The 53,060-nt window shown below is 65.0% G+C and carries 62 protein-coding genes and 1 riboswitch; of the genes, 32 read left to right on the top strand and 30 right to left on the bottom strand.

All coding sequences use genetic code 11. The features are described from left to right. Positions 1-44: 44 nt before the first annotated feature. From WHZ77_RS28715 to hisS, 3 genes are all read left to right on the top strand, one after another. Positions 45-1,127: a branched-chain amino acid aminotransferase gene (locus tag WHZ77_RS28715; RefSeq protein WP_375311033.1), complete on the top strand. Its 1,083-nt coding sequence runs from the start codon at positions 45-47 to the stop codon at positions 1,125-1,127. Between the two features lie 443 nt (positions 1,128-1,570). After that, positions 1,571-1,807 carry a DUF2314 domain-containing protein gene (locus tag WHZ77_RS28710; RefSeq protein WP_375311032.1) on the top strand — a complete coding sequence of 79 codons (237 nt, stop codon included), beginning with the start codon at positions 1,571-1,573 and terminating at the stop codon, positions 1,805-1,807. A gap of 49 nt (positions 1,808-1,856) precedes the next feature. After that, a complete protein-coding gene (gene hisS, locus WHZ77_RS28705; RefSeq protein WP_375311031.1) occupies positions 1,857-3,377 on the top strand; it encodes a histidine--tRNA ligase in 1,521 nt (506 codons plus the stop codon). 35 nt (positions 3,378-3,412) lie between these two features. Here the strand turns inward: hisS and WHZ77_RS28700 are convergent, their stop codons facing one another. Then, positions 3,413-4,588, bottom strand: a complete 1,176-nt coding sequence (locus tag WHZ77_RS28700; protein ID WP_375311030.1) for an IS481 family transposase — start codon at positions 4,586-4,588, stop codon at positions 3,413-3,415. 163 nt (positions 4,589-4,751) lie between these two features. Between WHZ77_RS28700 and WHZ77_RS28695 the strand changes: the two genes are divergently transcribed. Both WHZ77_RS28695 and WHZ77_RS28690 read left to right on the top strand, forming a co-directional pair. Next, positions 4,752-4,955 carry a tautomerase family protein gene (locus tag WHZ77_RS28695; RefSeq protein ID WP_008144861.1) on the top strand — a complete coding sequence of 68 codons (204 nt, stop codon included), beginning with the start codon at positions 4,752-4,754 and terminating at the stop codon, positions 4,953-4,955. 172 nt (positions 4,956-5,127) lie between these two features. Next, on the top strand, positions 5,128-5,520 hold the full coding sequence (locus WHZ77_RS28690; RefSeq protein WP_375311029.1) for a thioesterase family protein: 393 nt from the start codon (positions 5,128-5,130) through the stop codon (positions 5,518-5,520). A 3-nt stretch (positions 5,521-5,523) separates the two neighbouring features. Here WHZ77_RS28690 and proC read toward each other — a convergent pair whose 3' ends face one another. Together proC and WHZ77_RS28680 are read right to left on the bottom strand one after the other, a co-directional pair. Continuing rightward, complete coding sequence (gene proC, locus WHZ77_RS28685; protein WP_375311028.1) at positions 5,524-6,348, bottom strand: pyrroline-5-carboxylate reductase; 825 nt, start codon at positions 6,346-6,348, stop codon at positions 5,524-5,526. A gap of 185 nt (positions 6,349-6,533) precedes the next feature. Next, a complete protein-coding gene (locus WHZ77_RS28680) occupies positions 6,534-7,034 on the bottom strand; it encodes a YbjN domain-containing protein (protein ID WP_375311027.1) in 501 nt (166 codons plus the stop codon). Between the two features lie 433 nt (positions 7,035-7,467). Then, positions 7,468-7,627, top strand: a riboswitch (FMN riboswitch). Positions 7,628-7,701: 74 nt separating this feature from the next. On the opposite strand from WHZ77_RS28680, the gene WHZ77_RS28675 reads away from it, so the two are divergent. The 9 genes from WHZ77_RS28675 to WHZ77_RS28635 all read left to right on the top strand — a co-directional run bounded on the left by WHZ77_RS28675 (position 7,702) and on the right by WHZ77_RS28635 (position 17,182). Further along, positions 7,702-8,265, top strand: a complete 564-nt coding sequence (locus WHZ77_RS28675) for a 6,7-dimethyl-8-ribityllumazine synthase (protein WP_375311026.1) — start codon at positions 7,702-7,704, stop codon at positions 8,263-8,265. A gap of 101 nt (positions 8,266-8,366) precedes the next feature. After that, on the top strand, positions 8,367-9,569 hold the full coding sequence (locus tag WHZ77_RS28670) for an MHYT domain-containing protein (RefSeq protein WP_375311025.1): 1,203 nt from the start codon (positions 8,367-8,369) through the stop codon (positions 9,567-9,569). A gap of 321 nt (positions 9,570-9,890) precedes the next feature. After that, complete coding sequence (locus WHZ77_RS28665; protein ID WP_375311024.1) at positions 9,891-10,754, top strand: FAD binding domain-containing protein; 864 nt, start codon at positions 9,891-9,893, stop codon at positions 10,752-10,754. A gap of 13 nt (positions 10,755-10,767) precedes the next feature. Next, a complete protein-coding gene (locus WHZ77_RS28660) occupies positions 10,768-11,268 on the top strand; it encodes a 2Fe-2S iron-sulfur cluster-binding protein (protein ID WP_375311023.1) in 501 nt (166 codons plus the stop codon). Next, on the top strand, positions 11,265-13,685 hold the full coding sequence (locus WHZ77_RS28655; RefSeq protein ID WP_375311022.1) for an aerobic carbon-monoxide dehydrogenase large subunit: 2,421 nt from the start codon (positions 11,265-11,267) through the stop codon (positions 13,683-13,685). The genes WHZ77_RS28660 and WHZ77_RS28655 overlap by 4 nt, the downstream gene beginning before the upstream one ends. A 106-nt stretch (positions 13,686-13,791) precedes the next feature. Beyond that, positions 13,792-14,658 (top strand): AAA family ATPase, encoded by an 867-nt coding sequence (locus WHZ77_RS28650; protein WP_375311021.1) that lies wholly within the window; start codon positions 13,792-13,794, stop codon positions 14,656-14,658. Then, positions 14,655-15,863 carry a VWA domain-containing protein gene (locus WHZ77_RS28645; protein ID WP_375311020.1) on the top strand — a complete coding sequence of 403 codons (1,209 nt, stop codon included), beginning with the start codon at positions 14,655-14,657 and terminating at the stop codon, positions 15,861-15,863. The genes WHZ77_RS28650 and WHZ77_RS28645 overlap by 4 nt, the downstream gene beginning before the upstream one ends. 10 nt (positions 15,864-15,873) lie before the next feature. Continuing rightward, entirely contained in the window at positions 15,874-16,713 is an 840-nt protein-coding gene (locus WHZ77_RS28640; RefSeq protein WP_375311019.1) for an XdhC family protein, read from the top strand. A 10-nt stretch (positions 16,714-16,723) separates the two neighbouring features. Further along, a complete protein-coding gene (locus WHZ77_RS28635) occupies positions 16,724-17,182 on the top strand; it encodes a carbon monoxide dehydrogenase subunit G (RefSeq protein ID WP_375311018.1) in 459 nt (152 codons plus the stop codon). A 63-nt stretch (positions 17,183-17,245) separates the two neighbouring features. On the opposite strand, the gene WHZ77_RS28630 is transcribed toward WHZ77_RS28635, so the two are convergent. From WHZ77_RS28630 to WHZ77_RS28595, 8 genes are all read right to left on the bottom strand, one after another. Further along, entirely contained in the window at positions 17,246-18,280 is a 1,035-nt protein-coding gene (locus WHZ77_RS28630) for an ATP-grasp domain-containing protein (protein WP_375311017.1), read from the bottom strand. Next, positions 18,277-19,305: a putative zinc-binding metallopeptidase gene (locus WHZ77_RS28625; protein WP_375311016.1), complete on the bottom strand. Its 1,029-nt coding sequence runs from the start codon at positions 19,303-19,305 to the stop codon at positions 18,277-18,279. Before WHZ77_RS28625 ends, WHZ77_RS28630 begins: the two co-directional genes overlap by 4 nt. A 217-nt stretch (positions 19,306-19,522) precedes the next feature. Beyond that, positions 19,523-20,476, bottom strand: coding sequence for a ribose-phosphate pyrophosphokinase (locus WHZ77_RS28620; protein WP_015688527.1), 954 nt, complete (start codon positions 20,474-20,476; stop codon positions 19,523-19,525). Positions 20,477-20,667: 191 nt separating this feature from the next. Continuing rightward, complete coding sequence (locus WHZ77_RS28615; RefSeq protein WP_375311015.1) at positions 20,668-21,276, bottom strand: hypothetical protein; 609 nt, start codon at positions 21,274-21,276, stop codon at positions 20,668-20,670. Positions 21,277-21,461: 185 nt separating this feature from the next. Beyond that, a complete protein-coding gene (gene pgeF / locus WHZ77_RS28610; RefSeq protein ID WP_375311014.1) occupies positions 21,462-22,229 on the bottom strand; it encodes a peptidoglycan editing factor PgeF in 768 nt (255 codons plus the stop codon). Then, entirely contained in the window at positions 22,226-23,344 is a 1,119-nt protein-coding gene (locus tag WHZ77_RS28605) for a class I SAM-dependent methyltransferase (RefSeq protein ID WP_375311013.1), read from the bottom strand. The genes pgeF and WHZ77_RS28605 overlap by 4 nt, the downstream gene beginning before the upstream one ends. A gap of 21 nt (positions 23,345-23,365) precedes the next feature. Continuing rightward, positions 23,366-24,211, bottom strand: coding sequence for a prolipoprotein diacylglyceryl transferase (gene lgt / locus WHZ77_RS28600; protein ID WP_375311012.1), 846 nt, complete (start codon positions 24,209-24,211; stop codon positions 23,366-23,368). Between the two features lie 11 nt (positions 24,212-24,222). Next, positions 24,223-24,960 (bottom strand): dienelactone hydrolase family protein, encoded by a 738-nt coding sequence (locus WHZ77_RS28595; RefSeq protein WP_375311011.1) that lies wholly within the window; start codon positions 24,958-24,960, stop codon positions 24,223-24,225. A gap of 155 nt (positions 24,961-25,115) precedes the next feature. Between WHZ77_RS28595 and WHZ77_RS28590 the strand changes: the two genes are divergently transcribed. From WHZ77_RS28590 to ychF, 4 genes are all read left to right on the top strand, one after another. Further along, on the top strand, positions 25,116-25,367 hold the full coding sequence (locus tag WHZ77_RS28590) for an accessory factor UbiK family protein (protein WP_375311010.1): 252 nt from the start codon (positions 25,116-25,118) through the stop codon (positions 25,365-25,367). Positions 25,368-25,708: 341 nt separating this feature from the next. Beyond that, positions 25,709-26,440: a 50S ribosomal protein L25/general stress protein Ctc gene (locus WHZ77_RS28585; RefSeq protein ID WP_375311009.1), complete on the top strand. Its 732-nt coding sequence runs from the start codon at positions 25,709-25,711 to the stop codon at positions 26,438-26,440. A gap of 58 nt (positions 26,441-26,498) precedes the next feature. After that, positions 26,499-27,104, top strand: coding sequence for an aminoacyl-tRNA hydrolase (gene pth / locus WHZ77_RS28580; RefSeq protein WP_375311008.1), 606 nt, complete (start codon positions 26,499-26,501; stop codon positions 27,102-27,104). Positions 27,105-27,109: 5 nt separating this feature from the next. After that, positions 27,110-28,207 (top strand): redox-regulated ATPase YchF, encoded by a 1,098-nt coding sequence (ychF, locus tag WHZ77_RS28575; protein ID WP_151644147.1) that lies wholly within the window; start codon positions 27,110-27,112, stop codon positions 28,205-28,207. 122 nt (positions 28,208-28,329) lie between these two features. On the opposite strand, the gene WHZ77_RS28570 is transcribed toward ychF, so the two are convergent. After that, complete coding sequence (locus WHZ77_RS28570; protein WP_015688517.1) at positions 28,330-28,626, bottom strand: DUF4282 domain-containing protein; 297 nt, start codon at positions 28,624-28,626, stop codon at positions 28,330-28,332. A 199-nt stretch (positions 28,627-28,825) separates the two neighbouring features. Here WHZ77_RS28570 and WHZ77_RS28565 point away from each other — a divergent pair, with 199 nt between their 5' ends. From WHZ77_RS28565 to WHZ77_RS28555, 3 genes are all read left to right on the top strand, one after another. Beyond that, entirely contained in the window at positions 28,826-29,278 is a 453-nt protein-coding gene (locus WHZ77_RS28565; protein WP_375311007.1) for a MaoC family dehydratase, read from the top strand. After that, positions 29,278-29,760, top strand: coding sequence for a MaoC family dehydratase (locus WHZ77_RS28560; RefSeq protein ID WP_375311006.1), 483 nt, complete (start codon positions 29,278-29,280; stop codon positions 29,758-29,760). Before WHZ77_RS28565 ends, WHZ77_RS28560 begins: the two co-directional genes overlap by 1 nt. 201 nt (positions 29,761-29,961) lie before the next feature. Further along, on the top strand, positions 29,962-30,108 hold the full coding sequence (locus WHZ77_RS28555; RefSeq protein WP_015688514.1) for a hypothetical protein: 147 nt from the start codon (positions 29,962-29,964) through the stop codon (positions 30,106-30,108). Between the two features lie 41 nt (positions 30,109-30,149). Here the strand turns inward: WHZ77_RS28555 and WHZ77_RS28550 are convergent, their stop codons facing one another. From WHZ77_RS28550 to WHZ77_RS28530, 5 genes are all read right to left on the bottom strand, one after another. Beyond that, entirely contained in the window at positions 30,150-30,287 is a 138-nt protein-coding gene (locus WHZ77_RS28550; protein WP_375311005.1) for a hypothetical protein, read from the bottom strand. A gap of 273 nt (positions 30,288-30,560) precedes the next feature. Further along, complete coding sequence (locus WHZ77_RS28545) at positions 30,561-30,986, bottom strand: hypothetical protein (protein ID WP_375311004.1); 426 nt, start codon at positions 30,984-30,986, stop codon at positions 30,561-30,563. A gap of 187 nt (positions 30,987-31,173) precedes the next feature. Then, positions 31,174-32,097 carry a hypothetical protein gene (locus tag WHZ77_RS28540; protein WP_375311003.1) on the bottom strand — a complete coding sequence of 308 codons (924 nt, stop codon included), beginning with the start codon at positions 32,095-32,097 and terminating at the stop codon, positions 31,174-31,176. Positions 32,098-32,344: 247 nt separating this feature from the next. Further along, the gene (locus WHZ77_RS28535; protein WP_375311002.1) at positions 32,345-32,785 is read right to left on the bottom strand and encodes a nuclear transport factor 2 family protein; all 441 of its coding nucleotides are present in this window, start codon (positions 32,783-32,785) and stop codon (positions 32,345-32,347) included. 261 nt (positions 32,786-33,046) lie between these two features. Then, entirely contained in the window at positions 33,047-33,499 is a 453-nt protein-coding gene (locus WHZ77_RS28530; protein WP_375311001.1) for a nuclear transport factor 2 family protein, read from the bottom strand. 285 nt (positions 33,500-33,784) lie between these two features. Between WHZ77_RS28530 and WHZ77_RS28525 the strand changes: the two genes are divergently transcribed. The 3 genes from WHZ77_RS28525 to WHZ77_RS28515 all read left to right on the top strand — a co-directional run bounded on the left by WHZ77_RS28525 (position 33,785) and on the right by WHZ77_RS28515 (position 34,937). Continuing rightward, positions 33,785-34,033, top strand: coding sequence for a hypothetical protein (locus tag WHZ77_RS28525; protein ID WP_143843371.1), 249 nt, complete (start codon positions 33,785-33,787; stop codon positions 34,031-34,033). A 147-nt stretch (positions 34,034-34,180) separates the two neighbouring features. Beyond that, the gene (locus WHZ77_RS28520) at positions 34,181-34,567 is read left to right on the top strand and encodes a hypothetical protein (protein WP_375311000.1); all 387 of its coding nucleotides are present in this window, start codon (positions 34,181-34,183) and stop codon (positions 34,565-34,567) included. A gap of 7 nt (positions 34,568-34,574) precedes the next feature. Continuing rightward, complete coding sequence (locus tag WHZ77_RS28515) at positions 34,575-34,937, top strand: hypothetical protein (RefSeq protein WP_375310999.1); 363 nt, start codon at positions 34,575-34,577, stop codon at positions 34,935-34,937. Positions 34,938-35,019: 82 nt separating this feature from the next. Here WHZ77_RS28515 and uvrB read toward each other — a convergent pair whose 3' ends face one another. From uvrB to WHZ77_RS28495, 4 genes are all read right to left on the bottom strand, one after another. Then, complete coding sequence (gene uvrB / locus WHZ77_RS28510; protein WP_375310998.1) at positions 35,020-37,974, bottom strand: excinuclease ABC subunit UvrB; 2,955 nt, start codon at positions 37,972-37,974, stop codon at positions 35,020-35,022. A 93-nt stretch (positions 37,975-38,067) separates the two neighbouring features. After that, a complete protein-coding gene (locus WHZ77_RS28505) occupies positions 38,068-38,298 on the bottom strand; it encodes a hypothetical protein (RefSeq protein ID WP_375310997.1) in 231 nt (76 codons plus the stop codon). A 59-nt stretch (positions 38,299-38,357) separates the two neighbouring features. Further along, entirely contained in the window at positions 38,358-38,582 is a 225-nt protein-coding gene (locus WHZ77_RS28500; RefSeq protein ID WP_018648321.1) for a hypothetical protein, read from the bottom strand. Between the two features lie 127 nt (positions 38,583-38,709). Further along, positions 38,710-39,627 (bottom strand): LysR substrate-binding domain-containing protein, encoded by a 918-nt coding sequence (locus WHZ77_RS28495; RefSeq protein WP_375310996.1) that lies wholly within the window; start codon positions 39,625-39,627, stop codon positions 38,710-38,712. A gap of 324 nt (positions 39,628-39,951) precedes the next feature. On the opposite strand from WHZ77_RS28495, the gene WHZ77_RS28490 reads away from it, so the two are divergent. The 3 genes from WHZ77_RS28490 to WHZ77_RS28480 all read left to right on the top strand — a co-directional run bounded on the left by WHZ77_RS28490 (position 39,952) and on the right by WHZ77_RS28480 (position 41,771). Beyond that, positions 39,952-40,731, top strand: coding sequence for a TSUP family transporter (locus WHZ77_RS28490; protein ID WP_375310995.1), 780 nt, complete (start codon positions 39,952-39,954; stop codon positions 40,729-40,731). Then, complete coding sequence (locus WHZ77_RS28485) at positions 40,728-40,958, top strand: hypothetical protein (RefSeq protein WP_375310994.1); 231 nt, start codon at positions 40,728-40,730, stop codon at positions 40,956-40,958. Before WHZ77_RS28490 ends, WHZ77_RS28485 begins: the two co-directional genes overlap by 4 nt. A 114-nt stretch (positions 40,959-41,072) precedes the next feature. Continuing rightward, a complete protein-coding gene (locus WHZ77_RS28480) occupies positions 41,073-41,771 on the top strand; it encodes a glutathione S-transferase family protein (RefSeq protein ID WP_375310993.1) in 699 nt (232 codons plus the stop codon). Between the two features lie 18 nt (positions 41,772-41,789). Here the strand turns inward: WHZ77_RS28480 and WHZ77_RS28475 are convergent, their stop codons facing one another. From WHZ77_RS28475 to WHZ77_RS28465, 3 genes are all read right to left on the bottom strand, one after another. Then, a complete protein-coding gene (locus WHZ77_RS28475; RefSeq protein ID WP_375310992.1) occupies positions 41,790-42,269 on the bottom strand; it encodes a hypothetical protein in 480 nt (159 codons plus the stop codon). Further along, entirely contained in the window at positions 42,266-42,862 is a 597-nt protein-coding gene (locus WHZ77_RS28470) for a hypothetical protein (protein ID WP_375310991.1), read from the bottom strand. The genes WHZ77_RS28475 and WHZ77_RS28470 overlap by 4 nt, the downstream gene beginning before the upstream one ends. 194 nt (positions 42,863-43,056) lie before the next feature. Continuing rightward, a complete protein-coding gene (locus WHZ77_RS28465) occupies positions 43,057-43,257 on the bottom strand; it encodes a hypothetical protein (RefSeq protein WP_375310990.1) in 201 nt (66 codons plus the stop codon). Between the two features lie 114 nt (positions 43,258-43,371). On the opposite strand from WHZ77_RS28465, the gene WHZ77_RS28460 reads away from it, so the two are divergent. The 3 genes from WHZ77_RS28460 (at position 43,372) to WHZ77_RS28450 (ending at position 46,629) form a co-directional block, all read left to right on the top strand. Next, positions 43,372-44,952 carry a DUF1800 domain-containing protein gene (locus WHZ77_RS28460; RefSeq protein WP_375310989.1) on the top strand — a complete coding sequence of 527 codons (1,581 nt, stop codon included), beginning with the start codon at positions 43,372-43,374 and terminating at the stop codon, positions 44,950-44,952. A 2-nt stretch (positions 44,953-44,954) separates the two neighbouring features. Beyond that, a complete protein-coding gene (locus WHZ77_RS28455; RefSeq protein WP_375314832.1) occupies positions 44,955-46,172 on the top strand; it encodes a DUF1501 domain-containing protein in 1,218 nt (405 codons plus the stop codon). Between the two features lie 133 nt (positions 46,173-46,305). Beyond that, a complete protein-coding gene (locus WHZ77_RS28450) occupies positions 46,306-46,629 on the top strand; it encodes an antibiotic biosynthesis monooxygenase family protein (RefSeq protein WP_375310988.1) in 324 nt (107 codons plus the stop codon). Between the two features lie 18 nt (positions 46,630-46,647). Here WHZ77_RS28450 and WHZ77_RS28445 read toward each other — a convergent pair whose 3' ends face one another. The 6 genes from WHZ77_RS28445 to WHZ77_RS28420 form a co-directional block, all read right to left on the bottom strand. Continuing rightward, the gene (locus WHZ77_RS28445) at positions 46,648-47,589 is read right to left on the bottom strand and encodes an aldo/keto reductase (protein ID WP_375310987.1); all 942 of its coding nucleotides are present in this window, start codon (positions 47,587-47,589) and stop codon (positions 46,648-46,650) included. 260 nt (positions 47,590-47,849) lie between these two features. After that, complete coding sequence (locus WHZ77_RS28440) at positions 47,850-48,305, bottom strand: GNAT family N-acetyltransferase (protein ID WP_375310986.1); 456 nt, start codon at positions 48,303-48,305, stop codon at positions 47,850-47,852. 71 nt (positions 48,306-48,376) lie between these two features. Next, positions 48,377-49,189 carry a PAS-domain containing protein gene (locus WHZ77_RS28435; protein WP_375310985.1) on the bottom strand — a complete coding sequence of 271 codons (813 nt, stop codon included), beginning with the start codon at positions 49,187-49,189 and terminating at the stop codon, positions 48,377-48,379. A gap of 129 nt (positions 49,190-49,318) precedes the next feature. Then, positions 49,319-49,477: a hypothetical protein gene (locus tag WHZ77_RS28430; protein ID WP_375310984.1), complete on the bottom strand. Its 159-nt coding sequence runs from the start codon at positions 49,475-49,477 to the stop codon at positions 49,319-49,321. A gap of 85 nt (positions 49,478-49,562) precedes the next feature. Continuing rightward, entirely contained in the window at positions 49,563-49,739 is a 177-nt protein-coding gene (locus WHZ77_RS28425; protein ID WP_375310983.1) for a hypothetical protein, read from the bottom strand. A 153-nt stretch (positions 49,740-49,892) separates the two neighbouring features. After that, positions 49,893-50,543 carry a glutathione S-transferase family protein gene (locus WHZ77_RS28420; RefSeq protein ID WP_375310982.1) on the bottom strand — a complete coding sequence of 217 codons (651 nt, stop codon included), beginning with the start codon at positions 50,541-50,543 and terminating at the stop codon, positions 49,893-49,895. 528 nt (positions 50,544-51,071) lie between these two features. On the opposite strand from WHZ77_RS28420, the gene WHZ77_RS28415 reads away from it, so the two are divergent. Together WHZ77_RS28415 and WHZ77_RS28410 are read left to right on the top strand one after the other, a co-directional pair. Next, the gene (locus tag WHZ77_RS28415) at positions 51,072-52,274 is read left to right on the top strand and encodes a pyridoxal phosphate-dependent aminotransferase (protein WP_375310981.1); all 1,203 of its coding nucleotides are present in this window, start codon (positions 51,072-51,074) and stop codon (positions 52,272-52,274) included. A gap of 157 nt (positions 52,275-52,431) precedes the next feature. Beyond that, positions 52,432-52,914, top strand: a complete 483-nt coding sequence (locus tag WHZ77_RS28410) for a DUF992 domain-containing protein (protein ID WP_375310980.1) — start codon at positions 52,432-52,434, stop codon at positions 52,912-52,914. Positions 52,915-53,060 lie beyond the last annotated feature (146 nt).

The raw sequence follows: 53,060 nt of genomic DNA, 5'->3' as shown, positions 1-53,060 counted from the left end.
AGGTGCCAGACAGCGCCGCCACCGGCAGCGGGAGGCCTAAGGACATGAGCATGAAATTCGACATCCAGCCCGCATCCAACCCTACGCCAGAAAAGGACCGCGTCGCCAAGCTGGTGGACCCCGGCTTCGGGCGGGTCTTCACTGATCACATGGCGATCGTCCGCTATAACCAGGCCAAGGGCGGCTGGTACGAGGCCAAGATCGAGGCGCGCGCCAACTTCCAGCTCGATCCGGCCGGCGCCGTCCTGCACTATGCCCAGGAAATCTTCGAGGGGCTGAAGGCCTACAAGCGCGACGACGGCGGCGTGAACCTGTTTCGCCCCGACGCCAATGCGCGGCGGTTCAAGGACTCCGCCGATCGCATGGCGATGGCGCAACTGCCCGAGGACGTCTTCATCGAAGCGGTCGAGCAGGTCGTGCGCATCGACCGCGCCTGGATGCCGGGCGGCGAGGGCAGCCTTTACTTGCGGCCCTTCATGATCGCGAGCGAGACCTTCCTCGGCGTCAAGCCGTCGTCCGAATACATTTTTGCAGTCATCGCTTCGCCCGTCGGCTCTTACTTCAAGGGCGGTCCTGCGCCGGTGTCGATCTGGGTCTCGGAGAACTACACGCGTGCGGCCGTCGGCGGCACCGGCGCGGTCAAGTGTGGCGGCAACTATGCCGCGAGCCTGCGGGCCCAGGCCGAAGCGATCCAGCATGGCTGCGATCAGGTCGTGTTCCTCGACGCGAACGAGCGCCGCTATATCGAGGAGCTCGGCGGCATGAACGTGTTCTTCGTGTTCGAGGACGGCTCGCTGTCGACGCCGCCGCTCGGCACCATCCTGCCCGGCATCACCCGCGACTCCATCATCACGCTCGCACGGGATGCCGGCAAGACCGTGCGAGAGGAACCGTATTCGCTCGACCAGTGGCGCAAGGATGCGGCCTCCGGCAAGCTGAAGGAGGCCTTCGCCTGCGGCACCGCCGCCGTGATCTCGCCGATCGGCAAGGTGCGCTCGGTGAGCGGCGACTTCGAGATCAGCGGCGGCGCCGCCGGCCCCGTCGCCATGGGCCTGCGCAAGCAGCTCGTCGACATCCAGTACGGCCGCACCAACGATCCGCATAACTGGATCCGCAAGGTGTTTTGAGGCTTCGTGTCCCGGGTTTGGGGTCGCGAAACGGATCGACAACGTGCCGCCCTGCGGAGGGGCGGCACGTTGGGACTTCCCTGATGACGATAACCTTTAGTTGTTGAACGCGTCAGCGCAACTGTGCGACAATGGTTGGGACATCGTAGTTTTAGACGCCCGAGCATGCCGACCTCTTTCTCCCCGCCAATCAAATGGGCCGTATCCGCCGTCGTCACGGCGCTTGCCGTCTTCGGCATTCTAAACCTGGGTCCACGCCCGACGGTGAACGTGCCGGACCGGGTCATCAGCGTGGCCGATACTGACGCCGAAATGAATGCCGCGATCGCTCGCGCACGCACGACGCTGCCTGTCTTCTGGGCTTCCTATGATACGCCAAACGGTCGGAGACGGAGCACTCTCTCAAGGTGCGATTTCCCGCAGGCAATGGCGAGCATATCTGGATGAGCCAAGTGAAGAAGCTGCCGAGCGGGGAATATGCAGCGCGTTTCGCGGACACGCCTCAGAATATGCCAGGAAAGCGGTTGGGCGACCTCGCTGCTTTCAAGGATGCTGACATCTCGGACTGGATGTTCATGCGCAACGGCAAGATCGTCGGCGGCGAGACCATCAAGCCGCTGCTCAAATCCATGCCGAAGGCGGACGCCGACGCGCTACGGGCACGGATGGAGCAGCCGTAGGGGCAAGCTGGCGGTTGCCGCGTCCCGCGTCGGCTGGTAAACGCCGCGCATGGCCGAAAAACTCAAAAAACCCCAGAAACTGAAGGCGCGCCTGCCGCGCGGGCTCGAGGATCGCGATCCCGCCGCGATCCGGGCGACGCGCGAGATGGTCGAGAAGATCCGCGCCGTCTATGAGCTCTACGGCTTCGAGCCGGTGGAGACGCCGGCGATGGAATACACCGACGCGCTCGGCAAGTTCCTGCCCGACCAGGACCGTCCGAACGAGGGCGTGTTCTCGTTCCAGGACGACGACGAGCAATGGATCAGCCTGCGCTACGACCTGACCGCGCCGCTCGCCCGCTATGTCGGCGAGCGCTACGGCACCGACGGTCTGGTGTTGCCCTATCGCAGCTACCGCGTCGGCTACGTCTTCCGCAACGAGAAGCCCGGTCCCGGCCGCTTCCGCCAGTTCATGCAGTTCGACGCCGACACGGTCGGCTCGGCGACGCCGGCGGCGGATGCCGAGATCTGCATGATGGCGGCGGACACGATGGAAGCGCTGGGCGTGCAGCGCGGCTCCTATGTCGTGAAGGTGAACAATCGCAAAGTGCTTGATGGCGTTCTGGAAGCCATCGGGCTCGCCGGTGACGAGAACGCGGGCCGCAGGCTGACGGTGCTGCGCGCAATCGACAAGCTCGACAAGTTTCCCGCCGAGGAAGTCCGCAAATTGCTTGGTCCCGGACGGTGGGATGGGGGCGAAGAAGGCAAGGGTGACTTCACGAAAGGCGCCAATCTGAGCGCGGCGGAGGCTGACGTCGTTCTCGCCATCACCAAGCCGCGCGACGATTGGAAAGAGGCCATTGCCGCGGCGGAAACCTATCTTGCCAAGAGCGAAGTTGGTCAGGCCGGCGTGAGCGAACTGGAAGAGATCGCCAAGCTGGTCGCCGCGTCGGGTTACAGTGCGGATCGCATCAAGATTGATCCGTCCGTCGTGCGCGGTCTCGAATATTACACCGGTCCCGTCTACGAGGTCGAACTGCTGCTCGAGACCAAGGACGAAAAAGGCCGCCCCGTGCGCTTCGGCTCGGTCGGCGGCGGCGGTCGTTACGACGGCCTCGTCTCGCGCTTCCGCGGCGAGCCGGTGCCGGCGACCGGTTTCTCCATTGGCGTGTCGCGGCTCCAGGCGGCGCTGACGCTGCTCGGCAAGCTCGACACGCGGCCCGAGTTCGGTCCCGTCGTCGTCACCGTGTTCGACCGCGATCGCGTCGCCGACTATCAGAAGATGGTGGCAATCCTTCGCACCGCCGGCATCCGCGCCGAGCTCTATCTCGGCAATCCCAAGAACATGGGTAACCAGCTCAAATATGCCGACCGCCGCAATGCGCCCTGCGTCATCATCCAGGGCTCCGATGAAAAGGCGCGCGGCGAGGTGCAGATCAAGGATCTGATCGAAGGCGCCAAGGCCGCCGCGGCCATCGCCTCCAACCAGGAATGGCGCGAGAGCCGCCCGGCGCAGTTTTCATGCAGCGAAGCCGAGCTCGTCGCGAAAGTGCGCGAGGTGCTGGCGCGCCATGACGTGAGCTGGGGATAGCCATTCCGGGAGGCCGTTATGCCCGGGCTTGTTGTTTAGTCCGGAGACATGGCTGACACCTGTTCGGACACATCACTGACAGGTTGGCGGTTAGTCAAGTCGATTGATGCGACCTGCCAGCTGGCGAAGAAGATGCCGTAATGGCCGTCACGATCCAGCGGCCTGATGGCAAGCCGTTCGCGTGCGAAGGCCTGAGGAACCTTCCAGAAGCGTCCCTTGAAGGAGATGTAGGGTCTTGTCGATGAGACCCTGCGCACGATCTCGCCGCTGTCGTACTCGACGTTCGGGACACGGGCCGGCATGGCACGGGCACTCGGTCGGAAGCGATCGGCGGGAACGTGCATATCGAGGCCTTGGTGGGGGCGCTCCAGATTGTAGACCGGCCGCCAGGCATCAAGGGCGCGTTGGACTTCCGGGAGAGTGCGGAAGCGACGCATCGCAAAGACTTCAGCCTTCAGCGTGCGATGGAAGCGTTCGTTCTTGCCGCGGGCCTGTGGGTGACATGGCCGGGCATGCACCACCCTGACGCCCAGCTTGAGCAGCCACACCTTCAATCCGGTCCAGCGGACGCCGGACGTATCGCCCCAGGGGGAGCCGTTGTCGGTGTAGAAGGCCTCCGGCAGGCCATAGCAACGGAACGTCGCCGTCAGGTGATCCTGCACGGTAAGACGCCGTTCGTCGGCGCACGCCTTCAGGCACAGGACATAGCGCGAGTGATCGTCGACGATGGTCAGCGGATGGCACCGCGTGCCGTCAGCGAGCGGCATGTGGCCCTTGAAGTCCATCTGCCACAGCAGGTTGGGTGCTTCCTTCTCGAAGCGGTGTCCCGGATTGGGCGGCGCATTCTCGCTCGGTTTGACCCGGCCGTTCCGGCACAGGATCCGGTGCACCGTTGACGGCACAGGTACCGTCTGGCCGTTCCGCTTCAGGCAGTGGGCGATCTTGCGCGCGCCCCAGGCCGGATGCTTGTCACGCACCGCGAGCACCTGCGTCTCGACCGCAGGCTCGCTGCGCCTGGGCATCGCATGCGGCCGCCGCGAGCTGTCCGCCAGCTCCCGATCGCCAGCCAGCCAGCGCCGCAGCCATTTGTAGCCGACGTCAGGACTAATATCGAACCGCCGGCACAGCTCGCGCCGATTGGCGCCTTCCTGCAAGGCCAGCCGCACGAACTCATGGCGCTGATCCATTACTGACACCTCACTCCAGGGCATGGACGGCCTCCCGAATCGGACCAATCCAGCCAATGTTGATGTGTCAGCTATGTCTCCGAACACCCGTCAGTGATCTGTCCGGGCTAAACACTTGTCCCGGGCATCCACGTCCTGTTTGATGGCGACCGTCAATGGCCGGTGTTCGGCCGCAAGGGAGAAGACAATGCCTGAGATCACCGTCAGCATGGCCGAAGGCCGCACCGACGAACAGAAGGCCGGCATGATGCGCGACATCACCCAGGCGCTGGTGAAGAATCTCGGCGTCGATGCCGATGCCGTCGTCATCCAGATCAACGAAGCCCCGCTCCGCCACAAGATGAAGGGCGGCAAGACGTTCGTCGAGCGCGCGGCGGCGGCGAAGAAATAGGCCACACTGCTTCGGCAACCACCGCCGTCGTCCCCGCGAAAGCGGGACCCATAACCACAGGGCGTGGTTATCGGCGAGCTGGCAACTCCGAATCCTCGCCAAACTCAATCCTATGATTGGGTCCCGGATCGGCGCTGCGCTTGTCCGGGACGACAGCGGAGTTTAAGGCACCATGGACGCACGCGATTTCATCACGATCGGCATGAGCGCCGAGCGCACGCTGGTGGTGCCGGTGGAGCGCACGGTCGGGCATTTCGTGCCGGGCATGCCGATGGTCTATGCGACACCGATGATGATCCTGGAGATGGAGATGACCTCGGGCGATGCGATCCGCGCCGCGCTGCAGCCGGGCTGGGTCACGGTGGGCACCGAGGTCGACATCCGCCATCTCGCGGCAGCGTTGGTCGGCGCAACGGTGCGAACCACAGCGAAGGTGATCGCGGTCGAGCGCCGCGTCATCCGTTTCGAGGTCGAGGCGTTCGAAGGTACGCGCAAGCTCGGCGAAGGCCGGCATGCACGCGGGCTCGTGAATGTCGAGATGTTCAACAAGCGGCTCGGAGCGTAGCCGCTACTTCGCCAATTCCTTCGACCGTTTCGTCGCCGCGGCGATCGCGCGGATCATCAGGTCGCGCAAGCCGGGCTCGCCCATCAGCACGCCGAGGGCCGCGGCAGTGGTGCCGCCGGGCGAGGTGACGTTCTGGCGCAGCGTGCCGGAGGCAAGCTCCGACTGGTGCAGCAGTTCGCCGGAGCCGGCGACCGTTTCGCGTGCGAGCTTCGTCGCCAGCGCCTCGGGCAATCCCGCCTCGACGCCGGCACGCGCGAGCTCTTCGGCCAGCAGGAACACATAGGCCGGGCCCGAGCCGGACACGGCGGTCACCGCATCCATCAGGCCTTCATCCCCGACCCATTCGACCGAGCCGGTGGCGCGCAGCAACGCGTCCGCCACCGCGCGCTGCTGTGCACTGACATCGTTCGCGGCGACCGCAACGGTGATGCCGCGGCCGATCGCGGCCGGCGTGTTCGGCATCGCGCGCACGACGGCGCCGCCGCAGACCTCCTGAAGCGAGGCGATCGTGGTTCCCGCCATGATCGAGACGACCGAGGTCTTCTCCGAAACGAACGATCTCAGCCTGGCGCCGGCCTCGCGGAACATCTGCGGCTTCACAGCGACGACCATCGTCTCGACGGCGCCGGCCGCCGTCACATCGGGATTGAGCGCCACGCCCCTGCCGGCAAGCGCGGCGATCTCGGGCGAGATGTGCGGATCGACCACCGCGACGCGGCGCGGGTCGAGCCCGCCCGCCAGCCATCCGGTCAGCAGCGCGCCGCCCATCTTGCCGGCGCCGGCGAGCAGGATGGTGCCGGTGATGTTTTGGAGAGTGCTGTTCGCCACTGTGGTCACCACAAACAAAGGTGTCGTCCCGGCGAAGGCCGGGACCCATAACCACAGGCGGTTCTAATGGATGGAGGTGTTGGCAACAAGCCGCGTGCCACAAGATGAATCATGGATCCCGGATCTGCGCTTCGCTTGTCCGGGACGACGATGGGGGAGTCGTGACTCCCTGACCGTTAAAGACCCTACGCCTCTCCCACCGTGTCGAACATCGCGGCGTCCATCGCCTGGGCGGTAGTCTTGCCGGCCCACACCACGAACTGGAACGCGGGGAAGTAGCGCTCGCAGGCGTGGATGGCGCCGGCGAGCATGGCTTCGCACTGCGCGGTCGAGGCGGTGAGGCCGCCCGGCAGCACCAGGGCCTGGCGATGCATGATCATGCCGGTGTTGGTCCAGAGGTCGAAATGGCCGACCCACAATTGCTCGTTGACCGCGGCGACGAGCCGCTGCACCTCGCTCCGGCGCGCGAGCGGAATCTTCATGTCGAAGGCGCAGGCCAGATGCAGCGCCTCGATCTCGCCCATCCAGGTGAAGGAGATCTGGTAGTCGGTCCATTGTCCCTTGGAGACAATCGTGAGTTCGTCTTCGCCGGAGCGTTCAAACGGCCAGTTGTTGCTGGCAGCAATATCTTCGACCACCGCGAGCGGGTGACTTCTGGAATCGATAGTGCCTTCGAGCAGGGACATGCCGTCTCGACCTCTTGCCTTTTTGTTGTCTTTGATACGCACGCGGTTGGTCCGGCGCGCGCTCCCCCAGTTATCGCTGGGGCGATCCCTCGGAGTCGCTGTTGCGGTCCCGGGATCAGCGCGGCTTGTCGCGGATCAACTGATGTGATTTGCGGAATCTGCGCAACTGGCTGCCGAGTCCGTCCACAAGTCAGGACTCGTTCGTCCACAGCTCATCTCTCGGCCACAATTCTTAACGAAGAGAACAAACAGGAATCGGATTCGCCAAAGGCGCCAATCGTTAATTCCGCCGCGCGAGGGCCGGACCTCCAGGAGGACCCTCAGGAGCACCGCCAGGCCGGCATGGGACCATGCGGTTTTTCCATGCGGAACACGCTTGCTGCAGCCCCGAACCGGCGTCATATTTCCATCCAGGCCGTTCATTCCGGACGGCCGATGTTCTCAGGGCGGGGTGAAAGTCCCCACCGGCGGTAAGGGCCGAAAGGCCTAAGCCCGCGAGCGCCTTCCCCAAGGTTTCTTGCCAAGGGGAAGGGTCAGCAGATTCGGTGCGACTCCGAAGCCGACGGTTAAAGTCCGGATGAAAGAGAACGGTCGGTGGCAGACGCATCGCAAGATGCGGCTGTTTGTCGTTCCGTGTGCCCTGATTCTGGTCCTTAAGAGGAAAGCCATGAATCAGATGTTGCAAGACCCCCAAACCGAAACCTCCCAACCCACTCAAACGCCGCCGCCGGTTCCGCAGGATCCAGCGACCGGGCATCCGCGCTTCGCAAAGCCGCAGCGGGTGGCCTTCGTGCAGGCCTGCTGGCACCGCGACGTCGTCGAGGAAGCCCGCATCGCCTTCGTCAAGGAAGCCGAGGCGCGCCACCTCACCCATGTCGACGTGTTCGAGGTGCCGGGTTCGTTCGAGATCCCGCTGCATGCGCAGATCCTCGCCAAGACGCGGCGCTACACCGCGATTGTCGCGGCCGGCCTCGTCGTCGACGGCGGCATCTATCGCCACGAGTTCGTCGCCGACACCGTGATCAAGGCGCTGATGGACGTGCAGCTCCGCACCGAGGTGCCGGTGTTCTCCGCGGTGCTGACGCCGCAGCAATTCCACGAGACCGAAGTGCATTACGATTTCTTCCGCAGGCACTTTGCGATCAAGGGCGTCGAGGTCGCGGCAGCCTGTGCGGAGACGTTGCACGGGCTGGAGCGCCTGCGCGGCCAGGTGGCGGCGGGAATTGTGTAGCCGTCCGCTCACACGCCGCTGATTGTCAATCCCGCCGCCGTCCCTATAAGGTCGGCGGCGGGAGGAGGCCGTGCCGTGGAGACGGGGCGGCCGATAAGATCATGTTCGAAGGACACGATCCCTATCTCGTTGCGCTCTCTGTGGCGATCGCGAGCCTGGGTGGCTATACCGGCTTTGCACTTGCGGCTCGCATCCGCAACACGCCCGGCGTCAGTAACCGCGTTCTGCTCGCGGGTGCGGCCGCGTTTCTGGCCGTCGGCATCTGGACCATGCATTTCGTCGGCATGCTGGCCGCGCCGCTGCCGCCCGACACGGCCTATCTCGTCCTGCCCACCATCATCTCATTTCTGATCTGCGCATTGGTGGTCGGCATCTCACTGTTCTTTGTCTCGATCGGCGAGCCATCCTTGAGAAGGGTGGCGTCTTCGGCCGTGCTGCTCGGCGTCGGCATCGCCAGCATGCATTATGTCGGGATCCATGGGCTCGCCGGCCCCTTTGCCATCGTACACGACCGAATGATGGTGCTGCTGTCGGTTCTGGTTGCGATCGTCACCGCCTATGGCGGCCTGCGTGCCTTCCTGGCGCAGCAGGAGGGTGCGCGGCTGATCGTCAGCTCGATTGCTTTCGGCATCGCCGTCTCCGGCATGCACTACACGGCAATGCTCGGCATGCATTTCGAGCCGCTGACCGGCGCGGCGCACCATCATGCCGGGGGCGGTCTTGCTGCGTCGCAGCAGATACTGTCGATTATTGTTGCGGTGCTGTGCTTCATTATCGCAGCCGGGTTCCTCCTGTCGCTGGTCCCCGACCAACGACGGCAGGCTACGGCCTCTTTTGCTGCCGACCCCGCTGCGCCACCGGTGGCACCAGCCATTGTCGAGCCGCCTGCCGCGGCGGCGGCAGCTGCGCGACCCCTGGGGCCACTCGGCGGCCTCGGTCAGCCGTCGCGCGCGCCAGCGCCGCGGTTGCCGGTCGAGGGCGCCGACGGCACACACTTTATAGAGTCGGCCAATGTGCGCAGCGTCCGGGCCGATGCGCACTACACGCGGGTCCATGACGGCACTCGCGAGCGGATGTGCCCGTGGTCGATCTCGGAAGCCGAAGCGCAGCTCGACCCCTCGCTGTTCCTGCGGGTGCACCGCAGCCATATCGTCGCGATCCCCCATGTCGCGCTGGTCCGGAAAGAGGGTGATGGTGCCGTGCTCGAGCTCGACGGGCCATCACCGCACCGGGTGCCGGTCAGCCGCGCCAAGATCGCCGAGGTGAAGGCGAGGCTGGGGCTGGCGAACAGGCGGCAGGCGTAGAGGCTCTCTCCAAGCTGAAGGTGCGCTCCCTCGCCCGCTTGCGGGAGAGGGTGGGGAGAGGGTGTCTCCACAATGGGACTCCCTGTCCGGAGAGAGCCCTCACCCCCGCTTCGCGTCGACCTCTCCCGCAAGCGGGAGAGGGTTGCAGCGAGATCGCGGCTCATACGTCGCGCCACCTGACGCAATTCGTGCGTTGCCCGCCGCAACTCGTGCGAAATCCGCTGTTCCGTGCCCGAATGATTGCGGGCCGCTCCGCCGGGAGTGACCGTTCGCTCCAACGTCCGCGCCGACACGTGGCCTAAGGACGACGAGGAGGAGACGATGATCCCGGGCTCATTCAGCTATCACCGGCCGGCGAGTGTCGCCGACGCCGTCAAACTCTTGGCCGACCTCGGCGAGGATGCGCGGCCACTGGCCGGTGGGCACAGTCTGGTGCCGATGATGAAGCTTCGGCTCGCCAGCCCCGCCCATCTGATCGACCTGCACGGCATCGCCGTGTTGAAGGGCATAAGCCGCAACGGCAATACTGTCGTGATCGGCGCGATGACCACCCAGCACGATTTGCTGGCCTCCGACGAGATCGCCAGATCGGCGCCGATCCTGCACGAGACGGCGCTTCTCATCGCCGACCCGCAGGTACGCTACCGCGGCACGATCGGCGGCAATGTCGCCAATGGCGATCCCGGCAACGACATGCCGGCGCTGATGATGACGCTGGGCGCGAGCTACCGGCTCGAAGGTCCCGGCGGCGCCCGTGACCTGCCGGCTGCGGATTTCTACCAGGGTGCCTACTTCACGGCGCTCGAGCCCGGCGAAATCCTGACCTCCGTCTCGTTCCCGGCGTCCACAGCCGGCCACGGCTACGCCTACGAAAAGCTCAAGCGCAAGGTCGGCGATTACGCGACCGCGGCGGCCGCCGTCGTGTTGACCATGAGCGGCGGCAAGGTCGCGACCTGCGCGATCGGGCTCACCAACGTCCACGAGACGCCGCTGCTCGCCACCGACGCGGCGAAGGCGGTGATCGGCACAAGTCTCGATGCTGCCACGCTCAAGAAAGCGGCCGCAGCCGCGGAAGCGATCATGGCGCCGGCCGCCGATGCCCGCGGTCCCGTCGAATACAGAAAACATGTCGGCGGCATCATGGTGACGCGTGCGCTGCAGCGCGCCGCCGCCATGGCGAAATGAGGGGAGAGGATCGATGGCAAAAACACATGTGACCATGAAGGTGAACGGCGCCGAGGTCGAAGGCCTCGTCGAGCCGCGCACGCTGCTGGTGCATTTCATCCGTGAGAATCTGCAGTTGACCGGCACCCATATCGGCTGTGAGACCACCCATTGCGGTGCCTGCACCATCGATATCGACGGCATGTCGGTGAAATCCTGCACCATGTTCGCCGTGCAGGCCGACGGCAGCGACATCATCACGGTGGAAGGCATCGCCAATGCCGACGGCACGCTGTCGGCGCTGCAGGAGGGATTCCGCATGATGCACGGCCTGCAATGCGGCTTCTGTACGCCCGGCATGATCGTCCGCGCGCATCGGCTGCTGAAGGAGAATCCCTCGCCGAGCGAGCCGGAAATCCGCATGGGCATCTCCGGCAACATCTGCCGCTGCACCGGCTACCAGAACATCGTCAAGGCAATCCAGTACGCGAGCGCCAAGATCAACGGCGTGGAATTCCAGGAGGCCGCAGAATGAATGACCTCACTCCCACGCGGGAACAACGCACCGCCGCGCTCGAAGGCATGGGCTGCAAGCGCAAGCGCGTCGAGGATATCCGCTTCACGCAAGGCAGGGGTAATTACGTCGACGACGTCAAGCTGCCGGGCATGCTGCATGGCGACTTCGTCCGCTCGCCGCATCCGCATGCGCGCGTCAAGACAATCGACGACAGCGCGGCGCTGAAGGTCCCCGGCGTGCTCGCGGTGATCACCGCGGAGACGCTGAAAACCGTCAATCTCGCCTGGATGCCGACACTCGCTGGCGACGTGCAGATGGTGCTGGCCGACGGCAAGGTGCTGTTCCAGAACCAGGAGGTTGCCTTCGTCGTCGCCACCGATCGCTATGCGGCGGACGACGGCATCAACGCGGTCATCGTCGAATACGAGCCGCTCCCGCCGCTGGTCGATCCGTTCAAGGCGATGAACGCAGACGCGCCGGTGCTGCGCGAGGACCTCGTCGGCAAAATGTCCGGCGCGCATGGTCCGCGCAAGCACAACAACCATATCTTTGAGTGGACCGTCGGCGACAAGGACCTCACAGACGCCGCCTTCAGGAAGGCGGAGGTCACTATCAAGGAGCTGATCTCCTATCACCGCACCCATCCGTCGCCGCTCGAGACCTGCCAGTGCGTCTGCTCCTTCGACAAGATCAAGGGCGAGCTGACGATCTACGGCACCTTCCAGGCCCCGCATGTGATCCGCACGGTAGTGGCGCTGATCGCGAAGATTCCGGAGCACAAGATCCACGTGATCGCGCCCGATATCGGCGGCGGCTTCGGCAACAAGGTCGGCGCCTATCCCGGCTATATCTGTGCGGCGGTCGCCTCCATCGTCACCGGCAAGCCGGTGAAATGGGTCGAGGATCGCATCGAGAACCTCACCGCGACCTCGTTCGCGCGCGACTATCACATGACGACCGAGATCGCCGCGACCAAGGACGGCAAGGTTACGGGGCTGCGCGTGCATGTGCTGGCCGATCACGGCGCGTTCGACGCTTGTGCCGACCCGTCGAAATGGCCGGCCGGCTTCTTCAACATCGTCACCGGCTCCTACGACTTCCCGACCGCGCATCTGGCTGTCGACGGCGTCTACACCAACAAGGCGCCGGGCGGCGTCGCCTACCGCTGCTCGTTCCGCGTCACGGAAGCGGCCTATTGCATCGAGCGCGCCATGGATATTCTGGCGCAGAAGCTCAAGATGGATCCGGCCGAGCTGCGGCTGAAGAACTTCATCAAGCCGGAGCAATTCCCGTATCACTCGGCTTTGGGGTGGGAATACGATTCCGGCGACTACCACACCGCCATGCGCAAGATGATGGAGACCACCGGCTACGCCGCGCTTCGCAAGGAGCAGGCGGACAAGCGTGCTGCGTTCGCGCGCGGCGAGACCCGCGAGATCATGGGCCTCGGCATCTCCTTCTTCACCGAGATCGTGGGCGCCGGGCCGTCGAAGAACTGCGACATCCTCGGCATCGCCATGTTCGACTCCTGCGAGATCCGCATGCACCCGACGGGGGCCGGGATCGCGCGGGTCGGCTCCAAGAGCCAGGGCCAGGGCCACGAGACCACCTGGGCCCAGATCATCGCGACCGAAATCGGCATTCCCGCCGACAACATCATGGTCGAGGAAGGCAACACCGACACCGCACCTTACGGGCTCGGCACCTACGGCTCGCGCTCCACGCCGGTGGCGGGCGCCGCGATCGCCATGGCCGCGCGAAAAATCAAGGCCAAGGCGCAGATGATCGCGGCCTACAAGCTCGAGGTCCACGAGGATGACCTCGAGTTCGACATCGACGGCTTCCGCGTGCGGGGCCTGCCGGAGAAATTCATGTCGATGAAGGACATCTGCTGGGCGGCGTACAACTCGGTGCCCCCCGGCATGGAGCCGGGGCTGGAGGCGGTGAGCTACTACGATCCACCCAACATGACCTATCCGTTCGGCGCCTATCTCTGCGTGATGGACATCGACGTCGACACCGGCGTGTACAAGATCCGGCGCTTCTACGCGCTCGACGATTGCGGCACCCGTATCAACCCGATGATCATCGAGGGCCAGGTCCACGGCGGCCTCACGGAAGCCTTCGCCATCGCGATGGGCCAGGAGATCCGCTACGACGAGGTCGGCAACGTCGTCACCGGCTCGTTCATGGACTTCTTCATGCCGACCGCGGTGGAGACGCCGCATTGGGAGACCGATTTCACCGTCACCCCGTCACCGCATCACCCGATCGGTGCCAAGGGTGTCGGCGAAAGCCCGAATGTCGGCGGCGTGCCGGCCTTCTCCAACGCCGTCAACGACGCGTTCTCTTTCTTAGGGTCCACGCACATCCAGATGCCGCACGATTTCTGGCGCAACTGGAAGGCCGCGAAGGAGCTCGGGGCGGTGGCGTAGTGTTGTCGTCATTGCGAGGAGCGAAGCGACGAAGCAACCCGGACTTTCTCTGCTGCGGCATTCCTGGGTTGCTTCGCTTCGCTCGCAATGACGGAGGAGTATGGAGATGAAAGGCCGAGACGAGATCGCGAAAGCCTTGGCCGCATCGGGCTATATCGCCGATGCGGACCTCGCGACCGCGATCTCGCTGATGCAATTGTTGCGGCGTCCGCTGCTGCTCGAAGGCGAGGCGGGCGTCGGCAAAACCGAGGTGGCGAAGGCGCTGGCCAAAGTGCATGCGACCGAGCTGATCCGGCTGCAATGCTACGAGGGGCTGGACCAGTCCTCCGCATTGTACGAATGGAACTACCAGCGCCAATTGCTGGCGATCCAGGCCTATCGCGGTGCTGACAGCATCGAGGACCAGGTGTTCTCGGAAAAGTACCTGCTCGAACGTCCCTTGCTCGCCGCGATTCGCCGGTCGAAAGCGCCGGTGTTGCTGATCGACGAGATCGACCGCGCCGACGACGAGTTCGAGGCGTTCCTGCTGGAGCTGTTGTCCGACTTCCAGGTCTCGATCCCCGAACTTGGCACCATCCCCGCAATCACCATCCCGCATGTGGTGCTGACCTCGAACGGCACGCGCGAGCTGTCCGACGCGCTGCGCCGGCGCTGCCTCTATCACTATGTCGACTATCCCGACGTCGACCGCGAGACCCGCATCATCCTGGCGCGGGTCACCGGCGCGAGCCCATCGCTGTCGCTCCAGATCGCCCGCATGGTCGACGGTATACGCAAGGAGGAGCTGCGCAAGGTCCCGGGCGTCGCCGAGACGCTGGATTGGGCGGCCGCGCTTGTCGGCCTCGACATTCGCGATCTCAACGACGCGCCCGAGACCGTGCATGAGACACTGATCTGTCTTTTGAAGACGCACGAAGACCGCGCGCGCGTCACGCCAGAGGTGACGCAGCGCCTGTTGGGGAAGGTCGCATGAGTTGCTGCGGATCGAGTCCCGGGTATGATGACCTCGACCAGGTCTCCCGCCTGGTCTCGGCGAGGCTTGCCGCCTTCCTGCGTACCTTGCGCGATGCCGGCTTTCGCGTGGGACTGGCCGAAGGGCAAGACGCGGCGACGCTGATGTCGTCAGGCTACGCGGGGCGGCCCGGCCTCTTGCGCGCGGCGTTCAAGCACCTCTTCTCGGCGCGCAAATCCGACTGGGACAAGTTCGACGGTCTGTTCGATGCATTCTGGCTGGGCAAGCGCGTGCGCTCGCGCTCCCGCACCATCGGCTCTGCGCCCGGCGCCAGCAGTCCCTCGCTGAAGAGCTTGCAGGATGCGGCAGCGGAGCAGGGTGGTAGCCAATCCATCACCGACCAGCTTCCGTCCTCCGACGACGCGCCGGAAGCCCATTCCGGCGAGGGCCGGATGGAAGGTGCTTCGCCGGCGGAGAATATCGCCGACGTCGATTTCAGAAAGCTCAGCGATCCCGATCAGGTGGCAGAGGCCCATGAGGCCGCAGCGCAGCTCGCACGGGTGATGCGCACACGGCTGACCCGGCGGGATCTGGCGCGCCGGCGCGGCTACCGGCTCGATCTCCGGCGGACGATTCATCGCAACATCAGCCATGGCGGCGTGCCGATCAGCCTGGTGAAGCGGCAACGCAAGGACAAACCGCTGCGGCTGATCTTGCTGCTCGATGCGTCCGGCTCGATGAGCATGTACACGTCCGTGTTCCTGCGCTTCATCCACGGCGTGCTCGACCAGTTCCGCGAGGCCGAGGCGTTCCTGTTTCACACGCGCCTTGCCTATGTCTCCGATGCGATGAAAGAGAAGAATGCCGCTCGCGCGCTCGACCGGCTCTCGATCATGGCGCAGGGCGCGGGCGGCGGCACGAAGATCGGCGAGAGCCTGCAGACCTTCAACCGCTGGCACGCGCGGCGGGTGATCCATTCGCGCAGTTGCGTGATGATCGTGTCCGATGGTTACGAGACCGGCGATGCTGCTTTGCTCGGGCGGGAGATGGCCGCGCTGTCGCGGCGCTGCCGTCGAATCGTCTGGCTCAATCCGATGATGGCCTGGGAAGGCTATACGCCCGAGGCGAGGGGCATAAGAGCGGCGCTGCCGCATGTCGATCTCTACGCGCCCGCGAATTCGCTGCAAAGCCTGCGCGCGCTCGAACCCTATCTGATGAAGCTCTGAGGAGGCACTGATGACCGCTCATGTCGAAGTGCTGGATCTCGTGGCGCAATTGAAGGCCGCCGAGCGCGCCTTCGTTCTTGCGACCGTCGTGCGCACCGTGTCGGTGACCGCGGCAAAGGCCGGCGCCAAGGCGATCATCGCCGCCGACGGCACCATCGTGGCCGGTTGGATCGGCGGCGGCTGCGCCAAAGGCGCGGTACTGAGGGCGGCGCGTGAGGCGCTTGCCGACGGCGAGCCTCGCATGGTCTCGGTGCAGCCGGAGAATCTTCTGGCCGAGCTCGGCGTCAGCGCCGGCGAGAGCCGCGACGGCATACGCTTTGCCAGTAACATGTGCCCGAGCAAGGGCACCATGGACATTTTCGTCGAGCCGGTGCTGCCGCATCCTTCACTGGTCATTCTCGGCGCGAGTCCGGTGGCCTTGTCGCTGGCGGTGCAGGCGCGCACCCTCGGCTATCACGTCACGCTCGCTGCGCCCGCCGCCGATCTGGCGGCGCAGCCGGATGCCGACACCCTCATCGATGGCTATCGGCTCGGCGAGCTCAACGACGCCAAGCGCTTCGTCGTGGTATCGACACAAGGCAAGGGCGACGAAGCCGCCTTGCGCGCCGCGGTCGCGACCAAAGCCGACTATCACGCCTTCGTCGGCAGCCGCCGCAAGATGGCGTCGCTACGTGCAAAGCTGATCGCGGAAGGCACCAGCGCCGCTGCGATCGACGATTTCAAGGCGCCCGCCGGGCTCGATCTCGGCGCCATCACGCCGGAGGAGATCGCAATGTCGATCCTCGCCGAGATCACCAGGGAACGGCGGCGCGACCAGCGCGCTGCCGTTCAGTCAGCAGGCAGAGAGTGAGACACACATCATGCAGATGAACGACAGCCAGCGCATCCCCGCCTCACGCGAACAGGTCTGGGCGGCGCTGAACGATCCCGCTGTGCTGAAGCAGTGCATCCCCGGCTGCCGGTCGCTCGAGGTGACCGCGCCGAACGAGATGACGGCGACGGTGGTCTTCAAGGTCGGCCCGGTGAAGGCGACATTCAGCGGCAAGGTGACGCTGTCCGATTTCGACCCGCCCAACGCCTATCGCATCTCGGGCGAGGGCTCGGGCGGCGTCGCTGGCTTTGCCAAGGGTGGCGCTCTCGTGCGGCTGGAGTCCGAAAGCACGGAGGTCACGGTGCTGCATTACGAGGTCGACGCGCAGATCGGCGGCAAGCTCGCCCAGTTAGGCGCGCGGCTGATCAACTCGACCGCGACGAAGCTGGCGGGCGAGTTCTTCAAATCGTTTGCCGAGGTGGTGAGCGCGAAAGCCGAGGCAAGCTGACGGACATTAAGGTGGATTACGCCTTCGGCTAATCCACCCTTACGATCGTTGCCGTGTTCGCCCTCACCCCAGCGACACCCCCGCCTTGGCGCGGCTGATTCCAAGCGTCAGGATGCGCTGCAGGAGAGCCGGATATTTGAGCCCGGCATGTAGAGCCGCCGTGGCGAACTCCTGGCTCTTGGCGATCTCGGGGTTCGGATTGGCTTCGATGAAATACGGCGTGCCGTCGGCGGCAAGACGAAAATCGATCCGCGCGTAGCCGTCGAGGCCAAGCGCCCGGTAGATGCGTTTCGCGGCCCGCTGGATGCGGGCGGTCACTTCCGGCGGGAGATCTTTTGCCGGCCCGTCGACGATGCCGAGCTTCTCCTGATAGTCGGTGTCGTGCTTGGCCTTCTCCGTGGCGATGTGCCGTGACCTGCGCCCGCCCATGCTGCCGAATTTCAACTCCCAGACCGGCAGCACGCGCAGACGGTTGTTGCCGAGCACGCCGACATAGAGCTCTCGTCCCTCGATGAATTGCTCGGCGATGGCTGCGGTTTCGCTCCGATCGTGGATGAAGGCGACGCGCTCCGCGAGCTTTTCGTCGGTATCGACGATGGAGGCCTGAGAAATGCCGGCAGATCCATCCATGTTGAGGGCCTTGACGATCAGCGGCAGCGCAAGATGCCTCGGCCGCTTGACCTTGCGTCGCATCGGGAAGACGGCGAAGGCGGGCACCGCGATGCGGCGGTGGTGCACCAGCGTCTTGGACAGATCCTTGCCGCGCGCCAGAATCAGGCCGCGCGGATTGCACCCGGTATAGGGGACCTTCATCAGCTCGAGATAGCTGGCGATGTGCTGGTCGTAGGCGACGTTGTTGTGGAATTCTTCCAGCAGGGTGAAAACCACGTGCGGCTTGAACTGCTCGATCGCTTCGCGGACCGGTCTGATTTCCTCCTGAGCACCGAGGACACGGACCTCGTGACCGGCCGCGCGCAGGGTGCTGACGACGTCGTATTCCGTCTTCCAGTTGTTGATTTCCTGCGGGGTATAACCCTCGGAGGAGTCCGGAGGCATGAAGTCCGGATGCATCAGCACGAGAATACGGAGTCGTCTCATAGCGCGATCCATTTGCGCCGAGACGGGCCGAACATCGTGTGCATCGTCTTGGCGGTCACGAGGACGGTGAAATCGAGAACGAGCTTCTGTTCGGGACCGACTGCGCGCAGGTCGAGCTCGCGGCAGCGGGAGATCATCTCGTCGAGCACGGCATCGAGCGTCAATTGATTTTCGCCCGTCCATCGCGCCACCAGTTGCCTGATGTGGGCGCGGTGCCGCCTGATCAGGGCAGAAGCCGGCTTCGACCGGTGATGCCGTGGATCGGCTGAAAACAGCCGGGAGAGATCGCGGTCGTAGGTCTTCGGCGGCGTGAAGGCGTAGAACGCCTGCTTCTTCTTGTAGTGCTCTTCGAGGGTCTGGCTGAGCCGACCCAGCGGGTCGACACGCTCTCGCGTCGTGATCAGCGGTCGCTTTCCCGCGATCTCGCTCATCAGTTCGTCGACATATTCGAGCTTCTTCAGCGCCGGCCAACCCTCATATCGCGTCCGCCAGTTCGAGCGCGGCCGCAGCCACACCGCAAAGGTCTCGGCGAAATCTTCATCCGGATGGCTCTGCGCGTACCATAGCCGAAGATGCTGGACGTAACGCCTGCTGGCGGGATTGGGCCGGTAGTAGCGCGGATAGTGTTTCGACGACGGGCCGAACAGCTGCTGCCAGCGGCGGCGGCGTTGCAGCTGGTAGCCATGCTGCACGGCATGCCCTGCCTCGTGACGGAGGATGGCCATGCATTCGCGCCAGGTTCCACCCTCGACGTCGAACATCATCTTCTTCTCGAGCTTCATCAGGCGGGGATGAGCGAGATAGAACGGAATGGCGATGCCGGGCACGCCGCCCGGACTGAACCATTCGCTCGACATCCAGGTGTGCGGTCGCAGCCGGATGCCGCGCTCTTCCATCTCCTCGTGGAGCGTGCTGACACAATCTTCCAGCCAGGTGCCCTCGACCGTAACCCTCAGGCTCGAGAGGCGTTGCTTCAGCAACTCGTCATCCGGCAGCTTGTCCCAGGCAAATTTCCGGCTCGGCATCAGGCATCCAGAGGGCAGAGATGACTCGGCATCCGGATGATGTCATGGGCGGCGGCTGGCAACAACCCGTGGGGTTTGTGCTGCGGCGCGGTCAGAGCGCGGCCCTGCAGGGTGGGAAAAGCGAAGCGTGCCCACCGTCTTCATGGTCACAACAAAGGCGGGCACGGCGCGTTGTGCTTTTGCCCACCCCCCGAGGCCTTTGTCGGGATCGGAAGAGCTAGTCGAACAGGCTCGACACCGACTCTTCCGCGGCGGTGCGGGCGATGGCGTCCGAGATCAGGCTGGCGATCGGCAGCGTGCGGATGTTCGGCGCCTTGCTCACCGCGTCCGTCGGCAGGATCGAGTCGGTGATCACGAGCTCCTTCAGCCTGGAGTTGGTGATACGGGCGGCCGCGCCGCCGGAGAGCACGCCGTGGGTGATGTAGGCGTAGACGTCCTTGGCACCCTTGGCGATCAGTGCATCGGCCGCGTTCACCAGCGTGCCGCCGGAGTCGACGATGTCGTCGATCAGGATGCAGGTGTAGCCGGCGACGTCGCCGATCACGTTCATGACCTCGGATTCGCCGGCGCGCTCGCGGCGTTTGTCGACGATCGCGAGCGGGGTGTTGATGCGCTTGGCGAGGCCGCGGGCGCGGGCCACGCCGCCGACGTCGGGCGAGATCACCATCGTCTTGGAGAGGTCGAACTTGTCCTTGATGTCGCGCACCATCAGCGGCGCGGCGTAGAGGTTGTCGGTCGGGATGTCGAAGAAGCCCTGGATCTGACCGGCGTGCAGGTCGAGCGTCATGACGCGGTCGACGCCGGCCTGCGTGATCAGGTTGGCGACCAGCTTGGCCGAGATCGGCGTGCGCGAACCCGATTTGCGATCCTGCCGGGCGTAGCCGAAATAGGGCAGCACCGCGGTGATGCGGCGCGCCGAGGAGCGGCGCAGCGCATCGGTGATGATCAGCAATTCCATCAGATGGTCGTTCGCCGGGAACGAGGTCGACTGGATGATAAAGGCATCCGAGCCGCGGACGTTCTCCTGGATCTCGACGAAGATCTCCATGTCGGCGAAGCGCCGGACCACCGCCTTGGTCAGCGGCAGGTCGAGGCCCTGCGCGATGGCCTGTGCGAGAGCCGGATTGGAGTTGCCGGCGACGAGCTTGATGGAGCCGTTCTTGGCCGACATAGACGCTTCCTCCCGCGCTTTGCTGGACACGATGTTCAACATCTCGGATACCCACGGAGCACGGTTATGACGGGCGAGGAAATATCAGGCCGGGGGCTCCGATGGCAACCCGGGATGCTACGTTTTCCCTCTGAAAATCCTGAGTCGGGCCAACGGTTTGGCCGCAAGTTGAGGCTGTGGTTTAGCGGCCGTTATCGTTCGGCGTAGCCGAGCGCAGAGGCCGGCATGTCCGGCCCGTCCGGGGTCACGCTTGCCACCGCCGGTCCGCGCAGGCCGGGAACAGCACTCGGGGTATCCGGCGTCCCGTTGATCATGTTGGAAAGTCCGCTGAATCCGGCCTGGGCGATCTTCCGCAGCACGAGGTCGTCGGCGGCTGACCAGGGATCGCGCCCACCCTTGGCGGAGGTCGGTTCCTCGCCCGAGACCCGCAGTGCCCGCTGCTGGTTGGCATCGTAGACGTCCCAGACCCAGGCGATCACGGTCTTGCCGCGCACCACCTGGGCGGAGAGGTAGCTGCGCACACGATAGGCAGCCGTCCCCTCGCGAGAGACCACGGACAGGCTGCGCAGCTTGGATTCGCTGTCGAGCACACCGACCATGCGGTCGAACACTTGCGGCGGCGGCCCGTCGATCGATTCGAAGGCGACCGTCGCTCCGGAGCCGGCGCTCGGCGCCATCGCATAGGAATTGGCGGCGCCACCGCCGCCGGCACAGCCGCCCAGCGCGGTTGCTGCCGCCAGCAGCATGACCGCCAGCACGCGCGAGCCCGCGCGGCGCAAAATGGATGACGCGTCCCTCATTATGGAGGGCAGCGATATCGTTAAAATCGATTAAGGTCTAGGGCAGAGGCGACACAACGCTGTCATTCCGGGGCGCGCCACTTGGCGCGAGCCCGGAATCCATGTCTCCGCGTGAATTGCTGCACGATGGATTCCGGGCTCGATGCTTCGCATCGCCCCGGAATGACACGAGGTTGCTCTTGTGTTCACCCTTCCAGCGCGATCGCATGGACGTGGCGGCCGTAATCCGGCTCCTTGCGATGCACCGAGCGGCGATAGCTGAAGAAGCGCTCGTCGGCGTAGGTGTCCAGACCAAGATCGTCGATCATCAGGATGCCGGCCGCCTCCAGCCGCTTCCGGATGAAGCCGGCGAGGTCGAACATCGCGTGGCCCTCGCGGACCGACGGGATGAAGAACATGGCGTTGTCCGCATCAGCCTCGATGAAGCGCGCCACGAATTCGTTGCCGACCTCGTAGCTGTCCTGCCGGATCAAGGGCCCGATCGCGGCAATGATGCCGCTGCGCGCGGCGCCGAGTTTTTCCATCGCGAGGATCGTCGATTCCAGCACGCCGGTCAGCGCGCCCTTCCAGCCGGCATGTGCGCCGCCGATCACGCGGGCGTTGGGATCGACGAACAGCACCGGCCCGCAATCGGCGGTGGAGACGCCGAGCGCGATCCCCGGCGTCTTCGTCACCAGCGCATCGCCTTTCGGCCGCGGCCCGCTTGGCCATGGCGCATCGGCGACGAGCACGTCGGGCGAATGGATCTGGTGCAGGCTGAGGAAGCGCTCCGGCGCGACGCCGACATGCTCGGCCATACGGCGGCGGTTCTCCGCGACGAGGGTCTGATCGTCGTTGGAGCCGAGCCCGCCGTTCAGCGCGGAGTAGAGGCCGCCGGAGACGCCGCCCTCGCGCGTGAAGAACGAATGCCGCAGCCCGGGCACGGCCGACAGCAGCGACGAAGCAAGCGTCATGAACCGTCTCCGGCCTGTTCGAGATCGCTCAAGCCCGCAAGGCCTGTCAGCCGCGGCTCGGAGATGCCGAGCACCTTGAACATCGAGCCCATGCCGCTGCGCCCGGTGTCGGTCAGGCGCCTGAGCGCGATCGAGATGTCGGTGGCAATTTCAGGCGAGGCCTTCTGCATCAGAGCGTTTGCGCGCGTCTCGATGCCGACGCGCTTGAGGAAGTCGCCCTGCGTCACCGGGCCGTGCACGCGGGCGCCGACATCCTCGGCCGCGCGCGCCAGCGCCTGGAAGTCGACATGGGCGGTGACGTCGGCCTGGCCCGGCGCCTTCAGGGGATCGGTGAAGGTGTGGCGCGCGATGGCCTGGAAGGTATCTCCTGCATCGCTGCGCAGATGTCCGTAGTCGATGATCAGCGCCGCGCCGTCCTGGTCGCGCACGCGCGTGGCGAGCTTCATGATCTCGCTGTCGGGCCGCCATTCGAACACGGCGCCGACGGGCGCGGCGCGCACCAAAGGCGGCAGCAGCACGTCGAAACGCGGCGTCGGCTCGGCCGCCGCGCCGAATTGAAGCTTGCCGTTGGGGTCGACCTCGATCACGCGTTCGTGCCAGCCGTGTTCGCGCTTCACCATCTGGTGAATCGGCAGCACGTCGAAATATTCGTTCGCGAGGATGATGCTCGGTCCTTCCGGCACGTCGTCGATGCTGTCGTGCCAGGCAATGTTGCGTACGCCCGACAGCGTCGCACTCTGCCGCTCGCGCAGGACGGGATTGACCTCGACCATGTGGATGTGAAGCGCCTGATAGAGCGGCGGCAGCACGCGGAGCGCGCGCAGCGCATCCGCCATCATGGTGCCGCGTCCGGGGCCGAGCTCGATCAGCCGCAGGAATTGCGGCGAGCCCATCTGCTTCCAGACCGAGGCGGTCCACAACCCCAAGAGCTCGCCGAACATCTGGCTGACCTCCGGCGAGGTGGTGAAGTCGCCCTCACGCCCGAGCGGATCGCGCGAGATGTAATAGCCATAGCGCGGGTGCATCAGGCACAGTTCCATGTACCGCCAGACCGGCATGGGGCCTGAGGATTTGATCAGCGCCTTGATCTCGTTGAGTAGCGGCTGTTCGGTCACGGTCTGTCTTCTCGAAGGAAATTAACGAATGGCCCCTGTGGGCTTCGGCGCACCGCGCCTCACAGCCAATACAATAAGTATGAGGCCGACAATAAGCATCGGGATCGACAACAGCATGCCCATGGTTAATCCGCCCCAGAGGAAGCCGAGCTGGGCGTCCGGTTCGCGGAAATGCTCGCCGGCGATCCGGGACAGGCCATAGATCAGGATGAAGGCGCCGAGGATCATGCCGGGTCGCTTCAGGGCGCCGAGGCGGATCATGATCGCGAGCACCGTGAACAGCAGGATGCCTTCCATGCCGGCCTCGTAGAGCTGGCTCGGATGGCGCGGGAGCTGTGTGGGGTCGTTGGGGAAGATCATCGCCCAGGGCAGGCTGGGGTCGGTGGCGCGGCCCCACAATTCGCCATTGATGAAATTGGCGAGGCGCCCGAGCAGGAGGCCGACCGGAGCGACCGCGGTGGTGATATCGCCGAGCGACAGGATCGAGATGCCGCTCCGGTAGGCGAACCACATCACCGCGACGACGCAGCCGAGGAAACCGCCATGGAAGGACATGCCGCCCTCCCACAATTTCAAGATCGCGGCGGGATGATTGATGAAGAAGGGTAGATTGTAGAACAGCACGTAACCGGTGCGACCGCCCAGGATGATGCCGAGCGTCACCCAGAGGATGAAATCGTCGATCTGCACCAGCGACATCGGCGCGGGGCCGCCCCACAGCCGTTCTTTTTTCAGCAGCGACCGCGCATAGAGCCATCCGAACACGATGCCGCTGATATAGGCCAGCGCATACCAGCGGATCGCGAACGGACCGATCTCGATCGCGATCGGCTTGAAGGCGGGAAAGTCGATGAGCAGAAAGGGCATCGGGCCTTCTATTATGTCTGGACGAGATTGCGGCGATAGAGCGCCAGCAGCCGCTCCCAGTGCCGCTCGGCGGCGTCGCGGTCGTAGACCGGGCGCTTGGGAAAGGCGAAGCCGTGATGCGTGCCGGGATAGATCTCGACCTCGGCTTTGGCGCCGCTCATGCCCTGCTTGACCTTCTCGATGATCTCCGTGGGCGCGTAGATGTCGGTCTCGGCGCAGGCGAAATAGAGCTCGGCCCTGGACTTGCCCGCGGCGAGATGCGGGCTGTCGTCCTGGTCGGTCGCGAGCTGCGTGCCGTAGATCGAGGCGGCGGCCTTGACGCGATCGGGGAAATGCGTGGCGGCGTTGACGGCGTAGCGGCCGCTCATACAGTAGCCGACGGTCCCGACAATCTTCGTGTTCGCGGCCGCCTGGCCCTCGGCATAGGTGAGCAGCGCCCTGGTGTCGTCCATGATCATCGGAATCGTGAGCGAGCCCATCAGCGCGAACATGCGCTTGCGCTCCGGCGCGTTCGGATCGGCCGGCAGCGCGCCGAGCTCCATCACGCCGGAGCGGTAATAGAGGTTCGGTAGCATCACGTAATAGCCCGAGGTCGCGAGCCGCCGCGCCATGTCGCGCAGCTCCTCGCGGATCGCCGGCGCGTCCATGTAGAACAGGATGACCGGAAACGGTCCGCCCCGTTCGGGATGGCTGATGAAGGTTGCGGTGTGGCCGTCCTTGGTGGGGATTGCGATCTGCTGGTCGATCATCTCGAGCGCCTTATGATTCTTCTTATGCAGGGACGTTGAATACGATTGCAAGGAAACCGGGGCATGACAAGGATACCGCCAATCGGCCCTTGAACCGTTCCGCTCGGATTGCCATTGTCTCCTGCAAGTTCGCGCAAAGTTTATCGGAGGCCGACATGACCCAGACCAACAACCGGTTTTTCGACGAGATCGGCCGCCTGATGAACGACGCCGCTGGTGCCGCCCAGGGCGTCAAGCGTGAGTTCGACACAGTCTTGCGCACCCAGGCCGAAAAATTCCTGCGCGACATGGACCTGGTCAAGCGTGAGGAGTTCGAGGTGGTCAAGGACATGGCCCGCCTGGCGCGTGAGGAGAACGAGACCCTGAAGGCGCGCATCGCAGCGCTGGAGGCCAAGCTCGGGGGGTAGGCGGTCTAGGACGTTTCTTACCTTCCCCTGGAGGGGGAGGGTCGCTGAGCATGCAGCGAAGCGGAATGCGTAGCGGGGTGGGGTGACAGTCTCTCCACTCGGGCAGCGCCTCCGTGGAGAGACTGTCACCCCACCCCGCTCGCGCTGCGCGCGATCGACCCTCCCCCTCCAGGGGAGGGTGGGAAAGCCCGCCCGGCGGCCCAATCTCCTTGTCATTTCCGCGTCTTCCGGGTAAAAGCCCGCCACGTCCGCGGCCCCCGCACCCCTGGAGGCTTGCTGCGGCGAACGCGATGGGCCGCCTTGCGGCCCATTAACTTTTGCAAAAACAAGGACTTAACGTTATGGCGACGACCGTCAAGGAATTGAAGTCGACCGCACGTCCGAAGAGCGGCAAGGGGGCCGCCCGGGCTGAGCGTCGCGCCGGGAGAGTGCCCGGAGTGATCTATGGCAACAACCAGCCCCCGCTTCCGATCTCGGTGGACGATCGCGAACTGCGTGCGCGCATTCTCGCCGGCCGGTTCCTGACCACGCTGGTCGACGTCGAGCTCGACGGCAAGAAGCACCGCGTGATTCCGCGCGACTATCACCTCGATCCGGTCAGGGATTTTCCGATCCACGTCGACTTCATGCGCCTCGGTGAAGGCGCCACCATCCGCATCAGCGTTCCCTTGCATGTCGTGAAGGCGGAAGGTTCGCCTGGCGTGAAGCGCGGCGGCGCCGTCAACATCGTCGCCCACGCGATCGAGCTCGAGTGCGGTGTCGAGAACATCCCGCAGTTCATCGAGGCTGATGTCGGCTCGCTCGAAATCGGCCACTCGCTGCATCTGGCCGACATCAAGCTGCCGGCCGGCGTCAGGGCGCTGACCTCCGAGGACGCAACCCTCGTCACTATCGTGCCGCCCTCCGGCTACGCCGAAGAGCAGAAGGCTGCGGCTGCTGCTACGGCTCCGGGTGCTGCTGCGGCTCCGGCGGCTGGTGCCGCTCCGGCGGCTGGCGCTGCTGCGCCGGCGGCTGGCGCGAAGGCTCCAGCGGCGGCTGCCAAGGCTCCCGCCGGCGGCGACAAGAAGAAGTAATCTCTCAAAGCTGGCGCGCGGTCTCTGATCGCGCGCCGAGCGAGGGGCGCGCCGCGTCATGCGACTGTTTGTTGGGCTCGGCAATCCCGGCGCGAAATACGCACGTAACCGGCACAATATCGGCTTCATGGCCGTCGACGAGATCGCGCGGCGTCATGGTTTCGCACCGTGGCGCCGCAGGTTTCAGGGCGAGACCTCGGAAGGTGCGCTCGGCACTGAGCGCGTGATCCTGCTCAAGCCCACGACCTACATGAACGATTCCGGTCGCAGCGTTCAGGAGGCGGCAGGCTTCTTCAAGATCGCGCCCGGCGACGTCACCGTGTTCCACGACGAGCTCGAGCTGCCCCCGGGCAAGGTGCGGGTGAAGATCGGCGGCGGCATCGCCGGCCACAACGGCCTGCGCTCGATCTCGGCGCATATCGGCAACGACTACCGCCGGGTCCGACTCGGCATCGGTCATCCCGGCGTCAAGGAGTTGGTGCACGGCCACGTGCTGTCGGACTTCGCCAAGGCCGACAACGACTGGGTCGCGACCCTCTGCGACGCTGTTGCCGAGCACGCCGCACTGATCGCCAGGGGCACCGACGCGACCTTCGCCAACAGGGTGCATCTCGCGATGCAGGCGAAGGGATTTTTGACCAAGGACGACAACGGCAAGGAATAACGCTCGTGGGATTCAAATGCGGGATCGTCGGATTGCCCAATGTCGGCAAGTCGACCTTGTTCAACGCGCTGACCGAGACGGCCGCGGCGCAGGCCGCGAACTATCCATTCTGCACCATCGAGCCGAATGTCGGTGAGGTCGCCGTGCCAGATCCGCGGCTCGACAAGCTCGCGGCGATCGCCAAGTCCGGACAGATCATTCCGACCCGGCTGACCTTCGTCGACATCGCGGGCCTCGTGCGCGGCGCTTCCAAGGGTGAAGGCCTCGGCAACCAGTTCCTCGCCAACATCCGCGAGGTCGACGCCATCGCGCATGTCGTGCGCTGCTTTGAAGATTCCGACATCACCCATGTCGAGGGCAAGATCGCCCCGCTCGCCGACATCGAGACCATCGAGACCGAACTGATGCTCGCCGATCTCGACAGCCTCGAGAAGCGCGTCGACAACCTCACCAAGAAGGCCAAGGGCAACGACAAGGACGCCAAGGAGCAGCTCGACCTCGTCAACCGCACCCTGGTGCTGCTGCGCGAAGGCAAGCCCGCACGCCTGGTCGAACGCAAGGCGGAGGAGGAGCGCGCCTTCGGGATGCTGGGCCTGTTGTCGTCCAAGCCCGTGCTCTATGTCTGCAACGTCGAGGAAGGCTCGGCTGCGACGGGCAATTCGTTCTCGAAGGCGGTGCAGGACCAGGCCGCCAAGGAAGGCGCGATTGCCGTCGTCATCTCCGCCAAGATCGAATCCGAGATCGCCACCATTTCACGCGAAGAGCGTGCTGACTTCCTCGAGACGCTGGGTCTGGAAGAGGCCGGCCTCGATCGCCTGATCCGCGCCGGCTACACGCTGCTCGACCTCATCACCTATTTCACGGTGGGCCCGAAGGAAGCGCGCGCCTGGACCATCCATCGCGGCACCAAGGCGCCGGGCGCAGCCGGTGTGATCCACACCGATTTCGAGAAGGGCTTCATCCGTGCCGAGACCATCGCGTTTGAGGATTACGTGGCATTCAACGGCGAAGCCGGCGCCCGCGATGCCGGCAAGCTCCGCCTCGAAGGCAAGGAATACGTCGTCGCCGACGGCGACGTGATGCATTTCCGGTTCAACACGTAAGCGGCAATTGCGGTGCCGTAGGGTGGGCAGAGCGAAGCGTGCCCACCATCTCTCTCAATCGCGGAACGATGGTGGGCACGGCGCTGTGCGCCTTTGCCCACCCTACGGCACCTGTGCCGGCCTCACCGCATCCCGCCGCCCTGGTCCCTGATCGCGCCGAGATGCTCGTTGATGCGGAAGATGATCAGGATCAGCTCCGCGATGATGCGCGAGAACACGATGCCGACCACGACACTGGCGATCGACGACAGCAGCAGCAGGAAGCCACCGAACGGGCTGATCGCCATCGCGGCCAGGCCGGAAAAGATGCCAGAGAGGCCGAACAGGCAGATCAACGCGATCACCAGCCAGTAGAAGGTCTTGATGATCGTCGGCGTGATGAAGCGGTCCCATTGAAACAGGTCGCTGAATGAAAACATTGCTCTCCCCAGAACACGTCGGGTCTCGTCAAATCGGGCCTCTCGGCAAGTGGATCCCGGCCCTCGGTCGGACCCGACCCGGGCCAACCGACTCGCGCCAGGGCCGCCGCGTCGAATGTAGCACGAGCCATGCGGGCCGGCGGGTTGAGATTGCCGCAAACTGCGGCCACAATCTGTCCTTTCCTCCAGCAATCCAAAGATGACCCTGACCTTCGAAGACTTCCCGCCCGGCCGCTTCGGAACGTTCGGCCCGCGCCGTGTCACCCGAGACGAGATCCTGGCCTTTGCCGCCGAGTTCGATCCGCAGCCGATGCACCTCGACGAGGAGGCGGCGGCCAAGAGCATGCTGCGCGGCCTGTCCGGCTCCGGCTGGCACCTCTGCTCGCTGATGATGCGGATGATGGCCGACGGCTTCATCACCCGTGCCGCATCGCTCGGCTCGCCCGGCGTCGACGAGGTGCGCTGGCTGTCGCCCTTGCGGCCCGGCGACGATCTCATGCTCGACGTCGATGTCGTGGAAGCCCGCGCCTCGAAGAGCCGCCCCGAGCTTGGCATCGTCAAGTTCAAATGCACCGTGCGCAACGCGACCGGGCAGGCGCTGTGCGAGATGACCTCGCCGATCCTGATCAAGCGGCGCGAGGGGGCGGTCTGATGCGGTTCTTCGACGACATCGAGATCGGCCACCGCCGCGAGATCGGCGCCTACATTTTCACCGCGGACTCCATCAAGACCTTCGCCGCAAAGTTCGATCCGCAGCGCTTTCACCTCGACGAGGAGGAAGGCAAGAACTCGCTGTTCGGCGGGCTCGCGGCTTCGGGCTGGCATGTCGGCTCGGCCTGCATGAGCCTGCTTGTCGCGGACGGCCAGCGTCTGGCGCGTGAGGCCGCGTCGCGCGGCGAGGAGGTCGCGGTGTGGGGCCCGTCACCGGGCTTTCGCGATTTGCGCTGGATCAGGCCGGTGCTCGCCGGCGACACGATCAGCTACGTCAACGTCGTCGTCGACAAGCGTACCTCCGCCTCGCGTCCCGGCTGGGGCATTTTGACGGCCCGCACCACCGGCACCAACCAGCGCGGCGAGGAGGTCTATTCCATCACCGCCAGCGCCTTCGTGCCGATGCGCGCAAAGAGCGGTTAGATTCGTTCCAGGATGAGCGGCTGAAAAAAGAGCTGGCGAGTGTTGCCCGCGCGCTATGGACGCGATTCGGGGCGGCTGGCATAAGCCAGCGCAACATGGTGATCCCGCGAAGAGTTGGCGGAACCATCGAGTTGCTAACCAATTATGAACCTGTCGCTGTCTATTTGAACGAACTGGGCAGAGTACAGGGGAACGAGGACCATGGCAGATCGCGGCGCACTCAAGCTGGTCGGATTTATCTTTGCTACCGCCACGCTGGCCGTGATGCTGGTCGCCGGCATGGTGGTGAAGGGCTATGCCGATGGCGGCTACACCCTGGAAGCCTCGAGCGTCGACGCGAGCCGTTAAGGGTTCGTTAACTCCGCGGGGCCGCGAAGCGGCCTCCGCCCTCAGCGGCTATAGACGAACGCCAATATCGCGATCGCAACCGCCAGAAGTCCGACAAAGCGCAGCATGATCGTGCCGAACTGGTTCGGCGTCGGACGCATCGGTATTGGGTCCGTGGTGTCGGGCCGTATGCTTTCCATCTGAAATGTCCCCAGGCCCGGCCGTCGGTGGCGCGGGCGCTTGGCGTTAGTCGGTGCGAGGGCGGGGAAAGTTCAACAGCGAAGCCCTCCGCTGTCATGCCCTGCGCAGGCGGGCATCCAGTACGCCGCGGCGTCTCGGTTCAATCACTGCCGTCTCAAGAATACTGGGTCGTCCGGTCAAGCCGGACGACGACAGCGAGACTATGGCGGCAGAATCAAAGCCGCCGCGCCCCTGTCGGAACGCGGCGGCTGGTGATGCGTGACGCTAAGCGATCAGCTGTTGCGCAGGCCGTCGGCGGCGCGCTTCCACTGCGCGACGTTGTCGGCGATCATGCGGGTCGACTTCATCGCGGCCTGGCTGAGCTGGGCGTAGCCGGAGATCTCGCGCTGGACGCGCTGGCCTTCGGCGTGCAGCAAATCGCGCAGGCTCTCGAGCTCGGAGATCAGGTTCTCGATCTCGGCGAGCGAGGTGCCGGCGACGCGCTGGATCAGCGAGTTGACGTTGGTGACGGTGGCCTCCGCGCTCGAATCGAGCGGCGGCGCGTCGGTGGTGGCGGTCGCCGCCGGCCGGCGCAGATAGGCAATGTCGTTGCGGACGAAGTCGCGGATGCCGGCTTCGACCTCGGTGACGGCGGCGAGGTTGGTGTCGACCGTCTCGGTCTCGGTGGTCTCGGTCTTTTCCGGACGCGTGGCGTTCATCGTTGTTCCCCTGTTCGCGTTGAGCGCAGCGCGAGTGTCCCCCGCACGACGACGTCTGTAAGGCCGTAGCATCAGGGCGCCGGATTTTGGCCGCAACTTGGCCGAGGTGCGGCAAGGGTGGTCCATTCAGGGGCTTTGCCGTGGCGCATGGTTAGCAGAGCGTGAACGCCAAGCGCGTGGCGTTGAGCTACCAGCTCTTCTTGAAGCCTGCCGACAGGCTCTTGTTGATCGCGCCTTGCGAGGTCTCGCCGACGGAGCCGGAGACGGTGACGTTGTCGAACAGCTTCTGCTCGGCGCCGACCTTGCGCAGCCATTTGTCGTCGGTGGTCGACAGCGTCTGGCCGGCGGTGATGCTGGTGCCGGTGTCGGTGATTGTGACCTTGGCGGATTGGTCGGTCCCGTAATTGCGCGTGATGTGGCCGACGCCGGGCAAAGCCGTCGTGCCTTGCTGGTTGACGCTGTAGCCGTTCTGCAGCGTCAGCGACGTGTCGCCCGACAGCGGCACCGATTTGGTCAGCGATGCCCCGATCTTGCTCTGCTCGGCGCCGGGATCGACGCGGGCTTCCACCGCGGTCTTGTCCCAGATCACGCCCGCCCCCGGCGCGGTCGCCGCCGCCCAGGCGCTGCCGGAGGATTGCTGCAGGTTGCCGCCATTGGTGGCCTTCTGCGCCAGCAACTCGGACATCGTTCGCGGCTCGCTCGCCACCGTCATGTCGGCGCCGATACGGGCGTCCCAGAACGAGGAGACCGACTGCTTCACCGTCACCGCCGAGGAGCCGTTGGCATTGGCGTTCGACGACCAGTTCATGCCGTCCTCGGCGGCGGCCTGGGCGCGCTTCTTGGCGGCTGCGATTTCGCTGGCGGTGCCGGCATCGACCGCGAGCTGGCTCCAGTCGAGCTTGTCGACGTCGATGCCTTTCAGCACGTCGGGGTCGTTGACGTCAGGTGTCGCCTCGGCGGTCTCCGCGGCCTCGGCCTCATCGTCGGGCACGGCCGCGGCGGGGGAGAAGGGCGGAATGATCTGCGCAGAGACTGTCAGCACCGAGCCCAAGACGAACACAGCCGCCAGCACCGGCAGCCTGGTCCAGCCAAAACCTGTCGTGAATTCCATCGTCCTGCCCGCGAGCCCGGTCCGCACCCAGGATGCGGAACCATCGTTGCAAAATTGTGGCGTGGTGCTGCTCTGCACAAGTACGGGATGCCGCAGCCTCCCTAAAAAAATGATGAACCAACGGGCCGCGCGAAAGGCGCGCGCCCGGTGACGAGCTTCTCCACGACGGCATCCGGCGGGGCTGGAGGCCAGGACGTCGCGGGCGCATCATGACCGGTCCCGAACTGCGGGGCCCGTTGGTGTCCCTTCAGCCGACGCTGGTCATCCTTGGCAGATGAATGGCGCGGCCGAGCGCCTGCTCGACCAGGTCGAAGCTGTCGACCAGCACGCGCATGCTGATCAGCTTGCCGGCCCTGAACTGGGCGAATTGCGCCACCCGCAAGCTGATCGGCTTGTCCGAATCCAGCGCGGTCAGCGAATAGCGCAGCATCGAGGCGGCGGAATCGATGCCGAGCATGATGCTCTCGCGGTCGAAGCGGCGGACACGGAAATTGTCGGCGAGCTGGTGGATGACGTCGAGCACGGCGTCCTTGCCCTGGCGTGCACCGAGGAACGGAAACATGTCGATCGGGCCGTAGATCGCCCACTCGACGTCCTCGTCGATCAGGGCCTCGATATCCTCGAAATGCCGGTCGTTGATCGCGCGGTGCAACGCGCGCGAGAAACGCCAGAGGCTGTGCTCTGTCATTTTGGGGCGTCCTGAAACTGGCTCGTAAAAACGAAAAACAACCCCATGCACAGTAGGCGCCGCGGGGTTGCTTCAATTCATTCGTGTACAAACAGATAGACTCGATTTGCGGAAATGCAAATCACGATATTGCAATGCACAATTGAGCGCTGTTTGTGAGATTTGCAATAGAACCCCGTATTTTTCCGGGATATCGCGGCACCGCCGCGCGTCCGCCCGGGCCGCCATCGCGTCCTGGCGAAAGCCAGGACGACAGCGGGGCTATCCGCCGTCGATCCGCTGCCCCACGATCAATGGCCCGATCTCGCGCTCCAGCACCTGCTGCACCAGGTCGTAGGAATCGATGATTTCGCGGATCTGCGCCACCAGCCCGCCGCGGAAGCTGTAGAACACGGCCATGTCGAACTGCACGATGCGGTCGTTGCTGCGCTTCCTGAAATAGGTGTGCATGTAGGTCGCGACCTCGTCGCCGTCGGCCAGGATGTGCGGCGCCTTGTAGCGGATGTCCGAATAGCGCGACCAGATCGTCTGCCAGAGCGCACGCAATTCGGCCTTGCCATGGCGCGGCACCATGTGCGGCAACACGTCGATCGGCGCGTGGGTGAGGAAGTCGACGTCGTCGGTGCAGCACGACAGCGCGGCCTCGATATCGCCGCGCGCAAAACTGTCCAGCAGGTGCAGCACGCGTTGCCTGTTCAGCGATTCAACCGTCATGCCGCTCCCGCCCCATTGGCCGTGGAATGCAACGCTATCGTGCAGCTTGCGGGTCCATCAATCCGCAAAAACACAAAGCCCTGCCGCGATTGGTCACGTATCGATGGACCGCGGTTCACATGCTGCAAGGGCGGATTGCGCATGCATCCGCCTGCTGGAATTTGCAGGGACGCTGATGACGCCACGCGCACAGCGTCCGGCGCGATGCGACATGCGGCGAGCGTTGGAACCGGAACCCGCTTGCGCTCGTTGAGATGCTGATAATTCATCCGGAGACACCGATCCATGAAATCCCCGCTTCTCGCCGTCGCCGCCGCGGTTCTCATGCTGGGCGCGACCTCCGCCGCCAATGCCAAGGGCTGCATCAAGGGCGCCATCGTCGGCGGCGTCGCCGGCCACTATGCCGGCCATCATGGCGTCCTCGGCGCCGCCGCCGGCTGCCTCTACGGCCGCCACCACGCCAAGGAACAGCAAGAGCAACAGGAAAAGCAGCAGCAGCAGCAGAGCCAGGTGAACGGCCAGGGCAAGCTGTAGCCCCTGTCATTCCGGGGCGCGCGAAAGCGCGAACCCGGAATCCATTGGGCCGCACCTCCGGCGGCCTTTTGAGGCGCGTGACCCATCTCACATCACGCCCCTCCCGGCGCGGCTAACGTCATCGGCATGTCATCAGGGAGACGTGCCATGGCCGCCATCGCCGCCGCAAGAAAGTCCCGCCTGCCCAACGCGATCGAAGGCCTCGCGCTGACCGCGACGCTGCAGAGCTTCCCAACCATCGCCGCCGCCGCCTTCGCGCTCAAGCTCTGCGGCACCCACGACCTAATCGGCGACCCCGGCGTCGCCATCTTCGTCGCCGTCGCCTCGCTGGCCCATGCGATGCTGGCCGTGACCCTCGGACCGAGCTTCCCCGCCTTCTTCAAGACCGTCTACGAGCCAAAATTCTTCGAGGCCCATCTGTCGCTTGCCGACAAGATCACCGCATGGCGCACCCAGCCTGTCGCATCGCTCCAGCTCGTGACCATCGTGCTGCTGCTGTCGGTGATGGCGGTGGTGACGGCGAGCGTGGGGTGAGCGCGTCATGGCCTCGATCACCGCGCCGAAATTTGGTCCGCTCAACTGGCTCGAAGGCTTCGTGCTGACCACAACGTTACAGGGCTTCCCGATCTTCGCCGCGGCCTCGCTGATGGTGAAGCTGCTTGGCGATGATCGCGGGGGCCATCGCGTGCTCACGGTTGTTATGGCGACGCTGCTCTACAGCGTCCTCGTCATCTGGCTGGGAACAAAATTCCCGAAATTGAAGAACGGCTACGAGGCGAATTTCTTCGATGCGAGCCTGTCCTTCTCCGAAAAGATCGCGCGCTGGCGCGCCAAGCCCGCGACGTCGGTGCAACTCGTGGCCTCGGTGCTGCTGCTGTCGCTGTTTGCGGTGAGTGTGGGGTGAGGGCTGCTTGTCATTCCGGGGCGCCGCAACGCGGCGAGCCCGGAATCCATAGCCACGAATGGCGCGGATGATACCGCGCAACCTACCTCTTCTTCCACCCACCTCGCCGCCCCGGCATCCCACCCGTCGACTTCGGCGCGGGCCCGAACTCCGGCCCCGACTGCCTTGAATCCGTAGGCTGGATGATCCGGCTCTCGCCGCCGAACGGCTTTGACGGCAGTGCGCGGTTTTCGCGGTAGGGCAGCGATTCCGGCCCGTGCATCTCGTCGAGATGCGGCTTGTGCACCTTCGAGCCGCTGCCGCCGCCGCTCGCCTTCAGCGCGGAGCTCACGGTCTTCTTCTTCATGGCGCTGACCGGAAGATTGGCGGCATCGCCGTATTTCTTCGCTCCGGCATAGGCGCCGGCCTTGCCCTGCACGGTGCGCTGCTTGGCGGTGGGATCGTCAACCACTGCAAGTTCGGTGGCGCGCAGGCGTTTGACTTCGTCGCGCAGGCGGGCGGCTTCCTCGAAGTTCAGATCGGCGGCCGCCTCGCGCATGCGGGTTTCGAGATCGGCGAGCACGGCTTCGAAATTGTGGCCGATCGAGATGACGTCGTCGGTCATGTCGTGGCCGCCGATCTCGACCAGCACGTGGTCGCGCTCGTAGACGCTGTTCATGATGTCGCCGATCGACTTCTTGATGCTCTCCGGCGTGATGCCGTGCGCGGTGTTGTACTCGACCTGCTTCTCGCGGCGGCGGTCGGTTTCGGCGATGGCGCGCTCCATCGATCCGGTCATCTGGTCGGCATAGAGGATCACCTTGCCGTCGACGTTGCGCGCGGCGCGGCCGATGGTCTGGATCAGCGAGGTCTCGCTGCGCAGAAAACCTTCCTTGTCGGCATCCAGGATCGCGACCAGCGCGCATTCGGGAATGTCGAGGCCCTCGCGGAGCAGGTTGATGCCGACCAGCGCGTCGAACGCACCGAGGCGCAAATCGCGGATGATCTCGATACGCTCGATGGTGTCGATATCAGAGTGCATGTAGCGGACGCGGATGCCCTGCTCGTGCAGATATTCGGTGAGGTCCTCCGCCATGCGCTTGGTCAGCACCGTAATCAGCGAGCGATAGCCGGCCTGCGCGGTGGCGCGGACCTCGCCGACGAGATCGTCGACCTGGGTGCGGGCGGGGCGAATGTCCACCGGGGGATCAATCAGGCCCGTGGGGCGAATGACCTGCTCGACGAACACGCCGCCGCTCTCGTTCAGCTCCCAGCTGCTCGGCGTCGCCGACACCGCGACCGTTTGCGGTCGCATCATGTCCCACTCCTCGAAGCGCAGCGGGCGGTTGTCCATGCAGGAGGGCAGGCGGAAGCCGTATTCGGCCAGCGTCGCCTTGCGGCGGAAGTCGCCTTTGAACATCGCGCCGATCTGCGGGACGGTGACGTGGCTCTCGTCGGCGAACACCAGCGCGTTGTCGGGCACGTATTCGAACAGCGTCGGCGGCGGTTCGCCGGGCAGGCGTCCGGTGAGATAGCGCGAATAGTTCTCGATGCCGGCGCAGCTCCCCGTCGCCTCCATCATCTCGATGTCGAAGGTGGTGCGCTGCTCCAGCCGCTGCGCTTCCAGCAGGCGGCCCTGGTTGTTGAGCTGGTCGAGCCGCATCTTCAACTCGGATTTGATCGACTTGATCGCCTGCACCAGCGTCGGACGCGGTGTCACATAGTGCGAGTTGGCGTACATCTTGATGAATTCGAGCTCGTCCTGCTTGTGGCCGGTGAGCGGATCGAACTCCTCGATGGTCTCGATGGTGTCGCCGAACAAATTGACGCGCCAGGCCCGGTCCTCATAGTGCGCCGGGAAGATGTCGATGACGTCGCCGCGCACGCGGAACGTGCCGCGGGTGAAATCGGCCTGGGTTCGCTTGTACTGGAGCGCGACGAGGTCGGCGATGAGCTGGCGCTGGTCGATGCGCTCGCCCTTCTTCAGCGCGAACGTCATCGCGGTGTAGGTCTCGACCGAGCCGATACCGTAGATGCAGGACACCGAGGCGACGATGATGACGTCGTCGCGTTCAAGCAGCGCGCGCGTCGCGGAGTGGCGCATGCGGTCGATCTGCTCGTTGATCGAGGAATCCTTCTCGATATAGGTGTCGGTGCGCGGGACGTAGGCTTCCGGCTGGTAATAGTCGTAATACGAGACGAAGTACTCGACCGCGTTGTCCGGGAAGAAGCTCTTGAACTCGCCATAGAGCTGGGCGGCCAGCGTCTTGTTCGGGGCGAGGATGATGGCGGGCCGCTGCGTCGCCTCGATCACCTTGGCCATGGTGTAGGTCTTGCCCGAGCCGGTGACCCCGAGCAGCACCTGCGAGCGGTCGTTGCGCTGGATGCCCTCGACCAGCTCCGCGATCGCGGTCGGCTGGTCGCCGCGCGGCTCGTAGGACGATTTGATCTCGAAGCGCACGCCGCCTTCGGACTTTTCCGGGCGCGGCGGCCGGTGCGGCGTCCACACTTTCAGCGAGCCGTCGTTCTTGCGGAACTCGGGGCGGCCCTCGCGGATCAGCGATTCCAGCGCATCGGCGGTCGCCTTGACGCCGAGCGCCTCCATCTTGTTGCGCGGCGGCCGCGCCAGCGCCTCGGCGTCGTCTTCCTCGGTGGGAAAACCGAGCTGCCGCGCCAGTTCCGGATCGAGCGTCGGGATCGTGGCCGCCGTGCCGTAATTGGCCTGCGGCGCTTCGTCAAAACCGCGGCCCTCGCGGGCGCCCGGCGGCTGCGGATTGGGACGCAGCGGCATCGGCCGCGTCGTATCCTGCGGAAACTCCTTCGGCGTCGAGGCGCGCGCGCGGTGCGCGGCGGCCTCACCCCCGGAGCGGCGATCGCGCGAATTGTCCGGCGGCGGCTGCAGGCCGGTGCCCGAACCAAGCCCGGCATCGCCGCGATTGATCGCGGGATTCAGCAGTTCGGCCAGCGCCGGCCCGATCGGCTGCACGTCGGGCCGATGAGCCTTCGAATTCGGAGCCTTGGATTTAGGGGATTTTGGGGGAGCAGGTTTCTTCGCCATGAGGCGAATATGGGGCGAGTCCGTCCCTCAGAAAAGGGCGAATGCCCATCCGGGTGCAGGCTGCTGACAGCAGGTTGGCAGCAGGCGCCGCCCTCATGCCGCCGGCAGCGGCCCGTTGTCGTCCTCGGCCACCAGGCGCGGCTCGAGGATGTCGAGATGGATCCCGCCGCAATCGGTGCAGCGCATGGTCCAGTACTCGCATCCGGCGCGGCCGCCGATCACGCGGAGCACCGTGAGATCGCCGTCGCATTCGGGACAATTCGACAGCACATTGCGGCTGTAAATCCTCGGCCGCGCTGCGTCTTCGAATTCGATGACTGACATGACCGGTTCCCCCTTTTATACGTTGCGCTGTCGCCGGGTTCGCTTGCCGTCCCGCGTGATTATTCGTCGTCGCTGTCGGCCCGCCGGCGGAAGCGATCGATGTGGTGCTTGGCGTCCGCGATCGCCGCGTCGGGATCGGGCCAGGCGAAGCCGACCTCCATGGCCGGAAACAGCACGCCGTCGATGGCAACCGGGCTGAAATCGGCACGGCGGATGCGGGCGTGCCACAGCCCCTTGCCAGCTTCAAAGGATTCGATGTCAAAGCCGTCGTAGAGGGTCGTCATTTGTAGTCCCCAGAGTGTCACGAAAGTGTCTTGTTGGAGGGTCAGGAGACCACGTTTGCGGATTTCAGGATGTGAAGCCGTTCACAGGTCGCCGGCTTTTTTGCCGAAGGGGCCTGTTGGAGGGGTGTCAGTTCCGCGCTGAGGCACGGCCGATCCGCCTGACAGGGCGGGCCGCGGGCCCGGACGCCGCGCGCATGATCCAGCGGCGGAACGCGGCGAAGTCACGCTGCTCGGTCTGAAAGCTGCGATAGAGCAGGTACCAGCGCATGCCCTTGGGCACCGAGAGGTCGAACGGCGCGACCAGCCGTCCGGCGGCAAGATCATCGTCAATATAGGGCCGGATGCCCATGGCAATGCCGAGCCCGTCGGCGGCGGCCTGCAGCGCCTGGCCGTAGAACTGGAATTCCGGCCCGCGCGGATTGATACGGGGGAGGTTCGCGGCCTTCAGCCAGATTGGCCAGTCCTCGGGCGAATGTTCGACGCGGATCAGGCTTGGGCCCTTCAGGTCGGCCGGACGCTTCAGCGAGGCGGCGAGCCGGGGCACGCAGACCGGTGTGAGATCGCCGGCGAACAGCGGCTCGGCCACCAGCCCCGGCCAGTCGCCGGTGCCGAGCTTGATGCCGCAGCTCCAGTCCTCGCCGAACGGCACCGAGGCGCCGCCGGTGGTGAAGCGCACCTCGATGTCGGGCTCTTCGCTGCGAAATTCCGACAGCCGCGGGATCAGCCAGCGCATCGCGAACGTATGTCCGACGCCGATGGTGAGCACGCGGACGCTGGAGGGCGCCGTCACCTGCGCGGTGAGGCTCGCGAGCGCATCGAAGATCGGCGTCAGCCCGCTCTGATAGGCACGCCCTGCCTGCGTCAGCACCAGCTTGTTGGCCTTGCGCTCGAACAGCGCGACGCCGAGCCGGTCCTCGAGCAGATGCACCATGCGGCTGACGGCGGCTGCCGACACGCTGAGCTCGAGCCCGGCCGCGGCAAAGCTGCCGGTCCGCGCCGCCGCCTCGAATGCCTTGATACCGTTGAGAAACAGCAGCCGCCGCAATTGTCCCACCCTCAGGAAAGCTGATGCCAGGCCAAGATAACTCAGTTTGCGAAGAAGGAGCAAGGGAGGCAGAAATATCGGCGCAATTCATGCTGATTTGCCGAGAGGCGCGGCGGTCCTTCGCCTCTCCCCGCCTGCGGGGAGAGGCCGGAATCCCAGCGCAGCTTGGATTCCGGGTGAGGGGGACTCTCCGCGAGTCCAACTCTCACCTCGCTTGCGGAGACTCCCCCTCACCCCACCCTCCCAGGGCGAGCTTTGCTCGTCCCGGCCCCGCAAGCGGGGCGAGGGAGACGAACAGCCTGCTCCCCTAACCGGAGACCCCTCGTGACGCCCATCATGATCGCTGCCCTCGGATTGCTGATGGTCGGCACCGCGTTCCTGTCCGGGCTGTTCGGCATGGCCGGCGGGCTGATCCTGATCGGCGTGCTGCTGGCCCTGATGCCGCTGCCGACCGCGATGGTGCTGCACGCGATCACGCAGATGGCGTCCAATGGCTGGCGCGCCTTCCTGTGGCGCGCGCATATCCGCTGGCGGCCGGTCGCAAACTATATGGTCGGCTGCGCCGTCGCGCTCGCGGCCTGGTCGATCACCCGTTACGTGCCGGACAAGCCGGTGGCGCTGCTGCTGCTGGGCATCACGCCGTTCATGGCGCGGCTGCTGCCTTCGACCGTCAAGCCGGATCCCGACCGTCTCTGGCAGGGCACGGTCTACGGCGCGATCTGCATGGGCCTGATGCTGATGACCGGCGTGTCGGGGCCGCTGCTCGACACCTTCTTCCTCGGCGGGGATTTCGGCCGGCGCGAGAAGGTGGCGACGAAGGCGATGTGCCAGCTCGTCAGCCACTTCACCAAGCTGATCTATTTCGGCGGCGTGATCGACCAGGCCGCGAGCCTCGATCCCGTGCTGGCCGGCGTCGCCATCGCGGCCTCGATGCTCGGCACCACGCTGGCGCGGCGCATCCTCGAAGCCATGACCGACCAGCAATTCATCGCCTGGTCGAACAAGCTGATCACCACCATCGCCTGCTACTACATCGCCTATGGCGGCTGGCTGCTGCTCCGTACGGACGTCGCGGCCGCCTTCGACAAGGGAGGATTGCCATGAGCAGCAACGCCGATCCGCTGGTGCTGGACTTCGTCGAATGGGTCGCCCGCGAGCCGCGCGCCTATGCCGAGGTGATCGCAACCTGGAAAACCTCGTGCCCGCGTCTCACCATCTGGGAAGACGCCGCCGACCGCGGCTACGTCGCCCGCGAGACCCGGCCCGGCATCGGGCTGATCATCGCGGTGACGGAAGCTGGCGAGAGACTGTTGCGAACGAACGGGCGGTGACGTCTATAGATCGTCATTGCGAGCGTCGGCGAAGCCATCCAGAATGTTTCCGCAGCGGCAGTCTGGATTGCTTCGCTTCGCTCGCAATGACGGAATTCCGGGAGTAGCCTTTCCATGTCCCTCAAACTCTTTGAACTCGTTGGCACCGACGCCTCGCGCCCGTTCAGCCCGTTTTGCTGGCGCACGCGGATGGCGCTCGCGCACAAGGGTCTTTCGGCGGAAACGCTGCCCTGGCGCTTCACCGAGAAGAGTGCGATCGCGCCGCACGGCTCGGAGAAGGTCCCGGTGCTGCTGCACCACGACAAGCCCGTGGTCGATTCCTGGGCGATCGCGAATTATCTCGAAGACAATTTTCCAAACCAGCCGTCGCTGTTCGGCGGCGAGGGCGGCCGCGCCATGGCACGCATGATCAACGCCTGGGGCGACATCGCCATCGTCGGCGGCATCTTTCCGCTGATCATCGCCGACATCCCGAACAACCTCGCTGAAGTCGACGCGGCCTATTTCCGCCAATCGCGCGAGGCGCGTTTCGGCGGCAAGACGCTGGAAGAGGTGATGGCGAGCCGCGATGCGGGCGTGGTCGCGTTCCGCAAGTCGCTCGAGGTGATGCGGCAGACCCTGAAGAAGCAGCCCTTCATCGGCGGCAGCGCGCCGAACTATGCCGACTACATCGTGTTCGGCGGCTTTCAGTGGGCGCGCGTGACCAGCCCCTTCAAGCTGCTGGAAGCGGACGACCCGGTCCATGCGTGGCGCGAGAAACTGCTCGACGCGTTCGACGGCATGGCGCGAAAGTCGCCAGGGCACGCCGTGTGAGCCCGCGAGCGCCTCTTGTCACCCGCAGGCTTTTGCCGTGACGCGCTCGTTTCTGACGACGTTTTCGACCATTTTGCGCGCGACGCTGCTCAAGTCGGAGAGCGTGAAATAGCCTTGCGTATATGCTTCCTGAGTCAGGCGCTCGATGCGCCTGTCCTCGCCCGTCGACCATTGTTTGGCAATGTAGTCGGCACCGGGCTTGCCGAACGTCTCGGGATAGCGCTCCATCTGATTCTGGCGATGATAGTAGTATGAGTCGAGGCCGCCGATGAACTGCTTTCGGCCATCGCCCGCGCAGCGGGCGCCATAAGGCCGTTCCAGCGCGGCAATCACGCTCGCGCGCTTTATCGCTCTGCCGTCTACCGAATATTTCTCGCTGGTGCCATATCCAGGGCCATCGATCGGGGCCACTGGTCGGGCCTTAGGCTCGGGCGCGAACGCCCAGACAGCGATCTGCCAGATGACGATCGCCCAAACGACAATCCAGATGCGGCTCATTTGCGGCTCGCCGTCGCGCGTTGCCGCGGCAGGCAAATCGGTGATGGATCGGACCACAGACCCGGACCCGCGAATTGCTGGACGGTAAGACGGATGTCCTCTGGGAAATCCTCTTTGACCACGCCCTTCTGGTCGAAGGCCTCCGCAAGCGCGGTCCTGACGCGCATGTCGAGGGGCGTCGAATATGCCGCGTTGGCTTGGTCACGCTTCTTCTCGCTGCAGAACATTCCCATGGCCTGGGTCGGGCAGTCGTAGATCTCGGCGTAACCGCGCGCATAGGCCGAGGTGGCCGCGATGAGATTGGCTTTCATCGTGTCATCGCAGGGCGACATGGCGTAGGCAGTGCCGGCCTGCAACGCGTCCATGCGCAGCGCGTCGAGCTTCGGATTCTTGTCGCTCATCGCGGTGTGCTCCGCTTCCCACATCTTGCGGTCCCGGGCCTTGGAGCTTTCGTCGCCGAATGTTGCGGTGAGGGTCGGTCTCAGTTCGCCGATCGGCGAAAAGGAAGAGGTCGGAAATCCGCGCAATGCCCAGGAGATGCCGACGAAGGCGGAGGCGAACGCCATGCAGGTCAAGAGAATGAAGCGGCTCATGCGGCGTACTCGGATTGACGCATCGCAACTTAGCCGTGTCTGGTTAAGAGGTGTGGTATTTTACGGGTCTCGCCGTGCGAAGGTAAATGGAGCTCTAAGAAGCTGGTCTGATTCCGCTCATTAGCGTTTCCTGCACGACCGGTCATGTTGCGTCGGTCTTTGCCAGACGCCAGACACGCAATGGTCGCCGCAGGCTATTTCGCGGACACCGCCGCCGCTGCCTTCCGCAAGCACTCCCGGCACAGGCAGTCCTCGCCCTTGACCGGCATCGGCAATCGCGCCGTTTCCTCCGCGCACCAGCACTTGCCCGAGAGATCGCAGCTGAACTCCGTGCCGCAGCGGGAACAGGTGAGGCGGCGCGGTTCCGGCGTCGCGGATTCTTTTGGATTTGTCATGATTGTCGCGAAAACTTCGGCGTCATTTTCATATCGGGTTCATCTGCCGCTGCGGTATATTATGCGTTGCGCATGGACTCGCAAAGCGGTTGGCAACGCGCGAAGGACAAATCGATGGCCCGCGATTCGCAAGCCGCCCTGGTTGCGCTCAACCGTTTCGGCTTCGGCGCCCGCGGCGGGGCGTCCGGCGATCTCATCAACGCCGCCAGCGACCCGCGCGGATTCGTAAAGGCGGAACTCGCGCGTCCGAACGGCGTGCTGCTGGAGGCGCCCGGCCTGCAATCGACGCCGCAACTCGGCCAGGCCGTGTTTGCCTATCAGGACCAGGTCAAGCAGGCGCGCGAAGCCGCCAAAGAGCCGGCCAAGGAAACGGCCAAGGAAACGACCAAGGCCGCCGCGCCCGCCGAGGCGCCGGCCGATCAGAAGCCGGGCTTGCGCCGCAATCTCTCGCTGAGCACGGTGGCGACCGAGATCGCGGGCCAGATGGCCGAGGCGAAGCCCGCCGACACCACGGCGAAGCCCGAGACCATGCAATCGAATATTGCGGCGCCGCCCGCCGCAAAACCGGCGCCGCAGCCGCTCAACGTGATCCAGAAAACCTTTCGCGCCGAGGCGCTGGCACGGCTGCAGCGCGCGACGCTGGTCGAGTGCGGCTTCACCGAGCGCCTGGTCGTGTTCTGGTCCAACCATTTCTGCATCTCCGCCAGTAAGGGCGAGCTGGCGCGGATGTGGGCCGGCGCGTTCGAGCGCGAGGCGATCAGGCCGCACGTGCTCGGACGTTTCGCCGACATGCTGAAGGCGGTCGAGCAGCATCCGGCGATGCTGTTCTTCCTCGACAACCAGCAATCGCTCGGACCTGACTCGCGTGCAGGGCAGAACCGCAAGCGCGGGCTGAACGAGAATCTCGCGCGCGAGATCATGGAGCTGCATACGCTCGGCGTCGGCGGCGGCTATACACAGGAGGACGTCACCTCGCTCGCGCGCATCATCACGGGCTGGACGTTTGCCGGACGGCAGGGCCAGTTGGGGGCGCCCGGCTCCTTCGTGTTCAACGCCAATGCGCACCAGCCGGGGGCGCAGATGCTGCTCGGCAAGACCTACCAGGCGACGGGGCTGGCGCAGGGCGAGGCCGCGCTCGGCGACATCGCGCGCCATCCATCGACCGCGAATTTCGTCGCCACCAAATTCGTCCGTCACTTCGTCGCCGACGATCCGCCGCCGGCCTTGGTGGAGCACCTGCGCGATGTCTTCGTCAAGACCGACGGTGATCTCAAGGCGCTGGCGACGGCGCTGGTCGATTCCGACGAGGCCTGGAAGGCGCCGCTGACCAAGATGCGATCGCCGTATGACTTCCTGGTCGCAAGCGGCCGGCTGCTCGCGCGCGTGCCGGAGGATCCCGGCGGCTATCTCAACAATCTCAACCTGCTCGGCCAGCCCTTGTGGACACCGGCGGGGCCGAACGGTTTCCCCGACACCAGCGCCGCCTGGGCCGCGCCTGAGGGCATGAAGCTGCGGCTCGACATCGCCGCGCAAATGGGTGCGCGGCTCGGCAACAACATCGATCCGCTCGACCTGCTGGAATTCGCCGCGGCGGACGCGGCGTCGATCGAAACGCGCAAGACCATCGAGCGCGCGGAATCGCGGCAGCAGGCACTGGCCCTGCTGTTGATGTCGCCGGAAATGCAGCGGAGATGAAGATGATCGACTGCGTCGAGAACCGCCTCCTCACCTCGCGCCGCGGCCTGCTGCTCGGCGGCGCCTCCTTCGCGGCCTGGGCTTATTTGCCGAAATTCGCGCGCGCGGCCGATGGGCGCGATCCCAGGTTGGTCGTGGTGATCCTGCGCGGCGCGCTCGACGGGCTCTCGACCGTCGCGCCGGTCGGTGACCCCGACTATGCCGGCCTGCACGGATCGATCGCGCTGACGGCGGAAGGCGCGCATCCCGCGCTCATGCTCGACAGCTTCTTCGCGCTACATCCGTCGATGCCCGAGTTCGCGCGCATGTATCGCGATCAACATGCCGCGGTGATCCATGCAGTCGCGACGCCCTATCGCGACCGTTCGCATTTCGATGGCCAGGACGTGCTCGAAAGCGGCTATGCCGGTCCGGGACGGGTGCAGTCCGGCTGGCTCAACCGCGCGCTGGAAGCGCTGCCGCGCGGCGAGCGTGTATCCAGCGGTCTCGCGGTCGGTCCGACCACGCCGCTGGTGCTGCGCGGCAATGCGCCGACCGTCGGCTGGGCCCCGGTCGCGCTGCCGCAAGCCGATGACGACACCGCGATGCGGCTGGTCGATCTCTACCGTCACCGCGATCCCGCGCTGGCCTCTGCACTGTCTCAAGGCCTCCAGCTCGACAAGGTCGCGAGCCGCGACGACATGAAGCCGAAGCCCGGCAACCAGGTCGCGCAGATGCGGCAGGTGGCGCGCGGCGCGGCGAAATTGATGGCTGCCGATGACGGCCCGCGCATTGCCGCGCTCGCATTCGACGGCTGGGACACGCATGCCAATGAAGGCGGCCCGGTCGGGCGTCTCGCCTTCCTGCTCGGCGGGCTCGACGGTGCGCTCGCCGAATTCGAAGGCGGTTTGGGCGATCGCTGGCGCGACACCGCCGTCGTGGTCGCCACCGAGTTCGGCCGCACCGCGCGCATCAACGGCACCGACGGCACCGACCACGGCACCGGCACCATCGCGCTGCTCGCCGGCGGCGCCGTGAAAGGCGGCCGCGTCATCTCCGACTGGCCCGGCCTCAAGCTCGCGAACCTCTATGAAGGCCGCGACCTCAAGCCGACGACCGATTTGCGTTCCGTGATCAAGGGCGTGCTGCAGGGGCAATTCGGCCTGTCTGATCGCGTGCTGGCGGAGACGGTGTTTCCGGACAGCGCAGCAGCGCGGCCCATGAAGGGGCTCGTAGTTTAGCCGTCATTCCGGGGCGCGCGCAGCGCGAGCCCGGAATCCATACTCCCGATCGCGGTTATGGATTCCGGGCCTGCGCCTTGCGGCGCATCCCGGAATGACGACATGATTGGCGAAACATCAGGAGAGACCACCCATGTACATCGCCATGAACCGCTTCCGCGTCGCCAAGGGCTCCGAGTCCGCTTTCGAGCAGGTCTGGCTCACGCGCGACACGCACCTGGACAAGGTGCCGGGCTTCGTTGAATTCCACTTGCTGAAGGGGCCGGAGCTCGAGGACCATACGCTCTATGCCTCGCACACGATCTGGGCGAACCATGCCGCGTTCGAGGCGTGGACCAAATCCGATGCATTCCGCGCGGCGCATGCGCGGGCCGGGGATCACAAGCCGTCCTATCTCGGCCATCCGCAATTCGAAGGCTTCGAGGTGATCCAGACGGTCGGACGCGGCGCGAAATAACGCGCCGCGCCTCAAGCGTCAGCCCTGCGTGATCTTGTCGATCTCCGCCATCTCTTCCGCGCTCAGCTTCCACGCGATCGCCTTGACGTTCTGCTCGATCTGCTCGGCGCGGGTCGCGCCGGCGATGACGCTTGAGACCTGCGGGCGGCCGGCGAGCCAGGAGAAAGCGAGCTCGAGCATCGAGTGGCCGCGCGCCTGCGCGAAGGCCTGCAGCTTCTCGACCATGGCCTCGTTGCGCGGCGTGACGTAACGGTCGCGGAGCCGCGGCGTCTGGCCGAAGCGGGTGTCGCCGGGTGCGGCTTCGCCCTTCTTGTACTTGCCGGTCAGGAGTCCGCTGGCGAGCGGGAAGAACGGCAACAGGCCGAGCTTGTATTCTTGCGCAGCAGGCAACAGGTCCTTCTCGATGTCGCGCACGACCAGCGAATATTCGTCCTGGCACGAAACGAAGCGGCTGACATTCATCGCGCGAGCGATGTACTCCGCCTCCGCGATGCGCCACGCCGGAAAGTTCGAATTGCCGATATAGCGGACCTTGCCCTGACGGACGAGATCGTCGAGCGCGCGCAGGCTCTCCTCGATCGGCGTCAGCGGATCGTAATCGTGCTGCTGGTAGAGATCGATGTAATCGGTCTTCAGCCGCCTCAGGCTCGCTTCCACGGCCGCCATGATATAGCGGCGCGAGGCGCCCTGCTTGGTGCCGTCCTCGGCCATCGGCTTGGAATATTTCGTCGCCAGCACGATGTCCTTGCGGCGATCGCCGAGCACTGCGCCTAGCACGTTTTCCGAGCCGCCCATGTTCGAATAGATGTCGGCGGTGTCGAACAGCGTGATGCCGCTGTCGAGCGCGCGATGGATCACCTTGCGCGAGGCTTCGAGGTCGATGCGCTGGCCGAAATTGTTGCAGCCGAGCCCGACCGCGGACACGCGCAGGCCGGAGGCGCCGAGATTACGAATTTCCATGGGAGGTCCTGTCAGGGGAAAGCAGCGCCCATTGTGACCGCGGTGCGCCGCAGCAGCAAGGCGCCGGCCGCGCTGCTGCCATGCTTGGCAATCGCGGGCAAAAAAATGCGGCCCCTGTCAGACGCGGCGACTGACGGGGACCGCTTTGGGGCGCTTGATCGGTGACGGGGGGCCTGATCAGACGCAGCTGCAACCTAGTCCCGGAGTGTTACGCGCCGGTGACAGGCAAGGTTATCCACAGGGCATCTGGCTGGCGAAGATCAGAAGACCTTGCGATAGACGATGAAGCCCGAGCGCTCGGCAACCTGGTCGTACAGGCGCTGCGCCGTGACGTTGGTCTCGTGCGTCTGCCAGTAGACCCGCGGCGATCCCGCGAGCCTGGCGCGCTCGTAGACGCCATGGATCAACGCCGAGCCGACGCCCTTGCCGCGCGCGGCCTCAGTCGTGAACAGGTCCTGCAAATAGCACGACGGCTCGATCGCGGTGGTGCTGCGATGAAACAGATAGTGCGTCAGCCCGAGCAGCTTGCCGTCGCTCTCGGCGACCAGCGCATGCACCGGCTCATAGGCATCGAAGAAGCGCTGCCACGTCATCCTCGTGATCTCGGGCGCGAGCGCGGTCGGGCCCGAGCGGCCGTAGAAGGCATTGTAGCCGTCCCACAGCGGCAGCCACTGATCGTAGTCCTGCTTCGTGACGGAGCGAATGCTGAGCGACATTTGAAATTCCCGCGGCCGATGGAGGCCCTTCATACGTGATGATGGGCGCGCCAATCAATCGTGCTCTCGCGTCACTCCGCGACGCGCAGATACCGGATCAGCCTGCGGCCGGTGGGATCGCGCAGCGAGCGGTAATAGTCGGCGCGCGAGGGCGCGTCGGTGTGGCGCACGAGGTCGGTCACCGGCGTGTAGCTCAGCATGCGGCCGCCGTCGGGCAGCACGGCGCAGACGAAGCGCAGCACCTCGCCACTGCGCAGATTGATGTTGATCGGCGTGGCATCGCCGATCCGCACCGTCTCCATGCGCTGCGCGATGAAGGTGCCGAGCTCGTCTTCCGGCAGCTCGAACGCGCCGGTGTCGCGGCCATGATACATCAGCGCGACGAACGGCGGCTTGCCGTCGGCGATTTCGTCCGGCAGCGCGAAATAGTCGCGAAAGGCGCGGTTGATGAATTCGGCTCGCGTCTCCGCATTGAGCAGCACGATGCCGATGTCGACCTCGTCGAGCGCGGCCGACAGCCGCGCGGCGGTGGCGTGGCTCTTTCGCTCGGCGGCGAAGGTGCCGAGCAGCCGCTCACGCATCAGGCCGATGATGCCTGCGGTGCCGAAGGCTGTCATGGCCAGCAGGCCAAGCCGGACCAGATCCGCCGCTGCGCCGAAGGATACGCCGTGATGGCTGAGGAAGAACAGCGCAGCGCCGATCACGGCGAGCGCCGCGCTGGTCATGGCCGAGGCGAAACCCGACAGCGCTCCCGCCAGCGCGACGATGCCGACGAACAGCGGCGCGGGCGAGGGGACGGGGACACGACGATCGAGCAGGATCGCCAGCAGCGCGACCGCTGCCGTCAGCACAGGACCGGAGATTGCACGCCATCCGAATCGCATGGGCCTGACTCGTTCCTTCCTGAACGAGATAAGGCCGCGACACTGACTGATCGTTGCGCGGGTGCAGTGCGAAATCGCGCGGAACACTTAAGAAGCGGCTGTGATGGCGCGCAAAGCTTTCGGAAGATTTTAGACCAAATGCGCGTTTCTGAGGCGCTGCTGCTGCGCAGGCGCATTCAGCGTCGAGGTCCCCGAGCTCTTGCGCATGCCGGTGAAAATCAGCAGCGATGCTGCGACCAGGATGGCCGCCGTCAGGGTGATTGCAACGACGACCACAGGTGATTTCATCGAAATCCTGTCGCGATACCGGTCGGCGCGGGCCAGATCGAAGGTTTCTTGGCGCCGGGAAGCATGGTCCAGGATGAAACGGGGATCAGACCGGCAGACCCATCGCCATGGTGGCCTTGGTCGACAGCACCGTCAGGGTGACGATCAGACACAGCGACAGCGCGGCGACGGCGAGCGAGGCCGCGACCGCGTTGGTTAACCGGGAAGATGCGACGGTATCGGGACGGCCTTGAAAGCCTGCCGTGCCGGACGCCCGAATCATAGTCTAAATCCTTCAACGTGCGGGCGAATCACCCGCGACGTCGAACAACTTCACAATTTCAACCGGCAATATTGCGGCGGCTCCTGCGATGAAAATGGCGGGATTGCGGCAAAGGTTAACGATATGCCCGCTATTCCTTAACAACGGAGCCTTTCAGGCCCCCGCCGCCATGCTGGCGGGGTTGTCGATGTCGGCCGGCCGCCAGTCCATCGCCACGAAGCCGGGAGCGGCTTCGACGCGCTTCAGCCAGTCCCGGATCGCCGGGAAGGTCGAAAGGTCGAAGTCGCAGCGGTCGGCGAGGTGGGTGTAGCCGTAAAGCGCGATGTCGGCGACCGTGAGCTGGCGGGCTGCGAAATAGGCGTTGGTCTTGAGATGGTTCTCCATCACCTGAAGCGCGCCATAGCCACGCTCCATCCAGTCCTCCAGCGCGTGGGTTTGCAGGTCGCGGCCGCCCTTGACCAGCGACAGCCAGAAATAGGCCGCGCCGATGTTCGGCTCGAGCGCGTGCTGCTCGAAGAACATCCACTGCAGCGCCTCGGCGCGGTCGATGCGGTTCTCCGGCGCGAGCGGCGTGCCGACGGCGACGTACCAGAGGATGGCGTTGGACTCGGCGAGATAGCGGTCGCCGCCGACCTCGAGCAGCGGCACCTGGCCCGACGGGTTCTTGGTCAGAAAGTCCGGCGTGCGGCTCTCGCCGCGCAGAATGTCCACCTCGACGGCTTCGTAAGGCAAGTTCAACAGCGCCAGCGCAAGGCGGACCTTGTAGCTGTTGCCGGAGCGCTGCATCGAATAGAGCTTGTACATTCTGAAGATGATTCCGGACACGGGAAGACGCGGCGCTTGTTGCCCCGCAACGCGGCTAAACAATGATGCCGATGCGAATCCGCTGCAAGGGCCAGCCCATAGAAAAACTCGAAAACCCTACCGCATTGCAATGCGGCGGAAGATCATTTCCGTGCGGCCATGCAACTCAGTTCACGCTTGCGTCAACGCGCGGACGCATCGTGCCGTGCATTGCTGTGAGCGAGCGGATCTGTTGGCCTTGAAGCGTTAATGCTTCCACATCGTCATGGCCGTGCTTGACGGCGAGCGGGGCGACACACGACGCTCAGAATTGCTCCGAGGACAGGCCTTGCGGGATATGAGCGATTCCGGCGGCAAAGTTTCGGAAAATTGCGGCAAATCGCACCTTGAAACGCTCCAGATACGCAAACTTTTGCGAGATTGGGCCGAAGTTTCTTGCGGTGCAGCGGCACACGTTTTAGGGTGTCTGCATTCCCACAATCGGAGTCGTGAGGCCAAAGGGTTCACGACGCTTGTCAGGAGATGACGATGTCCTTCCTTGCCGCTGCGCTCGACCGTGTGAAGCCGTCCGCGACCATCGCGGTCACGGATAAAGCACGCGCGCTGAAAGCGGCGGGCCGCAACGTCATCGGCCTCGGTGCCGGCGAGCCCGATTTCGACACGCCGGCCAACATCAAGCTGGCGGCGATCCACGCCATCGAAGCCGGCAAGACCAAGTACACCGCGGTGGACGGCATTCCCGAGTTGAAGGAAGCCATCATCGGCAAGTTTCAGCGCGAGAACGGTCTCACCTACAAGCCGAACCAGATCATCGTCGGCACCGGCGGCAAGCAGGTGCTCTACAACGCGCTGATGGCGACGATGAATCCCGGCGACGAGGTCATCATTCCCGCGCCCTACTGGGTCAGCTATCCCGAGATGGTGGCACTCGCCGGCGGCGAGCCGGTGCCGGTGGTCTGCACCGCCGCGACCGGGTTCAAGCTGCAGGCCGATGCGCTCGAGAAGGCGATCACGCCGAAGACGAAATGGGTGATCCTGTGCTCGCCGTCGAACCCGACGGGAGCTGCCTACACCAGAGCCGAGCTGAAGGCGCTCACCGACGTGCTGGTCAAGCATCCGCATGTGTGGGTGATGACCGACGACATGTACGAGCATCTCGTCTACGACGACTTCCAGTTCACCACCGTCGCGCAGGTCGAGCCGAAACTCTACGACCGTACGCTCACCGTGAACGGCGTGTCGAAGGCCTATTGCATGACCGGCTGGCGCATCGGCTATGCCGGTGGTCCGGCGCAACTCATCAAGGCCATGGCGACGATCCAGTCGCAGTCGACTTCGAACCCGTCGTCGATTGCCCAGTGGGCGGCGGTCGAAGCGCTGAACGGCCCGCAGGATTTCATCCCTGCCAACAACAAGGTGTTCAAGGAGCGGCGCGACCTCGTCGTCTCCATGCTCAACCAGGCCAAGGGCATCGAGTGCCCGCGTCCCGAAGGCGCCTTCTACGTCTATCCGTCCTGCGCCGGCACCATCGGCAAGACCGCGCCGTCGGGCAAGGTGATCAGCAATGACGAGGACTTCGTGACCGAGCTGCTCGAGACCGAGGGCGTTGCGGTCGTGCAGGGGTCGGCCTTCGGCCTTGGACCTGCATTCCGCATCTCCTACGCGACCAAGACCTCGGACCTCGAAGACGCCTGCAAGCGCATCCAGCGCTTCTGCGGTAATCTGCGCTGAGCTTCTCGCGACAGGATTGCGAAAAGGCCCGCTTCGGCGGGCCTTTTTATTGCTTCACGAAATTTGGCACCGGCATCACTCTTGTGGCATAGAACTCCCGCGTGACTTGTACCGCACCTTCCAATGCTCGCATCACATTCATCGCCGGAGATATTTCATGCGCCGTTCGTTCATCCTCGCCGGGCTCGCCGCAGCCAGTCTCGTTGCCTCCGTCGCCAGCAGCGGCGCACAGCAGCAGCGGATGGTACGGGTCGGCGTGCTCGAATGCCGCGGCGGCGCCAGCGTCGGCTTCATCGTGGGCTCCGTGACCAATCTCGGCTGCGTGCTGCGCGCTGACGGCCTGCCCGAGGACCGCTACGTCGCGACGATCCGTAAGGTGGGCCTCGACATCGGTATCACTCAGGAGACGGCGCTGGCCTGGGGCGTGTTCGCGCCGGTCGACCGGCTCGGCCCCGGCGACCTCGCCGGCAACTACGCCGGTGCGCAGGGCAGCGCCTCGGTCGGCGTCGGCCTCGGCGGCAACGTGCTGGTCGGCGGCTCCAACAATTCGATCGCGCTCCAGCCGCTCAGCCTGCAGGGCCAGGTCGGCCTCAACATCGCTGCCGGCCTCGAAAGCCTGGAACTCCGTCCGGGCCGTTAAGCCCTCCTCACTGGAGGTGTTGGTTCACCTTTCCCCATCGTGGAGAGGTGAACCCCGCGATAGCGGTAACAAACAACTGACGACGCACCGCAGCGATTTTTGACGCTTGCCAAATCTTAGGGACGGGCAGAGCATCTGCGCTTGCC

Origin of the sequence: Bradyrhizobium sp. A5 (genome assembly GCF_042076515.1) — a bacterium.
GTDB classification, from domain to species: domain Bacteria; phylum Pseudomonadota; class Alphaproteobacteria; order Rhizobiales; family Xanthobacteraceae; genus Bradyrhizobium; species Bradyrhizobium cosmicum.
Note: the sequence above shows the minus strand (reverse complement) of the source record. Positions and strands in the feature narration are given on the sequence as shown.

What these genes read in the sequence shown, in the direction of transcription:
- WHZ77_RS28715 (WP_375311033.1), top strand. Translation starts at nt 45, where the DNA reads ATGAGCATGAAATTCGACATCCAGCCCGCATCCAACCCTACGCCAGAA.
- WHZ77_RS28710 (WP_375311032.1), top strand. Translation starts at nt 1,571, where the DNA reads ATGAGCCAAGTGAAGAAGCTGCCGAGCGGGGAATATGCAGCGCGTTTC.
- hisS (WP_375311031.1), top strand. Translation starts at nt 1,857, where the DNA reads ATGGCCGAAAAACTCAAAAAACCCCAGAAACTGAAGGCGCGCCTGCCG.
- WHZ77_RS28700 (WP_375311030.1), bottom strand. Translation starts at nt 4,588, where the DNA reads ATGCCCTGGAGTGAGGTGTCAGTAATGGATCAGCGCCATGAGTTCGTG.
- WHZ77_RS28695 (WP_008144861.1), top strand. Translation starts at nt 4,752, where the DNA reads ATGCCTGAGATCACCGTCAGCATGGCCGAAGGCCGCACCGACGAACAG.
- WHZ77_RS28690 (WP_375311029.1), top strand. Translation starts at nt 5,128, where the DNA reads ATGGACGCACGCGATTTCATCACGATCGGCATGAGCGCCGAGCGCACG.
- WHZ77_RS28680 (WP_375311027.1), bottom strand. Translation starts at nt 7,034, where the DNA reads ATGTCCCTGCTCGAAGGCACTATCGATTCCAGAAGTCACCCGCTCGCG.
- WHZ77_RS28675 (WP_375311026.1), top strand. Translation starts at nt 7,702, where the DNA reads ATGAATCAGATGTTGCAAGACCCCCAAACCGAAACCTCCCAACCCACT.
- WHZ77_RS28670 (WP_375311025.1), top strand. Translation starts at nt 8,367, where the DNA reads ATGTTCGAAGGACACGATCCCTATCTCGTTGCGCTCTCTGTGGCGATC.
- WHZ77_RS28665 (WP_375311024.1), top strand. Translation starts at nt 9,891, where the DNA reads ATGATCCCGGGCTCATTCAGCTATCACCGGCCGGCGAGTGTCGCCGAC.
- WHZ77_RS28660 (WP_375311023.1), top strand. Translation starts at nt 10,768, where the DNA reads ATGGCAAAAACACATGTGACCATGAAGGTGAACGGCGCCGAGGTCGAA.
- WHZ77_RS28655 (WP_375311022.1), top strand. Translation starts at nt 11,265, where the DNA reads ATGAATGACCTCACTCCCACGCGGGAACAACGCACCGCCGCGCTCGAA.
- WHZ77_RS28650 (WP_375311021.1), top strand. Translation starts at nt 13,792, where the DNA reads ATGAAAGGCCGAGACGAGATCGCGAAAGCCTTGGCCGCATCGGGCTAT.
- WHZ77_RS28645 (WP_375311020.1), top strand. Translation starts at nt 14,655, where the DNA reads ATGAGTTGCTGCGGATCGAGTCCCGGGTATGATGACCTCGACCAGGTC.
- WHZ77_RS28640 (WP_375311019.1), top strand. Translation starts at nt 15,874, where the DNA reads ATGACCGCTCATGTCGAAGTGCTGGATCTCGTGGCGCAATTGAAGGCC.
- WHZ77_RS28635 (WP_375311018.1), top strand. Translation starts at nt 16,724, where the DNA reads ATGCAGATGAACGACAGCCAGCGCATCCCCGCCTCACGCGAACAGGTC.
- WHZ77_RS28630 (WP_375311017.1), bottom strand. Translation starts at nt 18,280, where the DNA reads ATGAGACGACTCCGTATTCTCGTGCTGATGCATCCGGACTTCATGCCT.
- WHZ77_RS28625 (WP_375311016.1), bottom strand. Translation starts at nt 19,305, where the DNA reads ATGCCGAGCCGGAAATTTGCCTGGGACAAGCTGCCGGATGACGAGTTG.
- WHZ77_RS28620 (WP_015688527.1), bottom strand. Translation starts at nt 20,476, where the DNA reads ATGTCGGCCAAGAACGGCTCCATCAAGCTCGTCGCCGGCAACTCCAAT.
- WHZ77_RS28615 (WP_375311015.1), bottom strand. Translation starts at nt 21,276, where the DNA reads ATGAGGGACGCGTCATCCATTTTGCGCCGCGCGGGCTCGCGCGTGCTG.
- pgeF (WP_375311014.1), bottom strand. Translation starts at nt 22,229, where the DNA reads ATGACGCTTGCTTCGTCGCTGCTGTCGGCCGTGCCCGGGCTGCGGCAT.
- lgt (WP_375311012.1), bottom strand. Translation starts at nt 24,211, where the DNA reads ATGCCCTTTCTGCTCATCGACTTTCCCGCCTTCAAGCCGATCGCGATC.
- WHZ77_RS28595 (WP_375311011.1), bottom strand. Translation starts at nt 24,960, where the DNA reads ATGATCGACCAGCAGATCGCAATCCCCACCAAGGACGGCCACACCGCA.
- WHZ77_RS28590 (WP_375311010.1), top strand. Translation starts at nt 25,116, where the DNA reads ATGACCCAGACCAACAACCGGTTTTTCGACGAGATCGGCCGCCTGATG.
- WHZ77_RS28585 (WP_375311009.1), top strand. Translation starts at nt 25,709, where the DNA reads ATGGCGACGACCGTCAAGGAATTGAAGTCGACCGCACGTCCGAAGAGC.
- pth (WP_375311008.1), top strand. Translation starts at nt 26,499, where the DNA reads ATGCGACTGTTTGTTGGGCTCGGCAATCCCGGCGCGAAATACGCACGT.
- WHZ77_RS28570 (WP_015688517.1), bottom strand. Translation starts at nt 28,626, where the DNA reads ATGTTTTCATTCAGCGACCTGTTTCAATGGGACCGCTTCATCACGCCG.
- WHZ77_RS28565 (WP_375311007.1), top strand. Translation starts at nt 28,826, where the DNA reads ATGACCCTGACCTTCGAAGACTTCCCGCCCGGCCGCTTCGGAACGTTC.
- WHZ77_RS28560 (WP_375311006.1), top strand. Translation starts at nt 29,278, where the DNA reads ATGCGGTTCTTCGACGACATCGAGATCGGCCACCGCCGCGAGATCGGC.
- WHZ77_RS28555 (WP_015688514.1), top strand. Translation starts at nt 29,962, where the DNA reads ATGGCAGATCGCGGCGCACTCAAGCTGGTCGGATTTATCTTTGCTACC.
- WHZ77_RS28550 (WP_375311005.1), bottom strand. Translation starts at nt 30,287, where the DNA reads ATGGAAAGCATACGGCCCGACACCACGGACCCAATACCGATGCGTCCG.
- WHZ77_RS28545 (WP_375311004.1), bottom strand. Translation starts at nt 30,986, where the DNA reads ATGAACGCCACGCGTCCGGAAAAGACCGAGACCACCGAGACCGAGACG.
- WHZ77_RS28540 (WP_375311003.1), bottom strand. Translation starts at nt 32,097, where the DNA reads ATGGAATTCACGACAGGTTTTGGCTGGACCAGGCTGCCGGTGCTGGCG.
- WHZ77_RS28535 (WP_375311002.1), bottom strand. Translation starts at nt 32,785, where the DNA reads ATGACAGAGCACAGCCTCTGGCGTTTCTCGCGCGCGTTGCACCGCGCG.
- WHZ77_RS28530 (WP_375311001.1), bottom strand. Translation starts at nt 33,499, where the DNA reads ATGACGGTTGAATCGCTGAACAGGCAACGCGTGCTGCACCTGCTGGAC.
- WHZ77_RS28525 (WP_143843371.1), top strand. Translation starts at nt 33,785, where the DNA reads ATGAAATCCCCGCTTCTCGCCGTCGCCGCCGCGGTTCTCATGCTGGGC.
- WHZ77_RS28520 (WP_375311000.1), top strand. Translation starts at nt 34,181, where the DNA reads ATGGCCGCCATCGCCGCCGCAAGAAAGTCCCGCCTGCCCAACGCGATC.
- WHZ77_RS28515 (WP_375310999.1), top strand. Translation starts at nt 34,575, where the DNA reads ATGGCCTCGATCACCGCGCCGAAATTTGGTCCGCTCAACTGGCTCGAA.
- uvrB (WP_375310998.1), bottom strand. Translation starts at nt 37,974, where the DNA reads ATGGCGAAGAAACCTGCTCCCCCAAAATCCCCTAAATCCAAGGCTCCG.
- WHZ77_RS28505 (WP_375310997.1), bottom strand. Translation starts at nt 38,298, where the DNA reads ATGTCAGTCATCGAATTCGAAGACGCAGCGCGGCCGAGGATTTACAGC.
- WHZ77_RS28500 (WP_018648321.1), bottom strand. Translation starts at nt 38,582, where the DNA reads ATGACGACCCTCTACGACGGCTTTGACATCGAATCCTTTGAAGCTGGC.
- WHZ77_RS28485 (WP_375310994.1), top strand. Translation starts at nt 40,728, where the DNA reads ATGAGCAGCAACGCCGATCCGCTGGTGCTGGACTTCGTCGAATGGGTC.
- WHZ77_RS28480 (WP_375310993.1), top strand. Translation starts at nt 41,073, where the DNA reads ATGTCCCTCAAACTCTTTGAACTCGTTGGCACCGACGCCTCGCGCCCG.
- WHZ77_RS28475 (WP_375310992.1), bottom strand. Translation starts at nt 42,269, where the DNA reads ATGAGCCGCATCTGGATTGTCGTTTGGGCGATCGTCATCTGGCAGATC.
- WHZ77_RS28470 (WP_375310991.1), bottom strand. Translation starts at nt 42,862, where the DNA reads ATGAGCCGCTTCATTCTCTTGACCTGCATGGCGTTCGCCTCCGCCTTC.
- WHZ77_RS28465 (WP_375310990.1), bottom strand. Translation starts at nt 43,257, where the DNA reads ATGACAAATCCAAAAGAATCCGCGACGCCGGAACCGCGCCGCCTCACC.
- WHZ77_RS28460 (WP_375310989.1), top strand. Translation starts at nt 43,372, where the DNA reads ATGGCCCGCGATTCGCAAGCCGCCCTGGTTGCGCTCAACCGTTTCGGC.
- WHZ77_RS28455 (WP_375314832.1), top strand. Translation starts at nt 44,955, where the DNA reads ATGATCGACTGCGTCGAGAACCGCCTCCTCACCTCGCGCCGCGGCCTG.
- WHZ77_RS28450 (WP_375310988.1), top strand. Translation starts at nt 46,306, where the DNA reads ATGTACATCGCCATGAACCGCTTCCGCGTCGCCAAGGGCTCCGAGTCC.
- WHZ77_RS28445 (WP_375310987.1), bottom strand. Translation starts at nt 47,589, where the DNA reads ATGGAAATTCGTAATCTCGGCGCCTCCGGCCTGCGCGTGTCCGCGGTC.
- WHZ77_RS28440 (WP_375310986.1), bottom strand. Translation starts at nt 48,305, where the DNA reads ATGTCGCTCAGCATTCGCTCCGTCACGAAGCAGGACTACGATCAGTGG.
- WHZ77_RS28435 (WP_375310985.1), bottom strand. Translation starts at nt 49,189, where the DNA reads ATGCGATTCGGATGGCGTGCAATCTCCGGTCCTGTGCTGACGGCAGCG.
- WHZ77_RS28430 (WP_375310984.1), bottom strand. Translation starts at nt 49,477, where the DNA reads ATGAAATCACCTGTGGTCGTCGTTGCAATCACCCTGACGGCGGCCATC.
- WHZ77_RS28425 (WP_375310983.1), bottom strand. Translation starts at nt 49,739, where the DNA reads ATGATTCGGGCGTCCGGCACGGCAGGCTTTCAAGGCCGTCCCGATACC.
- WHZ77_RS28420 (WP_375310982.1), bottom strand. Translation starts at nt 50,543, where the DNA reads ATGTACAAGCTCTATTCGATGCAGCGCTCCGGCAACAGCTACAAGGTC.
- WHZ77_RS28415 (WP_375310981.1), top strand. Translation starts at nt 51,072, where the DNA reads ATGTCCTTCCTTGCCGCTGCGCTCGACCGTGTGAAGCCGTCCGCGACC.
- WHZ77_RS28410 (WP_375310980.1), top strand. Translation starts at nt 52,432, where the DNA reads ATGCGCCGTTCGTTCATCCTCGCCGGGCTCGCCGCAGCCAGTCTCGTT.